General features: G+C 69.5%; 56 protein-coding genes. 25 read left to right on the top strand and 31 right to left on the bottom strand.

Features of this window, described 5'->3' with window-relative positions:
* Window positions 1-294 precede the first annotated feature (294 nt).
* A complete protein-coding gene (locus ACWCQ6_RS22540; RefSeq protein ID WP_451091811.1) occupies window positions 295-657 on the top strand; it encodes a DsrE family protein in 363 nt (120 codons plus the stop codon).
* Between the two features lie 22 nt (window positions 658-679).
* Here ACWCQ6_RS22540 and ACWCQ6_RS22545 read toward each other — a convergent pair whose 3' ends face one another.
* The 8 genes from ACWCQ6_RS22545 to ACWCQ6_RS22580 form a co-directional block, all read right to left on the bottom strand.
* Entirely contained in the window at window positions 680-937 is a 258-nt protein-coding gene (locus tag ACWCQ6_RS22545) for a DUF3099 domain-containing protein (RefSeq protein ID WP_451091813.1), read from the bottom strand.
* Between the two features lie 169 nt (window positions 938-1,106).
* Window positions 1,107-1,394, bottom strand: coding sequence for a DUF1416 domain-containing protein (locus tag ACWCQ6_RS22550; RefSeq protein WP_030925040.1), 288 nt, complete (start codon window positions 1,392-1,394; stop codon window positions 1,107-1,109).
* Between the two features lie 51 nt (window positions 1,395-1,445).
* Entirely contained in the window at window positions 1,446-2,291 is an 846-nt protein-coding gene (locus ACWCQ6_RS22555) for a sulfurtransferase (RefSeq protein WP_451091815.1), read from the bottom strand.
* A 156-nt stretch (window positions 2,292-2,447) separates the two neighbouring features.
* Window positions 2,448-2,555 (bottom strand): putative leader peptide, encoded by a 108-nt coding sequence (locus ACWCQ6_RS22560; protein WP_350983699.1) that lies wholly within the window; start codon window positions 2,553-2,555, stop codon window positions 2,448-2,450.
* Window positions 2,556-2,977: 422 nt separating this feature from the next.
* Window positions 2,978-3,667 (bottom strand): LmeA family phospholipid-binding protein, encoded by a 690-nt coding sequence (locus tag ACWCQ6_RS22565; protein WP_451091817.1) that lies wholly within the window; start codon window positions 3,665-3,667, stop codon window positions 2,978-2,980.
* A 181-nt stretch (window positions 3,668-3,848) separates the two neighbouring features.
* The gene (locus tag ACWCQ6_RS22570; RefSeq protein ID WP_451091819.1) at window positions 3,849-5,288 is read right to left on the bottom strand and encodes a hypothetical protein; all 1,440 of its coding nucleotides are present in this window, start codon (window positions 5,286-5,288) and stop codon (window positions 3,849-3,851) included.
* Window positions 5,289-5,298: 10 nt separating this feature from the next.
* Window positions 5,299-5,553: a MoaD/ThiS family protein gene (locus ACWCQ6_RS22575; protein ID WP_451091821.1), complete on the bottom strand. Its 255-nt coding sequence runs from the start codon at window positions 5,551-5,553 to the stop codon at window positions 5,299-5,301.
* Window positions 5,554-5,594: 41 nt separating this feature from the next.
* On the bottom strand, window positions 5,595-6,491 hold the full coding sequence (locus ACWCQ6_RS22580; RefSeq protein WP_451091823.1) for an alpha/beta hydrolase family protein: 897 nt from the start codon (window positions 6,489-6,491) through the stop codon (window positions 5,595-5,597).
* A 276-nt stretch (window positions 6,492-6,767) separates the two neighbouring features.
* Between ACWCQ6_RS22580 and ACWCQ6_RS22585 the strand changes: the two genes are divergently transcribed.
* From ACWCQ6_RS22585 to ACWCQ6_RS22610, 6 genes are all read left to right on the top strand, one after another.
* Window positions 6,768-7,571 (top strand): response regulator transcription factor, encoded by an 804-nt coding sequence (locus ACWCQ6_RS22585; RefSeq protein WP_451091825.1) that lies wholly within the window; start codon window positions 6,768-6,770, stop codon window positions 7,569-7,571.
* A 24-nt stretch (window positions 7,572-7,595) separates the two neighbouring features.
* On the top strand, window positions 7,596-8,633 hold the full coding sequence (locus ACWCQ6_RS22590; protein WP_451091827.1) for a LacI family DNA-binding transcriptional regulator: 1,038 nt from the start codon (window positions 7,596-7,598) through the stop codon (window positions 8,631-8,633).
* 250 nt (window positions 8,634-8,883) lie between these two features.
* Window positions 8,884-10,005 carry a S1C family serine protease gene (locus tag ACWCQ6_RS22595; protein ID WP_451091829.1) on the top strand — a complete coding sequence of 374 codons (1,122 nt, stop codon included), beginning with the start codon at window positions 8,884-8,886 and terminating at the stop codon, window positions 10,003-10,005.
* Between the two features lie 10 nt (window positions 10,006-10,015).
* Window positions 10,016-10,186, top strand: a complete 171-nt coding sequence (locus ACWCQ6_RS22600; protein ID WP_451091831.1) for a hypothetical protein — start codon at window positions 10,016-10,018, stop codon at window positions 10,184-10,186.
* Between the two features lie 47 nt (window positions 10,187-10,233).
* A complete protein-coding gene (locus ACWCQ6_RS22605) occupies window positions 10,234-10,965 on the top strand; it encodes a response regulator transcription factor (RefSeq protein WP_451091833.1) in 732 nt (243 codons plus the stop codon).
* Window positions 10,962-12,389 carry a sensor histidine kinase gene (locus tag ACWCQ6_RS22610; RefSeq protein WP_451091835.1) on the top strand — a complete coding sequence of 476 codons (1,428 nt, stop codon included), beginning with the start codon at window positions 10,962-10,964 and terminating at the stop codon, window positions 12,387-12,389. The genes ACWCQ6_RS22605 and ACWCQ6_RS22610 overlap by 4 nt, the downstream gene beginning before the upstream one ends.
* A gap of 102 nt (window positions 12,390-12,491) precedes the next feature.
* Here the strand turns inward: ACWCQ6_RS22610 and ACWCQ6_RS22615 are convergent, their stop codons facing one another.
* The 7 genes from ACWCQ6_RS22615 to ACWCQ6_RS22645 all read right to left on the bottom strand — a co-directional run bounded on the left by ACWCQ6_RS22615 (window position 12,492) and on the right by ACWCQ6_RS22645 (window position 17,684).
* Entirely contained in the window at window positions 12,492-13,025 is a 534-nt protein-coding gene (locus tag ACWCQ6_RS22615) for a PIN domain-containing protein (RefSeq protein WP_451091837.1), read from the bottom strand.
* A gap of 40 nt (window positions 13,026-13,065) precedes the next feature.
* Window positions 13,066-13,512 carry a helix-turn-helix domain-containing protein gene (locus ACWCQ6_RS22620; RefSeq protein WP_451091839.1) on the bottom strand — a complete coding sequence of 149 codons (447 nt, stop codon included), beginning with the start codon at window positions 13,510-13,512 and terminating at the stop codon, window positions 13,066-13,068.
* A gap of 352 nt (window positions 13,513-13,864) precedes the next feature.
* Window positions 13,865-14,626, bottom strand: coding sequence for a transporter substrate-binding domain-containing protein (locus ACWCQ6_RS22625; protein WP_451091841.1), 762 nt, complete (start codon window positions 14,624-14,626; stop codon window positions 13,865-13,867).
* Window positions 14,627-14,742: 116 nt separating this feature from the next.
* Window positions 14,743-15,489: a hypothetical protein gene (locus ACWCQ6_RS22630; protein WP_451091843.1), complete on the bottom strand. Its 747-nt coding sequence runs from the start codon at window positions 15,487-15,489 to the stop codon at window positions 14,743-14,745.
* The gene (locus tag ACWCQ6_RS22635) at window positions 15,489-15,830 is read right to left on the bottom strand and encodes a hypothetical protein (RefSeq protein WP_451091845.1); all 342 of its coding nucleotides are present in this window, start codon (window positions 15,828-15,830) and stop codon (window positions 15,489-15,491) included. Before ACWCQ6_RS22635 ends, ACWCQ6_RS22630 begins: the two co-directional genes overlap by 1 nt.
* Before the next feature lie 194 nt (window positions 15,831-16,024).
* Window positions 16,025-16,918, bottom strand: a complete 894-nt coding sequence (locus ACWCQ6_RS22640) for a phosphatidylinositol-specific phospholipase C (protein WP_451091847.1) — start codon at window positions 16,916-16,918, stop codon at window positions 16,025-16,027.
* Window positions 16,919-17,018: 100 nt separating this feature from the next.
* On the bottom strand, window positions 17,019-17,684 hold the full coding sequence (locus ACWCQ6_RS22645) for a DNA-binding response regulator (RefSeq protein WP_451091849.1): 666 nt from the start codon (window positions 17,682-17,684) through the stop codon (window positions 17,019-17,021).
* Between the two features lie 67 nt (window positions 17,685-17,751).
* Between ACWCQ6_RS22645 and ACWCQ6_RS22650 the strand changes: the two genes are divergently transcribed.
* Complete coding sequence (locus ACWCQ6_RS22650; protein ID WP_451091851.1) at window positions 17,752-18,594, top strand: oxidoreductase; 843 nt, start codon at window positions 17,752-17,754, stop codon at window positions 18,592-18,594.
* Window positions 18,595-18,868: 274 nt separating this feature from the next.
* Here the strand turns inward: ACWCQ6_RS22650 and ACWCQ6_RS22655 are convergent, their stop codons facing one another.
* The 3 genes from ACWCQ6_RS22655 to ACWCQ6_RS22665 all read right to left on the bottom strand — a co-directional run bounded on the left by ACWCQ6_RS22655 (window position 18,869) and on the right by ACWCQ6_RS22665 (window position 20,383).
* Window positions 18,869-19,024, bottom strand: a complete 156-nt coding sequence (locus ACWCQ6_RS22655) for a hypothetical protein (RefSeq protein ID WP_451091853.1) — start codon at window positions 19,022-19,024, stop codon at window positions 18,869-18,871.
* A gap of 299 nt (window positions 19,025-19,323) precedes the next feature.
* Window positions 19,324-19,518 carry a DUF397 domain-containing protein gene (locus ACWCQ6_RS22660; protein WP_451091855.1) on the bottom strand — a complete coding sequence of 65 codons (195 nt, stop codon included), beginning with the start codon at window positions 19,516-19,518 and terminating at the stop codon, window positions 19,324-19,326.
* Between the two features lie 13 nt (window positions 19,519-19,531).
* Window positions 19,532-20,383 (bottom strand): helix-turn-helix domain-containing protein, encoded by an 852-nt coding sequence (locus tag ACWCQ6_RS22665; RefSeq protein WP_451091916.1) that lies wholly within the window; start codon window positions 20,381-20,383, stop codon window positions 19,532-19,534.
* Window positions 20,384-20,627: 244 nt separating this feature from the next.
* On the opposite strand from ACWCQ6_RS22665, the gene ACWCQ6_RS22670 reads away from it, so the two are divergent.
* Window positions 20,628-21,086, top strand: coding sequence for an ATP-binding protein (locus tag ACWCQ6_RS22670; RefSeq protein ID WP_451091857.1), 459 nt, complete (start codon window positions 20,628-20,630; stop codon window positions 21,084-21,086).
* Window positions 21,087-21,165: 79 nt separating this feature from the next.
* On the opposite strand, the gene ACWCQ6_RS22675 is transcribed toward ACWCQ6_RS22670, so the two are convergent.
* Complete coding sequence (locus ACWCQ6_RS22675) at window positions 21,166-23,016, bottom strand: bifunctional metallophosphatase/5'-nucleotidase (RefSeq protein WP_451091859.1); 1,851 nt, start codon at window positions 23,014-23,016, stop codon at window positions 21,166-21,168.
* Between the two features lie 196 nt (window positions 23,017-23,212).
* Between ACWCQ6_RS22675 and ACWCQ6_RS22680 the strand changes: the two genes are divergently transcribed.
* The 12 genes from ACWCQ6_RS22680 (at window position 23,213) to pstB (ending at window position 35,996) form a co-directional block, all read left to right on the top strand.
* Window positions 23,213-24,307 (top strand): PDDEXK nuclease domain-containing protein, encoded by a 1,095-nt coding sequence (locus tag ACWCQ6_RS22680; protein ID WP_451091861.1) that lies wholly within the window; start codon window positions 23,213-23,215, stop codon window positions 24,305-24,307.
* A gap of 58 nt (window positions 24,308-24,365) precedes the next feature.
* Window positions 24,366-25,289, top strand: coding sequence for a mycothiol synthase (mshD, locus tag ACWCQ6_RS22685; protein ID WP_451091863.1), 924 nt, complete (start codon window positions 24,366-24,368; stop codon window positions 25,287-25,289).
* 104 nt (window positions 25,290-25,393) lie between these two features.
* Entirely contained in the window at window positions 25,394-25,804 is a 411-nt protein-coding gene (locus ACWCQ6_RS22690; protein ID WP_451091865.1) for a GntR family transcriptional regulator, read from the top strand.
* Window positions 25,801-26,706 (top strand): ABC transporter ATP-binding protein, encoded by a 906-nt coding sequence (locus tag ACWCQ6_RS22695; protein WP_451091867.1) that lies wholly within the window; start codon window positions 25,801-25,803, stop codon window positions 26,704-26,706. The genes ACWCQ6_RS22690 and ACWCQ6_RS22695 overlap by 4 nt, the downstream gene beginning before the upstream one ends.
* The gene (locus tag ACWCQ6_RS22700) at window positions 26,703-27,671 is read left to right on the top strand and encodes an ABC transporter permease (protein WP_451091869.1); all 969 of its coding nucleotides are present in this window, start codon (window positions 26,703-26,705) and stop codon (window positions 27,669-27,671) included. Before ACWCQ6_RS22695 ends, ACWCQ6_RS22700 begins: the two co-directional genes overlap by 4 nt.
* A 272-nt stretch (window positions 27,672-27,943) precedes the next feature.
* Window positions 27,944-30,220 carry an RNA degradosome polyphosphate kinase gene (locus ACWCQ6_RS22705; RefSeq protein ID WP_451091871.1) on the top strand — a complete coding sequence of 759 codons (2,277 nt, stop codon included), beginning with the start codon at window positions 27,944-27,946 and terminating at the stop codon, window positions 30,218-30,220.
* Window positions 30,207-31,205, top strand: a complete 999-nt coding sequence (locus tag ACWCQ6_RS22710) for a CHAD domain-containing protein (RefSeq protein ID WP_451091874.1) — start codon at window positions 30,207-30,209, stop codon at window positions 31,203-31,205. The genes ACWCQ6_RS22705 and ACWCQ6_RS22710 overlap by 14 nt, the downstream gene beginning before the upstream one ends.
* Window positions 31,202-31,648 carry an NUDIX hydrolase gene (locus ACWCQ6_RS22715; RefSeq protein ID WP_451091876.1) on the top strand — a complete coding sequence of 149 codons (447 nt, stop codon included), beginning with the start codon at window positions 31,202-31,204 and terminating at the stop codon, window positions 31,646-31,648. Before ACWCQ6_RS22710 ends, ACWCQ6_RS22715 begins: the two co-directional genes overlap by 4 nt.
* A 187-nt stretch (window positions 31,649-31,835) precedes the next feature.
* Window positions 31,836-32,969: a phosphate ABC transporter substrate-binding protein PstS gene (pstS, locus tag ACWCQ6_RS22720; protein ID WP_451091878.1), complete on the top strand. Its 1,134-nt coding sequence runs from the start codon at window positions 31,836-31,838 to the stop codon at window positions 32,967-32,969.
* Between the two features lie 144 nt (window positions 32,970-33,113).
* Window positions 33,114-34,109, top strand: coding sequence for a phosphate ABC transporter permease subunit PstC (pstC, locus tag ACWCQ6_RS22725; protein WP_451091880.1), 996 nt, complete (start codon window positions 33,114-33,116; stop codon window positions 34,107-34,109).
* Complete coding sequence (gene pstA, locus ACWCQ6_RS22730) at window positions 34,106-35,191, top strand: phosphate ABC transporter permease PstA (protein WP_451091882.1); 1,086 nt, start codon at window positions 34,106-34,108, stop codon at window positions 35,189-35,191. The genes pstC and pstA overlap by 4 nt, the downstream gene beginning before the upstream one ends.
* Before the next feature lie 28 nt (window positions 35,192-35,219).
* Window positions 35,220-35,996 carry a phosphate ABC transporter ATP-binding protein PstB gene (gene pstB, locus ACWCQ6_RS22735; protein ID WP_451091884.1) on the top strand — a complete coding sequence of 259 codons (777 nt, stop codon included), beginning with the start codon at window positions 35,220-35,222 and terminating at the stop codon, window positions 35,994-35,996.
* A gap of 322 nt (window positions 35,997-36,318) precedes the next feature.
* On the opposite strand, the gene ACWCQ6_RS22740 is transcribed toward pstB, so the two are convergent.
* Complete coding sequence (locus ACWCQ6_RS22740; RefSeq protein WP_451091886.1) at window positions 36,319-37,317, bottom strand: anion permease; 999 nt, start codon at window positions 37,315-37,317, stop codon at window positions 36,319-36,321.
* Between the two features lie 5 nt (window positions 37,318-37,322).
* Window positions 37,323-37,943: a DUF47 domain-containing protein gene (locus ACWCQ6_RS22745; protein WP_451091888.1), complete on the bottom strand. Its 621-nt coding sequence runs from the start codon at window positions 37,941-37,943 to the stop codon at window positions 37,323-37,325.
* Window positions 37,944-38,143: 200 nt separating this feature from the next.
* On the opposite strand from ACWCQ6_RS22745, the gene ACWCQ6_RS22750 reads away from it, so the two are divergent.
* Entirely contained in the window at window positions 38,144-38,494 is a 351-nt protein-coding gene (locus ACWCQ6_RS22750) for a metal-sensitive transcriptional regulator (protein WP_451091890.1), read from the top strand.
* A 30-nt stretch (window positions 38,495-38,524) separates the two neighbouring features.
* Here the strand turns inward: ACWCQ6_RS22750 and ACWCQ6_RS22755 are convergent, their stop codons facing one another.
* Both ACWCQ6_RS22755 and ACWCQ6_RS22760 read right to left on the bottom strand, forming a co-directional pair.
* Window positions 38,525-38,719 carry a hypothetical protein gene (locus tag ACWCQ6_RS22755; RefSeq protein WP_451091892.1) on the bottom strand — a complete coding sequence of 65 codons (195 nt, stop codon included), beginning with the start codon at window positions 38,717-38,719 and terminating at the stop codon, window positions 38,525-38,527.
* A 132-nt stretch (window positions 38,720-38,851) separates the two neighbouring features.
* Complete coding sequence (locus tag ACWCQ6_RS22760) at window positions 38,852-39,766, bottom strand: hypothetical protein (protein WP_451091894.1); 915 nt, start codon at window positions 39,764-39,766, stop codon at window positions 38,852-38,854.
* Window positions 39,767-39,898: 132 nt separating this feature from the next.
* On the opposite strand from ACWCQ6_RS22760, the gene ACWCQ6_RS22765 reads away from it, so the two are divergent.
* Window positions 39,899-40,087 carry a hypothetical protein gene (locus ACWCQ6_RS22765; protein WP_451091896.1) on the top strand — a complete coding sequence of 63 codons (189 nt, stop codon included), beginning with the start codon at window positions 39,899-39,901 and terminating at the stop codon, window positions 40,085-40,087.
* Between the two features lie 93 nt (window positions 40,088-40,180).
* Window positions 40,181-41,818 carry an FAD-binding oxidoreductase gene (locus ACWCQ6_RS22770; protein WP_451091898.1) on the top strand — a complete coding sequence of 546 codons (1,638 nt, stop codon included), beginning with the start codon at window positions 40,181-40,183 and terminating at the stop codon, window positions 41,816-41,818.
* Between the two features lie 196 nt (window positions 41,819-42,014).
* On the opposite strand, the gene ACWCQ6_RS22775 is transcribed toward ACWCQ6_RS22770, so the two are convergent.
* From ACWCQ6_RS22775 to ACWCQ6_RS22805, 7 genes are all read right to left on the bottom strand, one after another.
* Complete coding sequence (locus ACWCQ6_RS22775) at window positions 42,015-42,746, bottom strand: phosphatase PAP2 family protein (protein WP_451091900.1); 732 nt, start codon at window positions 42,744-42,746, stop codon at window positions 42,015-42,017.
* A 284-nt stretch (window positions 42,747-43,030) separates the two neighbouring features.
* Window positions 43,031-43,993, bottom strand: a complete 963-nt coding sequence (locus tag ACWCQ6_RS22780; RefSeq protein WP_451091918.1) for a C40 family peptidase — start codon at window positions 43,991-43,993, stop codon at window positions 43,031-43,033.
* A gap of 225 nt (window positions 43,994-44,218) precedes the next feature.
* Window positions 44,219-44,824, bottom strand: coding sequence for a hypothetical protein (locus ACWCQ6_RS22785; RefSeq protein WP_451091902.1), 606 nt, complete (start codon window positions 44,822-44,824; stop codon window positions 44,219-44,221).
* Complete coding sequence (locus tag ACWCQ6_RS22790; protein WP_451091904.1) at window positions 44,821-47,127, bottom strand: alpha/beta hydrolase; 2,307 nt, start codon at window positions 47,125-47,127, stop codon at window positions 44,821-44,823. The genes ACWCQ6_RS22785 and ACWCQ6_RS22790 overlap by 4 nt, the downstream gene beginning before the upstream one ends.
* Window positions 47,128-47,408: 281 nt before the next feature.
* A complete protein-coding gene (locus ACWCQ6_RS22795; RefSeq protein WP_451091906.1) occupies window positions 47,409-47,864 on the bottom strand; it encodes a hypothetical protein in 456 nt (151 codons plus the stop codon).
* 101 nt (window positions 47,865-47,965) lie between these two features.
* Entirely contained in the window at window positions 47,966-49,753 is a 1,788-nt protein-coding gene (locus tag ACWCQ6_RS22800; RefSeq protein WP_451091908.1) for an alpha/beta hydrolase, read from the bottom strand.
* Entirely contained in the window at window positions 49,750-50,142 is a 393-nt protein-coding gene (locus ACWCQ6_RS22805; RefSeq protein ID WP_451091910.1) for a hypothetical protein, read from the bottom strand. Before ACWCQ6_RS22805 ends, ACWCQ6_RS22800 begins: the two co-directional genes overlap by 4 nt.
* Before the next feature lie 513 nt (window positions 50,143-50,655).
* Between ACWCQ6_RS22805 and ACWCQ6_RS22810 the strand changes: the two genes are divergently transcribed.
* Complete coding sequence (locus ACWCQ6_RS22810) at window positions 50,656-51,420, top strand: DUF4232 domain-containing protein (protein ID WP_451091912.1); 765 nt, start codon at window positions 50,656-50,658, stop codon at window positions 51,418-51,420.
* A 405-nt stretch (window positions 51,421-51,825) separates the two neighbouring features.
* Here ACWCQ6_RS22810 and ACWCQ6_RS22815 read toward each other — a convergent pair.
* Window positions 51,826-53,043, bottom strand: a 1,218-nt coding sequence (locus ACWCQ6_RS22815) for a peptidoglycan-binding protein (protein ID WP_451091914.1), incomplete at its 5' end; no start/stop codon positions are given.

The raw sequence follows: 53,043 nt of genomic DNA on the forward strand, positions 1-53,043 counted from the left end.
GGGGTGGCCGGCGCGGCGACGGGCGCGGTGGCCGGCGCGGTGGCCGGCGCGGCGACGGACTCGGCGACGGGCGCGGCGACGGGCGCGATGGCCGGTGCGGCCACGGGCGTCCCGGGTGCGGGCTGAGAACGGGGCTCGGGTCCGCTCTCGGGCGCCGGCCCGTCAGAAATGGTGTTTTTCGGTTCCAATTGAGGTCCCCCCACGAGACCAGAGGCGCTGATTCCGTTATCCGCGCACACACCTGACTGCCACCGGGGGGATGAGGTTGCTCGCTCGACGATTACAGTTCGGCATATGCCGAAGAAGCTCGTGATCAAGGTGACCGCAGGTGCCGACTCCGCCGAGCGCTGCTCGCAGGCGTTCACGGTGGCCGCGGTCGCCGTCGCCAGTGGCGTGGAGGTCTCGCTCTGGCTGACCGGGGAGTCCTCCTGGTTCGCGCTGCCGGGACGCGCCGCCGAGTTCGAACTGCCGCATGCCGCGCCGCTGCCGGATCTGATCGAGTCGATCCAGGCGGGCGGGCAGATCACGCTGTGCACGCAGTGCGCGGCCCGGCGCGACATCACCGAGCAGGACGTCCTGGAAGGTGTACGGATCGCCGGTGCCCAGGTCTTCGTCAGCGAGACCATGGCCGACGGCGTCCAGGCGCTCGTCTACTGATACCGGTGATACCGGCGGGGCGCTAGCGCCGCTTCTTGCCGTCCAGTTCGTCCCACCACTCGTCGGACTTCGGGTCGCCGGACGGATCGTCCCACCAGCGGTCCTCCGGCCCCCGCCGGTTGGCGACCATGGCCGCGACGGGCGGGATGACCATCGCTACGAGGCACATCACTACCGCGGCCGGCATCGACCACAGCCTGACGAAGGACCAGGCCGACACGAACAGGACGATGCAGGCCCCCATCATCACGAAATAGTTGCGACGGCGTCGCGCGTACATGCTCCCAGGGTAGGTCTCCAAGCCGCCCGTGCGAACGGCTCGCAGCCGCCCGGACGGCACGAAGGGCCGTACCCCGTTCAGGAAGGCGTCCAACCCCCTGGGGTACGGCCCTTCGGCCGATCTGTGCCGCGGCACGCGGACCGCGGCAAGTACTGCGGGAACTGCCGTACTAGACGGCGATCGCGACCTCGGAGAGGCCACCGGTCTGCGCCACGACCGTGCGGTCGGCGCTGCCGCCCGGGACGAGGGCGCGCACCGTCCACGTGCCCTCGGCCGCGTAGAAGCGGAACTGTCCGGTCGCCGAGGTCGGGACCTCGGCAGTGAACTCGCCGGTCGAGTCCAGCAGGCGCACATAGCCGGTGACGGGCTCGCCGTCGCGGGTCACGCTGCCCTGGATGGTGGTCTCACCGGGCTTGATGGTCGAGGCGTCGGGGCCGCCGGCCTTTGCTCCACACATGGTGTCTCGTCCTTCTGGTTCGGGGGTCGTGCTGGTCCGGGTCGTGCGGAGTTACTTGTTGGCGCCGAGCTCGATCGGCACACCCACGAGGGAGCCGTACTCGGTCCACGAACCGTCGTAGTTCCTGACGTTCTCCTGGCCGAGCAGCTCGTGCAGCACGAACCAGGTGAGCGCGGAGCGCTCGCCGATGCGGCAGTACGCGATGGTGTCCTTCGCCAGGTCGACCTGCTCGGCCTCGTAGAGGGCCTTGAGCTCCTCGTCCGACTTGAAGGTGCCGTCGTCGTTGGCGTTCTTCGACCACGGGATGTTGCGGGCGCTCGGCACGTGGCCGGGGCGCTGGGACTGCTCCTGCGGGAGGTGCGCCGGGGCGAGCAGCTTGCCGCTGAACTCGTCGGGCGAACGCACGTCGACCAGGTTCTGGTTGCCGATCGCCTTCACGACGTCGTCGCGGTAGGCGCGGATCGACTTGTCCTGCGGCTGGGCCTTGTACCGGGTGGCCGGGCGGGACGGGATCTGGTCGCCGTCGACCAGGTCGCGGGAGTCGAGCTCCCACTTCTTGCGGCCGCCGTCGAGCAGGCGGACGTCCTGGTGGCCGTAGAGCTTGAAGTACCAGAACGCGTAGGACGCGAACCAGTTGTTGTTGCCGCCGTACAGGACAACCGTGGTGTCGTTGCCGATGCCCTTCTCGGACAGCAGCTTCTCGAACCCGGCCTGGTCGATGAAGTCGCGGCGGACCGGGTCCTGGAGGTCCTTGGTCCAGTCGATCCGGATCGCGTTCTTGATGTGGTTCTTCTCGTACGCCGAGGTGTCCTCGTCCACCTCGACGAGAGCGATCTTCGGGTCGTCGAGGTGGGCCTCGACCCAGTCGGCGTCTACCAGGACGTCACTACGGCTCATTCTGTTCTCCTCCGGGGCGGTCTGCGGCGAGATGATGCGAGACGGTGCGTGATGCGGATGCACGGCGGCACGGCGTGCGCACGTACAACGACGATCGGATGGGCCCCGACGTCGGTCGAGGGGCCGGGGGGAATGCGGGGCGCCGAGGGCTCCCGCTCAGACAGTGCGACAGAGCATGGCGGCGACGCGGCACAGGTCCACTGCCCGCCGCTTCGTGAGATCCGCCCGTCCCCGCTGCGGGAGACCGCCAATAGAGCACTGCATGGGACCGATCGTAGGGAGATACGGGCGGACATGTCACCGCCGTGTCGAATCCTGAGACGCGATCGTCTGCCATACGAGACGAGGGTGAGGCCGAGGCATCCCCCGCACCGCTTCCGCTCCGTCGGCGGCCGACAGCCATCTACGGATCGGACACGGCCGTCTCAGTATGTGGCGCGCCAGGGCGTCGAGGCGTCCGGAGAGCGGGGGTGGCCCGCCGGAGGGGGCGATGCGCCCAGGGTCTTTCGTTTGGATCAGGCCGGATCAGGGAGCGGGGTCTGGTGCGTGCGATTGCAAGGCGGAGGAGGGAGTCGGGGCGGAGCCCTGGCGAGTGACGACAACGCGGCAAGCGTGCGTGCCGGACCCCCGCGAGCCCGGCCTGATCCACGAGCCCGGCCTGATCCACCTGATCCAAACGAAAGACCCTAAGCGGCGAGCTTCACATCCGTGCCCGTCACCGAGATCTCCAGGCCGTCGGCGGTCGGCTGGATCTTCTGGAGCTTCAGGCCGCTCGGCAGGCCGCCGATCTCCCGGTCGAAGTCGGTCTTCTGGCGGACGATCCCCTCCAGCCCGGGGATGCCCTCGCCCGGCACCTTGTCCGCGCGCACCCGGAGCGTGTGGCCGTCGACCAGGGTGACGGTGGAGAGCACGCTGCGCGAGACCGGGTTGCCGAGGACGTCGACCGTGCCGGTCACCTTCACCTTGTTGTTGCCGCCGTACTCGACGGCAACGCCGTCACTGGCAACCTTGGTGAGGTCCTCGTACGAGATGACGGCGGTGCCCGTGGCGCGGGCGGCGGTGGCGCTGGAGTAGCCGTCGGCCAGTTTCACGTCGTGCAGTGCGGCGTTCATCCGGCTGATCCGGAGCCTGCGGCCGTTGGCCGCGGTCTCGATGCCGGTGATCTCGACATCGACCTCGTCGAGGCGGTTACCGGCAATCTGCGTCAGGAACGGGAATCCCTTGATGGAGACGTCCGTCGAGCCGATCGTGGCATCCGTGATCCGGATCCGCCCCGCGGCCTCCGACTCGACGAAGTACACCGCCGCCCGGTCGACGGCGACGAAGATCCCGCCCAGGACCACCACGATGACCAGCAGTATCCGCAGTGCACGCATGCCCGCTCTTTCCCCCACCCTGCATTCCGGCCGGACCCCCGGCGCCCCGCACGTCCGGCGAATCTGTGCGGCGCCCCAGGTGATCGACGAGCAGGCACCCCTCTTCGGTTCCCGGGGCGGGTCCGGCCCCGGGAACGGGCTTTCGTTTGCATCAGGCCCGGCGTGGTCCGGACCGGAGCCCCTATGAGAGCACGCGGCCCAGCAGGTACACGGCGGGCGCCGCGGCGGTGAGCGGCAGTGCCACACCGGCGGTCATGTGGACGAAGCGCGACGGGTAGTCGTAACTCGCCACCCGCAGCCCGATCAGCGCACAGACACCCGCAGCGATGCCGAGCAGCGCGCCCTTCGCTCCCAGGTCGGTGAGCGCCCCGGCCACGGCTCCACCGCCCGCCGCGGCGAGCAGCGCCACCACGACCGAGGCCGGTCCGGGCAGCGGGAGCGCGCGGACGAGCACGGCGACCGCGACAGCCACCGCGCCCACCGTCACCGCGTCCGGGACCGCCGCGAGGTGTCCGGCGGCCAGGACCGAGAGCGCGGCCGACGCGACGGTGGCCATCAGCCCCTGCATCCGCTCGTCGGCACTCGCGTGGCTGCGCAGCTGGAGGACCACGGTGAGCAGCACCCAGACGCCGAGGGTGCCGAGGATGGCGGCCGGTCCGTTCTCCCGGCCCGCGGCGAGCAGCACGATGTCGGCGACGAGGCCGCCCGCGAACGCGAGCGCGATGCCCTGCCGGGCCGGCCACATGCCGTTGAGCCGGAACCAGCCGGCCGCGGTCACGGCCTGGAGCAGCACGAGGGGCACGACCAGGGCGTACGGCCCGATCGCGGCGCCCAGGGCGAGCAGCAGCCCGAGTCCGGCGGTGATCCCGGCGGGCTGCATGCCCGGCGGGATGATCGGTGAGCGGCCCTCGGCACGGGCGCGCTGGGCATCGGTGATCCGGCTGTTGCCCAGGGTGGTGGGGGCGCCGTACCCGGCCGCGTCGTGCGCAGAGGCGGGTGCGGCCGGCTCGGCGGCCGGGGGCGCTGCCGGCACCTCGGGCGGCAGCGGGTACGAGCCCGAGGCGCCCTGCGGCGGCAGATGGGGCGGCAGGTAGGCGGTCTCGTCGGCGACCGGACCGGGCTGGGCGGGCTGGGCGGGCTGGGCGGGCTGGGCGGGCTGGGCGGGCTGGGCGGGCTGCGCAGACTGGAGGACCGGCTGGTACTGGGTGTCCCAGGTCTGGCCCTCCCAGGTCTGCGCGACCGCGGGGTCCTGGCCGTGGGCCGTGGGCGCGGCGGGCTCCTGCCCGTACCCGGCCGGCCAGCCCTGCCCGGGGCTCGCCTGCGGTGCCTGCTGCGGGGTCCCGTACGAGGGATACGGGGGCTGCTGCCCGTGCGGCTGCGCGCCATGGACCTCGCCGCCGTGGGACTGCGCACCGTAGGCCTGCGCCCCGTAGGACTGCGCACCGTAAGCCTGCGCCCCGTAGGACTGATCGCCGTGGGACTGCGCACTGTAGGACTGATCACCGTAGGACTGATCACCGTACGGCTGCGGCTGCCCGCCGTCCGACGGGTCGTGGCCGGGACCGTACCCGTGGCGAGGGTCCTGTCCGTACGGATACTGCTGATCGTTGCTGCTGCTCATGTTCTGCGGTTCACCCTCCTGCGAACGGCGGGAGCACCTCGACCGTGCCGCCCTCGGCAAGGCGTACGGTCTCATGGCCGCGGGCCCCCACGGGGTCACCGTCGATGAGGAACGAGCACCTTTGCAGCACTCGGGTGAGCTCTCCGGGGTGCCGTGCGCGCACCGCATCGAGCGCCTCGGCGAGGGTCGCAGCCGTGTACGGCTCCTCCGCGGTCCCGGCCGCAGCCTTGGCGGCGGCCCAGTAGCGGATGGTTACCGCAGCCATGGCGCCACTCCTCTCGTCTCTCGTCAGCTGTCCATCATGGGTCACGGCGTCACCGCCCAGTCGGCGATGCGGGTGAGCAAGATCTCGTCCGCGGCGTTCTCGGCATGTCCCATGCCGTGCTCCAGCCACAGCTCGGCGCCGTCGCCCGCCGCGTCGGCCAGCGAGCGCGGGTGGTCCAGCGGGAAGTACGGATCCCGGTCGCCGTGCACGATCAGCAGCGGCGCCGGGGCGATCAGCCCGGCGGCCTCGACCGGGGAGAGCGGCACCGGATCCCACGCGTTGCGGTCGATCCGGGTGTGCAGGCCGTAGCGGCCTGCCATCCGGCCCATCGGCCGGGTGACCACCCAGTGCAGTCGGCGCATCGGGGCGGTGCCCCGGTAGTACCAGCGAGCGGGGGCGCTCACGGCCACCACCGCATCCGCGTGCGCCTCCGAACGCGCCCCGGTACGCCCCTCGCGCTCCGCAGTGCCACCGGCTTCCGCGTCGTCCGTCGGCCGCCCCGCGTACAGCGCCCCGTGCCGCAGCACCACGGACCCGCCCATCGAGAACCCGACGGTCACGACCCGGCGGTGTCCGAGCTCCCGCGCCCATGCCACCGCCGCCGCCAGATCCAGCACCTCGCGGTCTCCCACCGTCGACCGCCCGCCGGACCCGCCGTGCCCCCGGAACGAGAACGTGACCACGGCCGCACGCCCGGCGAACACCCCGGCGGCACGTCGCACCGCGGGCCGGTCCACCGAACCGGTGAAACCGTGCGCGAGCACGATCGCAGTACCGTCGAGGGATGACCCCGCAACAGCCCCGGCACCCGTCGTACACGGTTCGTACGCCGCCTCGATACGCACCCCGTCATCGGTACGCAATGCGGTGCGCAGTGGACCGGGCGTGATCGAGGGAACAGCGGAACTCCGAAATCGCCCCTCGGACACAGAACTCATGTGGGCTATTGTGCTGGGAAGAGGATCCGGGCAAAGCAGCCCCCGGGTCCTTTTGTGCTTTCCAGGCGTTGTTACAGCGACGTTTCCACAAGCTCAGCGGTCCCGGGGCGCGGGATTGCAGCCGTGGGACCAGCAGGAAAACGTACGAAGAAGTACCGCATACTCCCCCGGGCCCGGCCCGGGAGTGCCCCTCTCGCAGGGAACGAGGAGGACCGACGTAATGGGCGAGCGAACCGTGCACGATCACCGACCGACGTTCCAGGCAGGTGGGCGGCGATGAGTTCACTGCTGCTCCTGACGAATGCCCTTCAACCGTCGACGGAGGTGCTTCCCGCCCTCGGTCTCCTGCTTCACAGCGTGCGGGTGGCACCGGCCGAAGGCCCCGCTCTCGTCGACACCCCGGGTGCCGACCTCATTCTCATCGACGGCCGCCGCGACCTCCCCCAGGTGCGGTCGCTCTGCCAGCTGCTGCGGTCCACCGGACCGGGCTGTCCGCTGATCCTCGTCGTGACGGAGGGCGGTCTCGCGGCCGTCACCGCCGACTGGGGCGTCGACGACGTGCTGCTGGACACGGCAGGACCGGCCGAGGTCGAGGCCCGGCTGCGGCTGGCCACCGGACGGCAGCAGATCACCGGCGACAACTCCCCGATGGAGATCCGCAACGGCGACCTCTCGGTCGACGAGGCCACGTACAGCGCGAAGCTGAAGGGCCGGGTCCTGGACCTGACCTTCAAAGAGTTCGAACTGCTCAAGTACCTCGCGCAGCACCCGGGCCGGGTCTTCACCCGTGCCCAGCTGCTCCAGGAGGTCTGGGGCTACGACTACTTCGGCGGTACGCGGACCGTCGACGTCCATGTGCGGCGGCTGCGCGCCAAGCTCGGCCCCGAGCACGAGTCGCTGATCGGCACGGTCCGCAATGTCGGCTACCGCTTCGTGGTACCCGAGAAGGTGGAGCGCGCGGCCGAGGAGGCCAAGGACCGGGCCGCAGCGGAGGCGGCTGCCGGACCCGTAACCCGTTCGGAGCAGTCAAGGGCAGCCGCGCTGAAGGAAGAAGCCCCGGTCCGGCCTGCCGGAAGGTAGGTATATCCGCGTAGACTGCCGCGCGTGGCCAAGGTGACGCGGGACGATGTGGCGAGACTGGCGGGGACGTCGACCGCGGTCGTCAGCTACGTCATCAACAACGGACCGAGGCCGGTCGCCCCGGCCACGCGCGAGCGGGTACTCGCCGCGATCAAGGAGCTGGGCTACCGGCCCGACCGGGTTGCCCAGGCGATGGCCTCACGACGGACCGATCTCATAGGAATGATCGTGCCGGACGCCCGGCAGCCGTTCTTCGCCGAAATGGCGCACGCGGTCGAACAGGCCGCCGCCGAGCGCGGGAAAATGGTGCTCGTCGGCAATTCCGACTACCGCGACGAGCGCGAGGTCCACTATCTGCGGGCCTTTCTCGGCATGCGGGTCTCCGGTCTGATCCTGGTCAGCCAGGGCCCCAGCGAGCGGGCGGCCGCCGAGATAGAGGCGTGGGACGCACGGGTCGTGCTGCTGCACGAGCGGCCGGAGGCCATCGACGACGTCGCGGTCGTCACCGACGACATCGGCGGCGCGCAGCTCGCCACCCGGCACCTGCTGGAGCACGGCAACGAGTACGTGGCGTGCCTCGGCGGCGTGGAGTCCACCCCGGCGGTCGGCGACCCGGTCGCCGACCACGTCGAGGGCTGGCGCCGGGCCATGCACGAGTCGGGACGCTCGACGGAGGGCCGGCTCTTCCAGGCCCCGTACAACCGTTACGACGCCTATCAGGTGGCGCTGAAGCTGCTCGCCGGGCCGGACCGGCCGCCGGCGATCTTCTGCTCGACGGACGACCAGGCCATCGGGGTGCTGCGGGCCGCGCGCGAGCTGCGCATCGATGTGCCCGGGGAGCTCGCGGTGGCGGGCTTCGACGACGTGAAGGAAGCCGGTCTGACCGACCCGCCGCTGACGACGGTCTCCTCGGACCGCCCGGCGATGGCGCGGGCCGCGGTGGACCTGGTGCTCGACGACTCGCTGCGGGTGTCGGGGTCGCGACGGGAACGGCTGAAGCAGTTCCCGTCGGCGCTGGTGGTGCGGCGCTCCTGCGGCTGCGGGGAGCCCACGGCCGATTAGCCCGCCCCCGGGCGGGCCGCTCCTCGGAGCGTCCGGCGGCAGGCGTCGCGGGGCTGAGGTGCGTGCCTAAGGACTGTCGTCGTGCGCCCACCGGGGGTTACGGGACAGCCCTTAGGCACGCACCTCAGCCCCGCTCCTTCACCCGCGCTGCCCACTGCCGGAGGGCTCTTATATCGGGCATACGAGCTTCTGCCGGGCTTCTCAGCGCGTGCTCAGGTTTCTCTCATCTTGGCCGGACACGCTCGTAGGCATGACAGAGAGCCAGCGCCCGAGCGGCGAGTACCCGATGTACCCCTCGTACGGCAACGGCGACACGGCCTACCCGCCGCCGCCGTCACACCGGCCCACGCAGCCGATCGCGGCGGGCCCCGGAACCACCGTGTGGCCCGGCGGGAACGGCTCCGACGGGCACGGCGGCAACGGCGACGGCGGCGGGCACGGCGGCAACGGCGACGGACCCGCCTTCCCGCCGCCGCGCGCACCCCAGGAGCCGGCCGCGTCCCGGCACCGGACCAGGCGGCCGGTCGCCCTGCTGACGGCCGTGGCGATCGCGGCGGCGATCGTCGGTGGCGGCACCGCCACTGTCATCAACCAGCTCACCGGCGACAGCTCGAACAGCTCGGGCGACATCATCCCCGGCACCACCGTCTCGCAGAGCAGCAAGGGCTCCGTCTCCGGCGTCGCCGAGGCCGTCTCGCCGATGATCGTCGAGGTCAACGCGGCCTCGGCCGCGGGCAAGTCCACCGGCTCCGGCGTGGTCATCACCTCCGACGGTGAGGTCGTCACCAACAACCACGTCATCTCCGGCGCCTCGTCGATCGAGGTGACGCTCAGCACCGGCCGGACGTACACCGCCGACGTGGTCGGCACCGACCCCGACAAGGACCTCGCGCTCATCAAGCTCCGGGGTGCGAGCGGGCTGAAGACGGCCACGCTGGGCGACTCCTCGAAGGTCTCGGTCGGCGACCAGGTCGTCGCGATCGGCTCGCCCGAGGGCCTCACCGGCACCGTCACCAGCGGCATCGTCTCCGCCCTCGACCGCGATGTCACCGTCTCCAAGGACGACGGCAGCGGCGGCGGCGAGCAGTGGCCGTTCGAGTTCGGCGGCCGGCAGTTCAACGGCGACACCGGCGAATCCACCACCACGTACAAGGCCATCCAGACCGACGCCTCGCTCAACCCCGGCAACTCCGGCGGCGCGCTCATCAACATGGACGGCGAGGTCATCGGCATCAACTCCGCGATGTACTCGGCGAGTTCGTCCGGCGGGTCGAGCAGTTCGAGCGCGGGCAGCGTGGGCCTCGGCTTCGCGATCCCGGTGAACACGCTCAAGGCCGACCTCGACACACTGCGGGCCGGCAACAGCTACTGAGGAGACACTCATGCACCACCCCGCCCACACCCCCACCGGCCCGGCCGACCTGGCCCTCCCCCTCGCTCTCGTGGCGGAACAGGCCGCGCACGGGCCGCGCCGGGCCCCCGAGCTCCGCACCGCCACCGGCAGCCGGCACCGGGCCGCGCGACGACGACGCGCCGCAACCGTGCAAGGCTGAGAGCCGGAAGGCACAGCCGTACGGGAACGAAAAGAGGACAACGAGCGATGAGCCCCGCCGAAGACGATCCGCAGCGCATCCTGATCGTCGACGACGAGCCCGCCGTGCGCGAGGCCCTGCAGCGCAGTCTCGCGTTCGAGGGCTACGACACCGATGTGGCCGTCGACGGTCTCGACGCCCTCGCCAAGGCCGAGTCGTACGCCCCCGACCTCATCGTCCTCGACATCCAGATGCCCCGGATGGACGGCCTGACCGCCGCCCGGCGGCTCCGCTCCGCGGGCACCACCACCCCGATCCTGATGCTCACCGCCCGCGACACCGTCGGCGACCGGGTCACCGGTCTCGACGCCGGCGCCGACGACTACCTGGTCAAGCCCTTCGAGCTGGACGAGCTCCTCGCCCGTATCCGGGCCCTGCTGCGCCGCAGCTCGTACGCGGCCGCGGCCGGCGGCGGCGTTCCTGACGACAATGTGCTGGCCTTCGCGGACCTGCGGATGGACCTCGTCACCCGCGAGGTCACCCGGGGCACCCGCCGGGTCGAGCTGACCCGTACGGAATTCACCCTGCTGGAGATGTTCCTGGCCCACCCGCGGCAGGTGCTGACCCGCGAGCAGATCCTCAAGGCCGTGTGGGGCTTCGACTTCGAGCCGAGCTCCAACTCCCTGGACGTGTACGTGATGTACCTGCGCCGCAAGACGGAGGCGGGCGGCGAACCACGCCTCGTGCACACGGTGCGGGGTGTCGGCTACGCGCTCCGCACCGGCGGCGGTGACGGATGACCAGTCCCCTGCACCGGCTCCGCGCCCTGCCGCTGCGCTCCCGGCTCGCGCTGCTGGTGGCGACGGCCGTGGCGGTCGCGGTGGCGGCGGTCGCTGCGGCCTGCTGGTTCGTGACAAGGGTGCAGCTGGAGAACCAGCTGGATGCCTCGCTGCGCAATGTCTCGGTCAGCAACGACTACGTGCAGGAGCTGTTCACCGCCTGCACCCGCCCCGACCGGGCGGTCCCGCCGCCGGTCGGAGGGACCTACACCGTGCAGCTCGTCACCGCGTCCGGGAGCAGCTGCACCTCCGCCGGGGCCTCGCCGATCGGTGTGACGGCCGCCGACATCGCCGTGGCCGCCGGTGTGCGGGACGACGCCCTGCACACGGCCAGCACGAAGAGCGGCAAGAAGATGCGGGTGTACACGTACACGTACGAGACCCGCAACCCGGTGCCCGGCCTGGTCCCGGGAAGCTTCGCGGTCTCCGTGGCCCGCCCGATGAGCGAGGTCGACGACCCGCTCTCCGCTCTCGCCTGGGTGCTCCTGGCCGTCGCCGGCATCGGCGCCGTCGGCGCCGGCGCGGCCGGGCTCTGGGTCGCCCGCACCGGGCTGCGCCCCGTCGACGAGCTCACCGAGGCCGTCGAGCACGTCGCACGCACCGAGGACCTCACCGTCCGGATCCCGGTCGACGGCGAGGACGAGATCGCCCGGCTGTCCAGCTCCTTCAACTCGATGACCGCGTCCCTGGCCAGCTCCCGCGACCGCCAGGCCCAGCTGATCGCCGACGCCGGCCACGAGCTGCGGACCCCGCTGACGTCCCTGCGCACCAACATCGAGCTCCTCGCCCGCAGCGACGACACCGGCCGCGCCATCCCGCCCGACGACCGCAAGGCCCTGATGACGTCGGTCAAGGCACAGATGACCGAGCTGGCCTCGCTCATCGGCGACCTCCAGGAACTGTCCCGCCCCGACGCCCCCGGCCCCGGCCCGCTCCAGGTCGTCGCGCTGCACGACATCGCGGACACGGCCCTGGAACGCGCCCGGCTGCGCGGCCCCGAGCTGACCATCCGGGCGGACCTGACCCCCTGGTACGTACGCGCCGAGCCCGCCGCGCTGGAACGGGCGGTGGTCAACGTCCTGGACAACGCCGTCAAGTTCAGCCCGTCCCGCGGCACGATCGAGGTCGCCCTGCTGGGCGGCGAGCTGACCGTACGGGACCAGGGCCCCGGCATCCCCGCCGACGAGCTCCCCCACGTCTTCGAACGCTTCTGGCGCTCCCCGTCCGCCCGCCAGCTCCCCGGCTCGGGCCTGGGCCTGTCGATCGTCGCCCGCACGGTCCAGCAGTCGGGCGGCGAGATCGCCCTGCGCCCGGCGCCGGACGGCCCGGGCACGGTCGCCTCGATCCGGCTGCCGGGGGCCTCGACACCACCGCCGGAGCTGTGAGGCGCGGACGACTCGGGTGTCCGCTCAGGCGTCACGCCCGGCCGGTCGGGCACACACGGTGACCCCGACGGAGTGCCGGGCCCCGCAGCAGCGGCCGCCCGGTCAGAGCCGACGTCGGAACTCGGCGGCGAACTGCGGCGCCCCGCCGACCGCGAGCCGGTCCAGCAGTCCGTGCAGATCGCGGGGCTCCCGCCGGTAACGAACGGCCTGGTCACGCAGGACATGCGCCACATCGACAGGAGCCAGGTCCAGCATGTCCAGCAGGAAGTCGTCGGGGTGGAGAACCTCGACCTCGTACGGATCCGCCGCCGAAGGCGGAAAATCCCTCATATTGAGCGTGACCACGGCGTGCGCCTGCCCGCAGACCGCCGCCGCCAGCACGTGGCGGTCCTTCGGGTCGTTCGTCATCACGGGGACGAGTCCCGCGTATCCCGTCACCGCACTGTACGGAAAGGCTCCCGCCATGGCCTCGACGACGTTCTTGGCGGTTGTCGAAGTCACCTTCTCGGCCAGATTGCGCCGCAGCTCCTCCAGGATGTCGGCCGACCAGAGCGGCTCGTAGAGCTCTGCTTCGGCCAGCCGGAGCAAGGTGTCCCTCAGGTAGTTCGGGAAGAGGACACACGTGTCCAGAACCACGCGCTGCACATCACTCCAGTTCGCTCGGTGTCATGAAAACTCAGGCGTCGTAGAGGCCCGCGTCCTCGGTCAGCTCCACCAGCTCGTCCAACCCCCTGCGACGCTGTGTACGGCGCTTCTCCTTGTAGGCGAGCACGTCCGCCAGCAGCACCCTGCGGTGCCGCCCCGGGCGGGAGAAGGGTAGTCCCCCCTCGTCCAGGATCTTCACGAAGGTCGGTCTGCTGACTCCGAGCAGGTCCGCCGCCTCCTGCGTGGTCAGAGTGGTGTTCACCGGGGCGACCGTGACCGCCTTGCCCTCCGACAGCGCGCGGACGACCACCATGAGGGCTTCGTAGACCTCCGGCGGCAGAGAGCGGAAGGTGCCGTCCGGGCCGCGCAACAGCGCTGGTTCGTCGGCCTGCGGGGCCTGGTCGAGAAATGCGCAGAGCTCAGCGATCTCCGCACGGTGTTCGGGCAGGAGGGTTCGATCCTCGACGGTGCTGTGCATGGCTCTGTCTCCTTCTTGAATGGCTCAAGCATCGCAGAATTCGAAAGAAACGCAAGCGCCGATCCGAGGCAGGCTCCCCCACGCGACGGACACGGACACGGTCACCGCCTACCGGCCCACGCCCGGCCCAGGAGCGTCACTCCTCGCACGCGCACCCCGCACGCGGCCACTGCCCTGACCGTGTACGACTCCGGCCGGTCGCACCCACCGGCGATCCGATCACTGATCCAGCGGGTTGTGCCTGATCAGCCATTCGACCAGCCCCGACCGGGTGGCGGGAAAGTCCGGCGGGATGATACCGAGGCCGGGGCTGTGAGGCGCGGACCGGCGAAGCGGAGGGAAGAATGCGCCCTCACCGGCCCACTTTGTCCTGGCAAGAGAATTTCTCGACCTGCCCGGCCGTGGGCTTGTAAGCGCCCTTGTTCTTGATCGAGTGGAAATTCGTGGCGAAATCTTCATCCCACTTGCCCGAATCCATGTACTTCCTGAGTCCCTCTTTCAACTTCTCGCACACATCGCGATGCCCCTTGGGCAGCGCGATGCCGTAGTACTGAAAATTTCCGGTCCTCGGCTTCACGACTTCCAGCCTCTCGTCCTCCTGCGCGAAGCCTTGAAGCAACAACGTGTCCGTGAAGACGGCGTCCACGCCATCTTTCCTGACCAACCTCTGCACACAGTCACCGGCGTCATCCCCCTCGACCTTCTGGTAATGAGGCAGAAGATCGGAGTGAGGAAGAACTTCGGGAGCCATGGCACCGGAAGTCGTTCCGGGCCAGGTACACACTCGCTTTCCTGCCAGGTCGGACAGCTCATGGATGCCCAGAGGGTCACCCTTGCGCACCAGGATGCCCGAAAGGGTCTGGGCATACGGTCCCACGAAGTCGATGGCCGGCCCGGTGGGCTTACCGGACAGCCGTTCGTCGATGATCGAGAAAGTCGCCACGACGAGATTGTCACTTCCGACAGCCGTCTGCCGTTCGTCGGATGGCACGTCAAAGAACTTGGGTTTTTTACCCAGCACACCAGCGGCCATATGGGCGATCCTGATATCGAAGCCGGTGTATGCGCCATAGGTGCCGTTCTTGAAACCGGTCCCGGGCTGGTCGGCCTTCACTCCGATATGGATCTCCTTGGTTGCGGGCCACTCGTCCGACCCGCAGCCGGAGGCCGTCGCGAGGAGCAGCAGACCGCAACCCGCCAGGGCGATCCGGGACGACGCCGCCCTCCTCCTCATGGAAGCCACCATTCATGGTCGTGGAGGACGGCGGAGTCGAATCGGATGTTCAACCGGCAGTTCTCACCGGCTTGCGACGTATCGACCACGGCCCGCAGGGTGACATGTTCGCGAGCGCCATGCAGGTTGATATCGCCCATATGCTCATTCCCCAACGTGATCGCCTCATTCTTCAGGGGTTTGCCGTCCACAACAGGCATCACCGAGACGGTCGAGTCGACGTGACACATATCGGTGGAAATCTTGTCATCAATAAATACCTGTATCCGGAGATGCGAACGAGAAGAGGCCGCGTCCACGACCACAACGACCGCGTCCCGGTTTCCCGCGGGCCCTTTGCTCTGGACGACGACCTGCGCATCCAGATCACCGTGATCGGCCAGCAATTTGTACGAACCTGCCGCGAGCGCCATGCTCGCCACAGCGGTGGAGACCAGTCCGACGAACGCGACGAGCCGTTTCCTCGTACCGTCGCAGGCGAACCAGAGGCAGACCACGGATGTGATCACGCAAAGGATCAGCAATACGCAGTAGAAGGCGTACTGGGATTCGGACGACTCGGGAGCCATGACAATTCCGGCCGAGGCTCCGGCCACACCGGCGATCAGCACCACGGTCTGAGCCCAGAAACCACCGAACTTCACATACTGGTTACCCGAACCGGTATGGAAGGCGTTACTGCCGCCCTTTGCCTCGACCTGCGTCCGGTGCGGGGACGGGTCGACTCCTCTTTCACCTTTCATCAGTTGAACGTGACGTTCTGGTCTCCGGAGCCGCTGTTGACTGCGCTCTTTCCACCGCTGACCGTGACCGTCGTCTGATGGCTCGGGGAATTCAACTCACCCAGGACGGCGCTCAGATCTTCAGATGAAAGTCCCGCCAGTGCGGTCGCCAGCCGTTGCTCACGCTCGCCGTCGTCATGACCCTCCAGAGCCTGCGCCAGCTCGGGTTCGACATCACGTCCACGACGGCTCAGCGCTCCCCGGACACGACTGACCATCTCCGGCCAGGGCATGCTGCCGATGAGACCGACAAGAGCGTTTACGCCGCTCGTAACTGCGATCGCTCCGAGATCATCACTCATTTCAACCCCCGCGATGTGACGATTGGTTGCATCTCACGTTAGGCCCATTGGCTGAGGCTGGTACGGAGAATCAGCATGAACCGCGAGCAGTTTTCAGCCGAAATCCCATCGCGTCGCAGGGCGCGTACGAGGCTCTGCCGGCCGTCGGCGCACGCACAATGGGCTCTCGGCGGCGTACATCCCCGTCGGGTCCGTCAGATCCCGGGGTTGTGCCTGATCAGCGACTCCACCAGTCCCGACCGGCTGGCGGGGAAGTCCAGCGGGACGATGCCGAGCCCGGTCCAGCCGGATGTCTCCGAGCTGTCCAGGAACGACTGCACCTGCGGGTTGAGCCGGTCCGCGTTCCAGCGCGGCGGCATCAGGGCGGCGGTGCTGACGTAGTTCATGTACAGCTTCCCGGGCTGCTGGGCGGCTTTGCGGAACTGGGCCTCGATCTTGGGGTACTTGGCGAACGGCTCGGCCATGTAGTCGTCCTGGATGTCGAAGAGCGCCGAGTCGGCGTACCGGACGCCGGGCAGCCCGCCGTTGTCGGCCAGCAGCACGACCTTGCCGCGCGCCTGACCCAGCGAGGGCAGCGCCGGGTCGATTCGGAACAGCGGCCGCCAGCCCCTGTTGTCGAGATAGTCGTCGAAGATCGCCCGGAACGCCGCGTCGCTCTCCTCCGAGTACTCCTGCTTGACCCGCATCAGCACGGTCTCGGTGGGATGGGCCGCCAGGAAGTCCCAGCAGGCGCCCAGCACATCGCCGAACATCAGGTTCTGGTACGAGGCCCCGTGATGGATCGCGAACGAGCCACCGGTGACCCGGCACCGCACGTCCAGGAAGCGGATGCCGCTGTTCAACTGCTCGGCGATCGTGGTGTTCTGGCACTCGGTCCAGGGGCCGCCGTAGCGGGCGCCGGAGTCGTGCGAGCCGGGGATCGTGAGCCGCTGCAGCCCGGTGGCGTCGGGGACGGCGCCCATCCAGTCCTGGGTACTGAGGACTTGGCGGTCGGCTGCACCTGCGGACCCCGCGCCGATCAGGACGGTGGCGGTGGCGGCGAGGGCGCCGGCCAGGAAGTTCCGGCGAGTGGCGGGGTACGGGCTCATGCGGGGAGTGCCTCCGTCTGCCGTGGGGGGTCGACCCAGGGATTATGGCGGGTGCACGTCACGACGGGAACAGGGCCGACGGCCGTCCCGGAACCGGCTCCTAGCGGGGTAGCCCAAGCTCGCCCGCACGCAGCCCTGCCTGGTAGCGGGAGTCGGCCTCCAGCTTGACCATCAGTTCGGCCACGCGCCGCCGGTAGGTGCGTAGCGAAAGGCCGAGCTGCTTGGCCGCCGATTCGTCGGTGAGTCCCGAACCGAGGGTTTTGAGGATCATGCGGCCGTCAGCATCGAGGTGAGGGATGTTCTTCCGCAGATAGGTGTCGGGATCAACGGCGGTGTCCCAGATCGCCTGGAACAGCGAGTGGACGCCGTCGACCAGGATCTGCGACGTCGTCACGGTGTATTCGCGGCCGGTAGGGGTCTCTGCGCCGGCGAGGATCATCACTCGCCGGTCGATGATGATGGTCTCGTGCGGCAGCAGCGAGCCGCTGATCCGAACGAGAGCCCCCTGGTTCTGCACCAACCGCAGATGCGCGCGGGCCTCCTCGTCGGCGAGCGCGACCGGGCTGAGCAGCTTGCGGGGGGTGAAGTCCGGGGAGCGCGAAGCGCGCATCCGGTTGCGGATCGCGGCCCTGGCCTGTGGCTGCGAGAAGGTCTTGAGGTCTCGGGCGGCGCACAGGAACTCGGTCTGCGCGGACTCGAAGAGATGACTGGCACGCACGATCAACTCTGCGTCCCCTCGGACGGAGAACACCTGCTCGTTCCGCATACCTCAAGTCTGGCAGCAAGTTGCCACAAGCTCGCTGGGCGTCGTGGCGGCGGACACCATGAGCCTTATGACGATCAAGACGTTCTCCCTCGGCGGAGACCTGACCATCAACCGGCTCGGCTTCGGCGCGATGCGCCTGGCGGCAGGCACCTTTGACGGCCCGCCGCGAGACCCTGAGAACGGCATCGCGGTGCTCCGGCGCTCCGTGGAGCTGGGCGTGAACCACATCGACACGGCCGGCTTCTACCGCAGGGGTGCGGTGCGGGCCAACGAGCTGATCCGGAGGGCGCTGTCCCCGTACCGTGAAGATCTGGTGATCGCGACGAAGGTCGGGCCGCTGCCCACGCCAGACGGTGTGCCGAGTGGGCAGGCGACGCCTGATCAGCTGCGCGGCCTGGTCGAGGCGGATCTGCGCTCTCTTGGGCTGGACCGGCTCGACCTGGTCTATCTGCGGGTGGGCGGGATGACCGGGCCGGGCGGCGAGTCGATCGCCGAACGCTTCGCGGTGCTGGCCGAGCTCCGCGCGGAGGGGCTGATCCGGCACCTGGGCGTCAGTAACGTCGACGCCGTCCAGTTCGCCGAGGCCCGGGAGATCGCGCCTGTGGCGGCGGTGCAGAACCGGTACACCAGTGACATGGGGCTGCTGGCGGGATGCGAGGAAGGGGGCATCGCGTACGTGCCGTACTTCCCGCTCGGCGGTGGCATCAGTCCGCTGGACGCCGAACGGCTCGGCAAGGTCGCAGCTCGCCTGGGCGCGACCGCCACGCAGGTGCAGCTCGCCGCGCTGCTGGCGACCTCGCCGTCGCTGCTGGCGATTCCGGGCACCGGTTCACTCGATCACCTGGAGGAGAACCTCGCGGCGAACGATCTCAGTCTCAGCGACGAGGACCTGTCTGACCTGCGCGGCTAACTGGTCGGCTCTGGAAGTGGGCTTGCCTGCCATGCCCGTCGCCGCCCGCCCGATATCCCCGACCGTCACCGAGCTGCATCGGTTGAAGAAGGCAGCGTGGGGCCGCAAGACCGAGCATCGGCTTCGGGTGCGCGCGCAGATCGTGCTGCACGCGGCCCGCGGGCTGCCGAACGCGCGGATCGCACCCCCTGCGCCCCCACCCACATGCGTAGTGCGACCGAACCCCGCGGCCCTTCGCGAGACGTTCGCAGTCGCCACGCGCCCGGCCGCCGGTTCACCGCTGCGGCTGCTCCGGCAGCAGATCCTCGGCGGGGTCGAGCGCCATGTGCCGGGACACCTCGGCGATCTCGTCGGCCCCCATCGAGCGGTACGTGACCCGCTCGCACCAGAACACGCGCTCCGAGGACGGCAGGGATTGCTGATCGAGCACGGATTGCCTCCTGACGCACCATCGGACCGCCCCGCGCCCGCAGCCGGCGTGACGAGCGGCGGGCGCAGGGAGGCCTTCGAAACCCCACTCAAATGGCGCAGATTCGAGTGGAGTTGCGCACTCCAGGCAGCGCTCACCGGGTGGCCGACCCGACTGGAGGCACAACCCGAAGCTAGCGTTTTACGCGAGCCCGTATCAAGTGTTCGATATCTAACGAGTGAGACGAGTGTGCGCCGCAACGGCAGCGGGCGGCCCCCACCTGCGCCGATGGGAACCGCCCGAAACGAGAGCGTGACAGCTCAGGCCAGATCGTCGAACTCGCCTTCCTTCGCGCCACCGAGGAAGGCGCGAAGCTTGGCACGGCTCGTACGGATGATCACGTCCGGATTGTCACTCTCGCGCATGAGGATCTCGCCATCGCACTCGGCGAGCTCCAGGCAGTTGTCACCGTCGGCATCGGCCGACTTGGACGACTTTCGCCACTGAATTCCCATGGTTCTCACGCCTTCACACTTGCTCTGCGACTTCCTTGATGAAGTCTCTCGAACTCTGCGGATCGAGCGATCGCCCTTCCGTCCGGTCGAGCACCGCCCGAAATACCCGGAGCCGCGCCTCGGCGTCGACGAACCCGGAGCCCAGCAGGGCATCCGTCTGCACGGTGTCGAGCTGCGGAACCGGACCGTAGACATAGTGGGTCGAGCTGCCTGCATTCGGAAAGCCACCCACCGCGAACGGGATCACTCGCACGGTGACATTGTCGCGTTCCGACTCCTTCAGAAGGTGCTCAAGCTGCCCGCGAGCGACCCTGCGTCCGCCGAACTGCATCCGCAGGGCCGCTTCGTGGACCAGGAACGTGCAGGCGGGCGGGTTCGACCGATCGAGAACGTCCCTGCGCCTCAATCGGTGCGAGATCCTGCGCCGGAGACTCGCCGGGGTCGGCGCGGGCAGAGCCTCCGCGTAGACGGCACGCACGTAGTCCTCGGTCTGAAGCAAGCCGGGCATATGCATGATCTGAACCGACCGGAAGCCCGCCGCGTGATGCTCCAGTTCCGCCAGGTCGAGCGCGCTCCCGGAAAGCTCGCCGCGGTAGTCCTCCCACCAGCCCTTTATCCGTTCCTCGGCCATGGCGGCGAGTGCGTCGACATACGCCTCGTCGGAGCATGCGTAGTGCCCGGCCCATGCGCGGACCCGCGCGCCGCTCACTCCGAACCGCCCCGATTCGGTGTTGCTGATCGTGGTGCGGTCCGTGCCCAGCAGGGCCGCGGCCTCGGTCGGCGTCAGACCGGCGCGCTCGCGCATCTTGCGCAGCTCCGCACCCAGTCGGCACTGCCGTGCGGTAGGGGGCTTCCTCGGTGGCATCAACCTCTCCTCTTGTCGACACCCAGTCTGGCCACATCCCTCGAAGGGGTCCACTTCTCGCAAGAATTATGGGTTTCTCCACAACACTTGATACGCCCACGCTACCGTTCTCACACACCGCGCCGTACGTCAGTAGACCGAAGTGCAGCTGTGCGTCCACGTGTTGGATCACGTATGCGTACGGCCATCGCCACGGACGACGAGCAGCGCGACCGCTCGCACCGCATCGCGTTGGGAGAACGACATGACCCACGTCCACGCCACCGCATACACCTCGCCACCGGACCCGCAGGGCGGCGAGATCTACCGGCTCGCCCCGCCGAACACGTCCTGCGCCGCGAAACTCTCGCGTGACTTCATCGCGTCGCTGCTCACCGTCAGCAGACACCGCGGTCTGGTCGACGACGCGCGCCTGTGTGTCACGGAGATCGTCACCAACGCCGACCGCCACACGCGTACGTCCCTGATCCGGGTACACGTGACCGTGCAGCGCAAGCAGGTCACCGTCTCCGTCGCGGACGACGACCACTGGGCCCTGCCCGAACCACCGGCCTTCCGGGAGGTGCGTGAACAGGAGGGCGGGCGCGGGCTGTTGCTCGTGGAGCGGCTGGCGTTCGCGTGGGGGATGACCGTGCTGGGCGGCTGCTTCCCGTACCGGAAGGCGGTCTGGTTCACGCTCGGGCGGTCCGGGTCGGCGCCCTGAACCGCCCTGAACCCCTGGAAACGCGGAAGGGCGGTGGGCCCGCCGGCCCACCGCCCCGCTCATCCGCGTACGGGAGTTACTACTTGATGACCGTGATCCGGTCCGCCGCCGGCGGAGCCAGCGGGGTCTCGGCCGTGGAGTGGGCCGCCAGGTAGGCGTTGAACAGGTCCAGGTCGGAGGCGCCGACCAGCTTGTTCGTGCCCTGGCCGAGCGCCGCGAAGCCGTCGCCGCCGCCCGCCAGGAACTCGTTCATCGCGACGCGGTAGCTCTTGGCCGGGTCGATCGCCTCGCCGTTCAGCTTGATCGTGTCGGTGACCACGCGGGCCGCGCCCGTCTTCGTCATGTCCAGGGTGTAGGTGAGGCCCTTGGACACCTGAAGGATCTTCGGGCTGGCCTCGTTGGAGCCGCTGACCTGCTGCTGAAGCGCCTCGACCAGCTGGGCGCCGGTCAGGTCGACGACGTTCATCATGTTGGTGAAGGGCTGCACGGTGAAGGCCTCCCCGTACGTCACCACCCCGTCGGTCTTGCCGTCGGCCGACGCGTACACCAGGTCCGCGCGGATACCGCCCGGGTTCATGAGGGCGACGACCGCCCCGCCCTTGTCCGCCGGGGCCAGGCCCTCCAGCTGGGCGTCCGCGATCAGGTCGCCGAGCGGCTTCTCCAGGGCCGTGGAGCCGCGGCCGTTGATGTCGGCGCTGATGTAGCCCTGCGGCTTGTTCGCGATGGGCGCCGCGAGGGCGTTCCAGCGGGCGATCAGGGCCGTCATGTCGTCGGCCTTGGGCTGGTCCCGGCTGACGACGTGGTTCGCCGCCTTCGGGTTCTTGGCACCGGCCGACTTCACCGACGTACGCACGATGTCCTTGGTGCGGCGGTCGTAGGTGAGCGTCGTCTCGGTGTAGAGCTTGCCGAAGGAGGACGCCGAGGTGACCATGCGCGGGTTGCCCGCCGGGTCCGGGATCGTGCACACGTACGCCTGGTGGGTGTGGCCCGTGACCAGGGCGTCGACCTTCGGCGTGATGCCCTTGGCGATGTCGGTGATCGGCCCGGAGATGCCGTCACCGGCGCCGGAGCTGTCGCAGTCGTAGTTGTACGAGGTGGAGGCCGGGGCCCCGCCCTCGTGGATCAGCGCGACGATGGACTTGACGCCCTGGCGGTCCAGCTCCTTGGCGTACTTGTTGATCGTCTTGATCTCGTCGTGGAACTTCAGGCCCTTGACACCGTTGGCCGTGACGATGTTCGGCGTGCCCTCCAGGGTCACCCCGATGAAGCCGACCTTGATGCCGTTCTTCTTCCAGACCGTGTACGGCTTGAGGATCGGCCTGCCGGACTTCTCGTTCGTCACATTGGCGGCGAGGTAGGGGAAGTCGGCGCCCTTGAACTTCTTGTCCTGCTCGTAGCACCCCTCGACCGGGTGGCAGCCGCCGTTCTGGAGGCGGGCCAGCTCGGTGGCGCCCTCGTCGAACTCGTGGTTGCCCACGCTCGTCACGTCGAGGTCGATCTTGTTGAGCGCCTCGATGGTCGGCTCGTCGTGGAAGAGACCGGACAGCAGCGGGCTCGCGCCCACCATGTCGCCGCCGGCCGCGGTGATCGAGTACGGGTGCCCCTTGCGCGCGGTGCGCAGCGAGGAGGCGAGGTACTCGACGCCACCGGCCGGAATCGCCTTGGTCGTGCCGTCGGCCTGCGTCTCGGTGACCGTGCCCGCCGAGCCGGCCGGCGGCTCCAGGTTCCCGTGCAGGTCGTTGAAGGACAGCAGCTGTACGTCGACGGTACGGTCCGGCTTGTGGTGCCCATGACCGTGACCGTGTCCATGGCCATGGCGGTCCTGGGCGCCGGCCGGCATCGCGGCGACGAGCGCGCCGACGGTGGCGAGCCCGGCCGCGGCGGCGAGCACCCGCCGGGACGCGCGGTTCTTCTGCGGTGTCGCTGACATCGGTCCCCTTGTGAGTTCAGCGGGAGATTCGAAAGTGGTGACGAGTCTGGAGACTTCGTGCGCAGCCTAGGGTCAACGCGCGTAGCACGACAGGTTTCGCGGGTTACGAACTGGTTGCCATGCGGTGGGTATGGCCCCAAATAGCCACACATCACTCGTACGGCTCACTTATGGGGGCAGAAACGTCCCGGCATGCATGTACGACGCAAGCCTGTACGCCATGGACAACGAACCGGAATCCAAGGCCGTCGTACCTGGCCAGCGGGCACCCGAACTGCCGCCGGGCTTCCACGAGATGATCGACGACCTGAAGTCGATCGTGCGCGGCGCGCATGTGCGGGCCCAGTTGAAGGTCAACACCGAGATGCTCCAGATGTACTGGGAGATCGGGCGGACGATCCTGGCGCGACAGCGGGAGGAGAGGTGGGGCGCCAAGGTCATCGCCCGCATCGCGACAGAGCTGCGCACGGAGTTCCCGGGCCAACGGGGATTCTCCCGCAGCAGCCTGCACTACATGGTGAAGATGGCCCGGCTCTGGCCGGAGCCAATTGTCCAGCAGGCTGCTGGACAATTGCCCTGGGCCCATCTCCAGGTCCTCATGGACAAGTGCAAGACCCGACCCACGCTGGACTTCTACATTCAGCACGCAGTCCGCAACGGCTGGTCCCGGGACGATCTGACCTCGGCGATCCACCACGCCCTGCACCTCTCCCACGCCGCCGCGATCAACAATTTCGACGCCGTCATCCCCGAGCGGTCCGAGGCCGCGAAGGAGATCATCAAGGACCCGTACCGGCTCGACTTCACCGAACTGGGCGGCCGGCACACGGAGCGGGATCTGGAGAACGCTCTCGTCGCCCACCTCGTCGGGTTTCTCACCGAGCTCGGCGTGGGCTTCGCCTTCGTGGGACGCCAGTACCCCGTGGTCGTGGGCGACAGTGAATACCGCATCGACCTGCTCTTCTACCACTGCAAGCTGCACTGCTACGTCGTGCTGGAACTGAAGACCCGAAAAGCTCACCCCGAGCACTTCGGGCAGCTCGGGTTCTATGTGTCGGTGGTCGACGATCTGGTGCGGGACAAGAAGTCCGACGGGCCCACCATCGGCATTCTCATCGCCGAGAGCCGCGACCGGTCGATGGTCGAGTACGCGTTGCGCGGCTACAACCAGCCGCTGGCCGTCAGCACCTACGCCGGTCTGCCCGACCGCGTGCGCGAGCTGCTGCCCAGCGCCGAAGATCTCTCCCGTATCGCCGACGGCGTACTGAGCACGCCGCGGACCACGGCCTGAGTCCCGAAGCACCCGCGCACCGCCCCGGTACCCGTCCCGCCCCCGTAGGCTCGTAACCATGACGACTGACGTACCCCTCCCCGCGCCCGGACGCGAGATCCGGACGCTCGACGTGCTCTCCCCCGAGCAGGCGGAAGCCGTATCCGGTCTGCTCGCCGAGGCGGCCCGGTCCGACGGCCGGCAGGCCGTGTCCGAGCAGGGGCGGCTGCAGTTGCGCGGCGGGCGGCGCGAGGGGGTGCGGCATCTGCTGCTGAGCAGCGGGCCGGACCTGGTCGGGTACGCACAGCTGGAGGACACCGACCCCGTCGAGGCCCCGGCCGCCGAGCTGGTCGTGCATCCGGCGCACCGCGGGCAGGGCCACGGACGGGCGCTGGGCGCGGCGCTGCTCGCCGTGACCGGGAAGCGGCTGCGGGTGTGGGCGCACGGCGGGAAGTCCGCGGCACGGCACCTCGCCCAGGTCCTCGGCCTCTCGCTCTTCCGCGAACTGCGCCAGCTGCGCCGCCCGTTGGCCCCACTGGACATCGGCGAGCCGGTGCTGCCGCCGGGCGTCACCATCCGCACCTTCGTGCCCGGCGAGGACGACGCCGCCTGGCTCACGGTGAACGGTGCCGCCTTCGCGCACCACCCGGAGCAGGGTTCGCTGACCCAGCGCGACCTGGACGACCGCAAGGCGGAGCCGTGGTTCGACCCGAAGGGGTTCTTCCTGGCCGAGCGCGACGGCGAGCTGATCGGTTTCCACTGGACGAAGGTGCACGCGGAGGAGCAGCTCGGCGAGGTGTACGTCGTCGGCATCCGGCCCGACGCGCAGGGCGGCGGGCTCGGCAAGGCGCTCACCGCGATCGGGCTGCGCCATCTGGCCGCCGAGGGGCTGCCGACCGCGATGCTCTACGTGGACGCGGACAACAAGGCGGCCCTGGCCGTCTACGAGCGGATGGGCTTCGCGACGCACGAGGTGGACCTGATGTACCGCACGGAGTCCTGAGCCAGGGACCGGCAGAGGGCCAACTCCCCCGGGGGCGGCGTCGCTTGACGCCGCCCCCTTCTTTGCACCACCCTTTCACTACTCAATTAGTGAAAGGGTGGAACATGGCAGAGTCCGCAGCGGTCGAGTACCGCATCGACCGGCGCAGCGGCGTCGCCACGTACCTCCAGATCGTCCAGCAGACCAAGCAGGCTCTCCGCCTCGGCCTGCTGGAGCCCGGCGACCGGCTGCCCACCGCGCGCGAGGTCGTCGAAGCCACCGCCATCAACCCGAACACCGTGCTCAAGGCCTACCGGGAGCTGGAGCGCGAGGGCCTCGTCGAGGCCCGGCGCGGGCTCGGCACCTTCGTCACCCGGGGCCTCGGCGGCGCGGCGGCCGCCGACGACGCACCGCTGCGCGCCGAACTCGCCGACTGGACCCGCCGGGCCCGCACGGCCGGGCTGGAGAAGGACGACGTGAGCGCGCTCTTCACCGCCGTACTGGACAGGACTTTCGAGGGGGATCAGACCGGATGACAGGCGCTGCGATCGAGGCCACCGGCCTCGGCATGAAGTACCGGAGCAGAAACGGGGGCTGGGCGCTGCGCGACTGCTCCTTCCGGCTGCCCGCCGGGCGGGTCTGCGCCCTCGTCGGGCCCAACGGCGCGGGCAAGTCCACCCTGCTCGCCCTCGCGGCCGGCCTCCTACGGCCGTCGGAAGGGACGGTGCGAGTGCTGGGCGCGGCCCCCGGCGAGGCCCGCGCCCGGGTGGCCTTCGTGGCCCAGGACAAGCCGCTGTACCCGCAGTTGACGGTCGCCGCGACGCTCTGGGCGGGCGCCGAGCTGAACCCCGCGAGCTGGGACCAGGACACCGCCGAACGCATCGCCGGGGACCTCCCGCGCGACGCCGGGGTCCGTGACCTGTCCGGCGGCCGGCGCACCCGGCTCGCCCTGGCCCTCGCGCTGGGCAAGCGGCCCGAACTGCTCCTGCTGGACGAGCCGATGGCCGACCTCGACCCGCTCGCCCGCCATCAGCTGATGGGCGCCCTGATGGCGGAGGCCGCCGAGCACTCCACCACCATCGTGATGTCCTCGCACCTCCTCACCGAGCTGGAGGGCACCTGCGACTACCTCCTGCTCGTCGACGGCGGCCGGGTCCGCCTCGGCGGCGAGACGGAGGACCTCCTCGCCGCGCACACCCTGCTCACCGGCCCGGTACGGGACACCGGACCGCACACCGTCGTCGAATCCCGCACCGCGGGACGTCTGCAGACCGCACTCGTACGGAGGCAGGGACCCGTGGACACCGACGTCTGGGAGGCCACCGAGCCCTCGCTGGAGGAACTGCTGCTGGCGCATCTGCGGTCGCCAAAGGCCCCGGCGCTGCTGACGCCGAGCGCGGCGGCCGTCGAGACCGGCCGGGAGGTGGCCGCCGTATGAGCGCGATCGCCCTGCGGGGCCCGGTACGGGTCGTCGTGGCCCAGCACCGATGGGCCCTGTGGCTCATGGGAGTGCTTCCTGTCCTGGCCCTCGCCGTTCTCGTCGGCACCTGGCTGTGGACCGAGCATGTCGTGGACGCCTTCGCCGCCTCGGGCTGCTCGGTCATGCACACGACGCCCGACTGCGGTGACACGGTCGACGCGTATCTCGACCGTCAGCTGTGGATGCAGAAGGTCCTCGACTGGTCGGGCCTGCTGATGATGGTTCTGCCCGCGTCCGTAGGGATCTTCGTGGCCGGGCCGGTCATCGCCCGCGAGCTGGAGAGCGGCACGTACAAGCTGGCGTGGACACAGTCCGTGACGCCCGCCCGCTGGCTCGCCGCCAAGCTCGCCGTACCCACCGTGGTGACGCTGGTCTCCGTCTCCGTGCTGTCGGCCGTCTGCGCCTGGGCCCGTACGCGGGAGAACGCGGGCCACGAGGCGTCGCCGTGGTACTTCCGCGAGATGTACGGCTCGATCGGCACCGTCCCCCTCGGCTACGCCCTGTGCATGCTGGCCCTCGGCACGCTCACCGGGCTGCTGCTGCGGCGCACCGTCGCCGCGATGGTCGTGACCGTGCTCGTGTACGTCCCGCTGGTGATGGTCCTGAACCATGTGCGCGACAGCCTCTGGCCGACCGTCCGGCTGCTCGGGAACGGCCCGGCCGGGGGCGGTTCCTGGTTTATCGACTCCGGCATGCTCACCGCCTCCGGCAAAGCCGTGCGCTGGACGGACTGCCGAGGGTCCGGGGCGGCGGCCGAGCCCACCGCCTGCATGCGCGAGCTCGGCGGCGTCACCTCGTTCGTGGACTACCACCCCGCCTCGCACTTCTGGCCCCTCCAGCTCGTCGAGACCGGCATCCTGCTCGCCCTGGCCGCCCTCGCCGTCGCCCTCGCCTTCCGGGTGCTGCGCCACCGCCACGGCTGATGTCCGAACCGATTCCGGGCCCCTCCCCCGGGGCCCGGAATCTGTTCGTATGACCAATCCGCGCACCGCACACCGCTTCCTGCACGTCATGTCGCCGTTACCAGCCATTCAGAAGCGCTTGCGACGCTCTCAAAATGCAGCCAGCTGTGCCGACCTCCCGCAACGGGAGAAATCCCGGCGGAGACCGCACGAACGACGTCAACCGTGCGTTCCCCGCGATCTCCGAGCCCTCCGGCGCGCCCTTTGAGCCATTCGCGCGGAACAATAGGGCCATGAGCCAGCAGCCCAGCTCCGAGGTACCGGTCCAGTCCACCGTGCAGCCGTCGGTCGGCTCCGCCGTGCAGCCGTCGGTCGGCTTGCTCGCCGCGCACCGGCCGCGTGCTGTCGCCACCGCGTCCAACGGCGGCGCACTGTCGACCGCGGCCGACCTGGATCCCGATCTCGACGCCGACGTCGACGCGTACGAGCCCGATGTCGACGGCGACGAGCTGCCCCAGGGCCGCTTCCTGGACCGCGAGCGCAGTTGGCTCGCGTTCAACGAACGGGTGCTGGAACTGGCCGAGGACCCGGCGACCCCCCTACTCGAAAGGGCTAATTTCCTCGCCATCTTCGCCTCGAACCTCGACGAGTTCTTCATGGTCCGGGTGGCCGGTCTGAAGCGCCGTATCGCCACCGGCGTCGCCACCCGTTCCGCCTCCGGACTCCAGCCCCGCGAGGTCCTGGACCTGATCTGGACCCGCTCGCGCGAACTCATGGCCCGGCACGCCGCCTGCTTCCAGCAGGACGTGGCTCCCGCACTCTCGGACGAGGGCATCCAGCTGATCCGCTGGCCCGAGCTGACCGAGAAGGAACAGGCCCGGCTGTTCACCTTCTTCCGGCAGCGCGTCTTTCCCGTGCTGACCCCCCTCGCCGTCGACCCGGCGCACCCCTTCCCGTACATCTCGGGGCTCTCGCTCAACCTCGCCGTCGTCGTGCGCAACCCGGTCAGCGGCCACCGCCACTTCGCCCGGGTCAAGGTGCCGCCGCTGCTGACCCGCTTCCTTGAGGCGTCGCCGCAGCGGTACGTGCCCATAGAGGACGTCATCGCCGCCCACCTCGAAGAGCTCTTCCCGGGCATGGAGGTCCTCGCCCACCACATGTTCCGGGTCACCAGGAACGAGGACCTGGAGGTCGAGGAGGACGACGCCGAGAACCTCCTCAAGGCCCTGGAGAAGGAGCTCATGCGGCGCCGCTTCGGCCCGCCGGTCCGCCTGGAGGTCGAGGAGTCCATCGACCCGTACGTACTGGACCTGCTGGTGCGCGAGCTGAAGGTGTCCGACGCCGAGGTCTACCCGCTGCCCGGACCGCTCGATCTGACCGGGCTCTTCGGCATAGCCTCGCTGGACCGGCCCGAGCTGAAGTTCCCCAGGTTCATCGCCGGCACCCACCGCGATCTCGCCGAGGTCGAATCCGCCTCCGCGCCCGACATCTTCGCCGCGCTGCGCGAACGCGACGTGCTCCTGCACCACCCGTACGACTCGTTCTCCACCTCCGTACAGGCCTTCCTGGAGCAGGCCGCCGGCGACCCCGACGTCCTCGCCATCAAGCAGACCCTGTACCGGACCTCGGGCGACTCACCGATAGTGGACGCCCTCATCGACGCCGCCGAGTCCGGCAAGCAGGTCCTGGTACTCGTGGAGATCAAGGCCCGCTTCGACGAGCAGGCCAACATCAAGTGGGCGCGGAAGCTGGAGGAGTCGGGCTGCCATGTCGTCTACGGCCTCGTCGGCCTCAAGACCCACTGCAAGCTCTCGCTCGTCGTCCGGCAGGAGGGCGACACCCTGCGCCGCTACTCCCACGTCGGCACCGGCAACTACCACCCCAAGACGGCCCGGCTCTACGAGGACCTCGGCCTGCTGACCGCGGACCCGCAGGTCGGCGCGGACCTCTCCGACCTCTTCAACCGGCTCTCCGGCTACTCCCGCCGCGAGACCTACCGCCGGCTCCTGGTCGCCCCGAAATCCCTGCGGGACGGGCTGATCGCCCGGATCAACAAGGAGATCACCCACCAGCGGGCCGGACGGTCCGCCTACGTCCGCATCAAGGTCAACTCGATGGTCGACGAGGCCGTCATCGACGCCTGCTACCGGGCCGCGACGGCCGGCGTGCCGGTGGACGTCTGGGTACGCGGCATCTGCGCGATCCGCCCCGGCGTCGCCGGTCTCTCCGAGAACATCCGGGTCCGCTCGGTACTGGGCCGCTTCCTCGAACACTCCCGGGTCTTCGCCTTCGGCAACGGCGGCGAACCCGAAGTGTGGCTCGGCAGCGCCGACATGATGCACCGCAACCTCGACCGCCGGATCGAAGCACTGGTCCGGGTCACCGATCCCGCCCACCGCGCCGCACTCAACCGTCTCCTGGAGACCGGCATGGCCGACACCACCTCCTCCTGGCACCTGGGTCCCGACGGGAACTGGACCCGGCACGCCACGGACGGGGACGGCCAGCCGCTGCGGCACGTACAGGAAATGCTCATTGACGCCCGGAGGCGCCGGCGTGCGACGCCATGACCACCAGACGACGCAGGCGGACCTCACGGCAGGCGCGGTGCTCGCGCCCTACCTTCAGGAACAGGCCGCCGAATTCCTCCGCAGCCTGCGCCTGCACCGCGAGAACAGCGCCCCCACGGACGCCGGAACCCACGGAGCCGAGGAGGCCGCCGGCGCACTGTGCCGCTCCTCGCGCCGGATCAGCGGCACACTGCACACCTTCCGGGTGGCGCTGGACACCACTTGGGCCGAGCAGCTCCGTACCGAACTTGCCTGGCTCTCGGGCACCCTGGCCAGGGAACACGCCTACGCGACCCGGCTGGGCCGGCTCCTCGAAGCGCTGCACGCCCTGTCCGGCACCTCGCTGCCCACCGCCTGCAACGGGGCCGGCGCCGACAGCGCCGCCGACAAGGAGCGCGCCGCCCTCGGCGTCGGCGCGGCCCGCGCCGGAGCCCTCCTCGAACGGCAGCTGACCCTCGCCCGGACCCGCGCCCACTCCGCCGCGCTCCAGGCGCTCGGCTCCTCCCGCTTCCACGCGGTGGCCGACGCCGTCGCGCTGCTCGCCTCGGAGGTCCCGCTCGCCCCGGCGGCCGCGGCCCAGGCCGAGGAGATGCTGCACGGGCCCGCCGACCGGGCCGAACAGCAACTGCTCAGCGCGGTGGCGGCGCTCCCCTCCGGCCAGGCGGTCGAGCCGTACAACGAGGCGCAGGACGCGCCCTGGCACCGGACCCGGCTGCTGCTGCGGCTGCACCGGTACGCCCACGAGGTGGTGCGGGGCGCCCCCGATCCGGTCCTGGCCGCGCCGGGCCGCGCGCTCGATCTGCACCGGGACGCCTCGGAGGCGGCCGCCGCGGCGGCGTCGGCGGCCCGCACGCCCCGCATCGCACCCGCGACCGCGTACGCCCTGGGGGTGCTCCACGCCGATCAGCGCCATGCGGTGGAGGCGGCCCGCGGCGTGTTCCGGGCGAGCTGGCCGTACACCGCCGCGGCCGTGACCGCACCATGAGTCCGGCGGTGGGCGCCCGCGGCGGGCGCACCGCGAACGGGCCGGTGCTCGCCGCGGGGTGCGTGCTGTGGCGCCGCTCGGAGCGCTCCGGCGAGCTGGAGATCTGCCTGGTCCACCGGCCCCGTTACGACGACTGGTCGCACCCCAAGGGCAAGCTGAAGCGCGGCGAGCCGGCGCTGGACGCCGCCCGGCGCGAGGTCCTGGAGGAGACCGGCCACCACTGCGCCCCCGGAGCCCCGCTCCCCACGGTCCGCTATCTCGCGAACGGCCGGCCCAAGGAGGTCGCCTACTGGGCGGCCGAGGCGACCGGCGGCTCCTTCGTGCCCGGCAGCGAGGTCGACCGGGTGAGCTGGCTCCCCCCGGCGGCGGCCCGGACCCGCCTCACCCAGCCCCGCGACCGGGATCTGCTGGACGCCCTGCTCTCGATCCTGCCCGGCGCCTGATCCGGTCCAGAACCGCGCCGTCCGACATGGTTCACCTCCCGTTCACTCTCCCCCGTAGGCCGCTTCACCTGTTCTGCCTAACTTCGGCAGTGCACGGTGCGCGGCGCAACGCCGGAGCACCCACCACATCGCACGCCGTCGTAGAACGAACAAGACCTCGGCGGCTCCTGGAAGGAACACCCGAAAAGTGAAGCTTCAGCGCAAGAACCGGCTTCGTGCCACCGCGCTCGGTGCCCTCGCCGTCTCCGGCGCCCTGGTCCTCACGGCGTGCGGTTCGGACGACAACAGCGGCACGGCCGGCGGCAACGGCGGCAAGACGAGCGCCGCGTCGAACATCAAGTGTGACGACGCCAAGGGCCAGCTGCCCGCCTCCGGCTCCAGCGCGCAGAAGAACGCGATGGACCTCTGGGCCAAGAACTACATGGCCGGCTGCTCCGGCGTGGAGATCAACTACAAGTCGTCCTCCTCCGGCGAGGGCATCGTCGCCTTCAACCAGGGCACGGTCGGCTTCGCCGGCTCCGACTCGGCGCTGAAGCCCGAGGAGGTCGCCGAATCGAAGAAGATCTGCAAGGGCGGCCAGGGCATCAACCTCCCGATGGTCGGCGGCCCGATCGCCATCGGCTACCACCTGGAGGGTGTCGACAACCTCACGCTGGACGCCCCCACGCTCGCCAAGATCTTCGACGGCAAGATCAAGAAGTGGAACGACCCGGCGATCGCCAAGCTCAACAGCGACGCGAAGCTCCCGGACAAGGACATCCAGGCCTTCCACCGCTCCGAGGACTCCGGCACCACGCAGAACCTCGGCAAGTACCTCGGCGCGGCCGCCCCGAACGACTGGAAGTACGAGGCCGAGAAGAAGTGGCCGGCCCCCGGTGGCCAGGCCGCGTCCGGCTCCGCCGGTGTCGCCGCCCAGGTGAAGCAGGTCGACGGCTCGATCGGCTACTTCGAGCTCAGCTACGCCACCTCGCAGTCGATCTCCACCGTCGACATCGACACCGGTAGCGGCGCCCCGGTCGAGGCCACCCCGGAGAACGCCTCCAAGGCCATCGCCGCCGCCAAGATCAAGGGCACCGGCAAGGACCTGGCGCTGGACATCGACTACACGACCAAGGCCGAGGGTGCCTACCCGATCGTCCTGGTGACGTACGAGATCGTCTGCGACAAGGGCAACAAGGCCGAGACCCTTCCCACGGTCAAGTCCTTCCTGAACTACACCGCCAGTGACGAGGGCCAGAAGCTCCTCACCGAGGCCGGCTACGCGCCGATCCCGGCCGAGATCAACAGCAAGGTCCGCGAGACCATCGCCTCCCTCTCGTAACCAGGACGCGCAAGCGCCACCAGCAACACAGGCAACATCCGGCGGACCGGTCCGGTGCACCCCTCCGGACCGGTCCGCCACCACCCATCCGGTGCACCGCCGCCAGGGGAGCTGGACCGCTCCCCCACACAGACCGGAAAGACCATGGCTTCCACCACACCGATAGACAAGCCGCCGGCCCCGCCGGTGGCGCTCAAGCGTGCCGGGACCAAGTCCGGCCGCGTGGGCGACAAGATCTTCCTGGGCCTCTCCAGGGGCTCGGGCATTCTGCTGCTCGTGATCATGGCCTCGATCGCCGTGTTCCTGACCTACCGCGCCTCGCTCGCCATCTCCAAGAACGAAGGCAACTTCTTCACCACCTTCGACTGGAACCCGGCCGGCGACCCGCCGGTCTTCGGCATCGCGGTCCTCCTCTTCGGCACGGTCGTCAGCTCGGTCATCGCGATGGCCATCGCCGTCCCGGTCGCCGTCGGCATCGCCCTGTTCATCTCGCACTACGCGCCGCGCAAGCTGGCCGCACCCCTCGCGTACGTCGTCGATCTGCTCGCCGCAGTGCCGAGCATCGTGTACGGCATCTGGGGCGCCCTCGTACTCGTCCCGTACCTGGAGGGCCTGAACCTCTGGCTCGACCAGTTCTTCGGCTGGACGTACATCTTCGAGAAGACCGAGGTCGGCGTCGCCCGCTCGCTCTTCACCGTCGGCATCCTGCTCGCGATCATGATCCTGCCGATCGTGACCAGCGTCAGCCGCGAGGTCTTCCTCCAGGTCCCGAGGATGAACGAGGAAGCCGCCCTCGCGCTGGGCGCCACCCGCTGGGAGGTCATCCGCCTCTCGGTGCTCCCCTTCGGCCGCTCCGGCGTGATCTCCGCCTCGATGCTGGGCCTGGGCCGCGCGCTCGGCGAGACGATGGCCGTCGCCACGGTCCTGTCGCCGAGCTTCGTCATCTCCGGGCACCTGCTCAACCCGGGTGGCGGCACCTTCGCCCAGAACATCGCCGCGAAGTTCGACGAGGCCGACGAGTTCGGGCGTGACGCCCTGATCGCCTCCGGCCTCGTACTCTTCGTCCTCACCCTGCTGGTCAACGGCGCGGCCCGGCTGATCATCGCCCGCCGCAAGGAATACTCGGGGGCCAACGCATGAGCCAGGCAGCCAACACCGGCATACAGGAACGCCCCGCCCCGACGGCGCCCACGCGCTCGACGAGCCTGAGCAGCCGGGCACTGCCCCGCTGGGCCCCCTTCGCCTTCGCGGCCGTCGCGCTCGCGCTGGGCGTGGGCACCGGCCTGGCGGCGGGCTGGCAGAGCCGCACCCAGTGGGGGCTGGTCTCCGCCCTCCTCTTCGTCGTCATCTCGTACATCACGACCTCGGTCGTCGAGAACCGGCGCCAGGCCAAGGACCGGCTCGCCACCAGCATCGTCTGGGTCTGCTTCCTGCTGGCCGTCGTTCCGCTCGCCTCGCTGTTGTGGACGACGATCAGCCGCGGCGCGGAGCGCCTGGACGTCTACTTCCTGACCCACTCCATGGCCGGCGTGCTCGGCTCCGAGCCGAGCGGCGGTGTCTACCACGCGCTGATCGGAACGCTGGAGCAGGTCGGCATCGCCACCCTGATCGCCGCCCCGATCGGCATGCTGACCGCCATCTACCTGGTGGAGTACGGCAAGGGCGCCCTGGCCAGGGCCGTGACCTTCTTCGTCGACGTCATGACGGGCATCCCGTCCATCGTCGCGGGTCTCTTCATCCTGTCGATCATGCTGATGACGCATACCCAGCCGTCCGGCCTGATGGGCGCGCTGGCGCTCACGATCCTGATGATGCCGGTCGTGGTCCGCTCCACCGAGGAGATGCTCAAGCTCGTCCCGAACGAGCTGCGCGAGGCATCGCTCGCCCTCGGCGTCCCGAAGTGGCGCACCATCCTGAAGGTCGTCCTCCCGACCGCGATAGGCGGCATAACCACCGGTGTGATGCTCGCGATCGCCCGCATCGCCGGTGAGACCGCGCCGATCATGCTGCTGGTCTTCGGCAGCCAGCTGATCAACACCAACCCGTTCCAAGGCGCGCAGTCCTCGCTCCCCTTCTACATCTGGGAGCAGTACAAGGTCGGTACCGACCAGTCGTACGACCGTGCCTGGGCCGCTGCGCTGGTTCTGATCGCCTTCGTCATGATCCTCAACCTGGTGGCCCGCGGCATCGCCCGCTGGAAGGCCCCGAAGACCGGCCGCTGACCGCGGCACGAAAGAAGCAGTGATTCAGATGGCCAAGCGCATCGACGTCAGCGGCCTGTCCGCCTACTACGGCTCCCACCTCGCCATCGAGGACATCTCGATGACCGTGGAGCCCCGCTCCGTGACCGCCTTCATCGGCCCGTCCGGCTGCGGCAAGTCCACCTTCCTGCGCACCCTGAACCGCATGCACGAGGTCACCCCCGGTGGCCGCGTCGAGGGCAAGGTGCTGCTGGACGACGAGAACCTGTACGGGGCGAACGTCGACCCGGTCACCGTGCGCCGCACGGTCGGCATGGTCTTCCAGCGCCCGAACCCGTTCCCGACCATGTCGATCTTCGACAACGTCGCCGCCGGCCTCAGGCTGAACGGCTCGTACAAGAAGAGCGAGCTGACCGACATCGTCGAGAAGTCGCTGCGCGGCGCCAACCTCTGGAACGAGGTCAAGGACCGGCTGAACAAGCCCGGCTCCGGTCTCTCCGGCGGTCAGCAGCAGCGTCTGTGCATCGCCCGCGCGATCGCGGTCGAGCCGGAGGTGCTGCTGATGGACGAGCCGTGCTCCGCCCTGGACCCGATCTCCACCCTCGCCATCGAGGACCTGATCGGCGAGCTGAAGGAACGCTTCACGATCGTCATCGTGACCCACAACATGCAGCAGGCGGCCCGGGTCTCGGACCGCACGGCCTTCTTCAACCTCGCGGCGGTCGGCAAGCCCGGCAAGCTCATCGAGATCGACGAGACGGAACGCATCTTCTCCAACCCGTCCGTCCAGGCCACCGAGGACTACATCTCGGGCCGCTTCGGTTAGGGCGTGTTTCGAAAGCAGCGTCGTCCGCCCGGAGGGCGGGGTCGGGCGCGCACCAGGCGCCCCCGACCGGGCGGGACTTTCGAAACACGCCCCAAGTCGCCCGGCTACGGGGCCGACGCGGCCCGGGGGTGTGGGTGGTCGCGCCCGGTGGTGGGTCTCCACCGGCGGACCGTTTCGCCCCTTGGGCGAACCGGCCTCGTCCCCAGAACTGCCTTGAGGTGCTGCATGGCGGTGCCACCGCAAGGCGAAGGGGCCGCCCCCGCTCCCCGTGAAGGGAGTGGGGGCGGCCCCGTTTCCGTACCGCCGTGACCGCGGCGGGCCGTCAGCCGAAGAGCAGGAACACGACCCCGTAGCTCGCGGCGGCGACCAGCGCCGCGGCCGGCATCGTGATGAACCAGCCCAGGATGATGTTCTTGGCGACGCCCCAGCGCACGGCGTTCACCCGCTTCGTGGCGCCCACACCCATGATCGCCGAGGTGATCACATGCGTCGTGGAGATCGGCGCGTGGAACAGGAACGCCGAGCCGAACATGATCGACGCACCGGTCGCCTCCGCCGCGAACCCCTGCGGCGGGTCCAGCTCGATGATCTTCCGGCCGAGCGTCCGCATGATGCGCCAGCCACCCGCGTACGTACCCAGCGAGAGCATCAGCGCGCAGACCAGCTTCACCCAGACCGGGATCGGGTCGCTCGGGCTCTCGATGTCGGCGATGACCAGCGCCATCACCACGATGCCCATGGTCTTCTGCGCGTCCTGCAGACCGTGGCCGAGCGCCATGCCCGCGGCCGAGACCGTCTGTGCGATCCGGAAGCCGCGCTTGGCCTTGTGCGGGTTCGTCTTCCGGAATATCCACATGATCGTGACCATCACCAGATAGCCGACGACCAGGCCGATGATCGGCGAGACGAACATCGGGATGATGACCTTGTTGAGCACCCCGTCCCAGTGCACCAGCGTCCCGCCGGCCAGCGCCGCGCCGACCATGCCGCCGAACAGGGCGTGCGAGGACGAGGACGGCAGCCCGAAGTACCAGGTGATGAGGTTCCAGATGATCGCGCCGACGAGCGCGGCGAAGAGGATTCCCATCCCCTTGGCGCCCTCGGGCGTCGCGATCAGCCCCTCACTGACGGTCTTGGCGACCCCGCTGCCCAGGAACGCGCCGGCGAGGTTCATCACCGCGGCCATCGCCAGCGCAGCGCGGGGGGTGAGCGCCCGGGTGGAGACGGAGGTGGCGATGGCGTTCGCCGAGTCGTGGAAACCGTTCGTATACGTGAAGCCGAGCGCGACACCGATGGTCACGATCAGCGCAAAGGTGTCCACGTGGTTCAGGACTCCTTGACCGCGATGGTCTCCACCGTGTTGGCGACGTGCTCGAACGCGTCGGCCGCCTCTTCCAGCACGTCCACGATCTGCTTGAGCTTCAGCACCTCGATGGCGTCGTACTTGCCGTTGAAGAGATGGGCGAGCAGTTTGCGGTGGATCTGGTCGGCCTGGTTCTCCAGGCGGTTGACCTCGATCCAGTACTCGGTGAGATTGTCCATCGTCCGCAGACCCGGCATCGCCTCGGCGGTCAGCTCGGCCGCACGGGCCAGCACCTCGATCTGCTGGGCAATGCCACGGGGAAGTTCCTCGACCTGATACAGCACGACCAGGTCGACGGCCTCCTCCATGAAGTCCATGATGTCGTCGAGCGACGAGGCGAGGTTGTAAATGTCCTCACGGTCGAACGGCGTGATGAAAGAGGAGTTCAGCTGGTGGAAGATCGCGTGGGTGGCATCGTCCCCCGCGTGCTCCGCTGCCCGCATGCGCTCCGCGATCTCGGCTCGGGAGGCAGAATCCGCCCCGAGCAGTTCCATCAGGAGTTTCGAGCCCGTGACGATGTTGTCCGCGGACGCGGAGAACATGTCGTAGAAGCTCGTCTCCCTGGGGGTCAGACGAAAGCGCACGTGGGGTCCTCGGGGTGCTTTGGATTCGGTCAGGCTGATGCTAGGCGCATCATCCGGCCACGGCTAACCGGCGTTCTTCAGTGTCGCGCATCGGACACAGTGATCTGCAGGGGCCCCCGGTCACGTTTTAGCCGAATTCGCTAGAATATACCCACCAGGGGTATATAGGCGCCAGGGTAAAGGGAATGCGGGAGGCAGTAATGACCACCACCGAGACCACCAGGACCACCGCGGAGACGGAATCCGCCGTCACCGATCACGACCGGGGTATACACGGTTATCACCATCAGAAGGCCGAACACCTCAAGCGACTGCGCCGGATCGAGGGCCAGATCCGCGGCCTCCAGCGCATGGTCGACGAGGACGTCTACTGCATCGACATACTGACCCAGGTCTCGGCGTCCACGAAGGCGCTCCAGTCGTTCGCCCTCCAGCTGCTGGAGGAGCACCTGCGGCACTGCGTCGCGGACGCGGCGGTCAAGGGCGGCGAGGAGATCGACGCCAAGGTCGAGGAAGCCACGAAGGCGATCGCCCGGCTGCTGCGCACCTGATGGCGGGGCCTCGGGCCCGCAGGTCCGCGCTCACCCCCGGTGGTCTCCCTGCCGGGGGACGGTGGTCCGCTCGGTGATCGCCCGGACGTTGAGCACCTCGTCGATGCGGTCCGCGCTGAGCCGTTCCCCGATCGCGGCCGACGCGGCGATCATCAGCTCGCCGCAGAGCTCGATCTCGGCGAGGGCCACATGGTCCGATACGGTCCGCGCGCTGAGCGTCACCACGTCACTCACCTCTCACTGCCGTCGCCGGCTTCCTAGCGTAGGGAGCGGAGCACACGCCGCGCATGGCACGGACGGACCATTTCACCGCCGCCGGCATGCCCATGCCTCCGCCCGCACCCGTCCGCCCCTCGGCTACCGCTGTCGGATCTGCCCCGTATAGATGTCGCGGTCCTTCGGCAGGCTTACGGAGACCGGCATCCCGAACCCGTACAGCAGTGTGGTCGACACAACTTCCACCGCCGGCCCCTCGTTGGCGAAGCTGAACCGGTGGCGCACCTTGCGCAGCCGCCCCTGCTCGTCGAGGTACGCGTCGAAGGGCACTGTGTCCGTGCGGAACCCTTTCGCTGCGGCGGCCAGTGCCCCGCGCGACCCGGGCGCGGCCTCGCGCGCCGCCAGCCCGATGTCCGCCGTCCCCCGGTAGTGCCGCACGGGGACCCCGGCGAGCACGGTCTTCTCCACGTACGTCACCTGCCGCGCCCCGCGCAGCAGCTCGGCGGCAGCCATCGGATCGGTCACCCCGCCGGTGACGAGATTGCCGTCCTCCAGGGCCGTCGTGTCGACCCTGACCCATTTGTCCGCAGGCACTCCGGAGCCCCGGTTCATCATGTAGAGCGCGCCCGGGGCCAGCAGTTCGGTGATGGGGCGGTGCTCGTCCTCACCGGCGGCGTCCTTGGGCAACACGACCGTGAGCCGGCCCCGGCGGCTGCGGAAGTCGTACGAGCCCCGGCCCCTGATGGTCACCCGCGTCCCGCCCGCCGCGGTCTCCATCGACGTACGCACCTCGGCGGTGCCGACGGCGGCCCGGGAGGCGGCGGCCCCGGAGGCGGGGGCGAACTCCGCCACCGCCTTTCCGGTCCCGCTCACCGTCCCCGCGAGCACCGCGGCCGCACGGTGGACCGCGTCGGCCCCGCCCCGGTCGTCGGCCACGGCACGGTCACCGCCGCCACCGCTGCCCGAACATCCGGCGGTCGCCGCCATCACGCCCACCACGGCGAGGGCACAGACAGCGCGCGCCCCGCCTCCGGACCTGTGCTGCCGCACCACCATCGCCTGCCAACCCCCAACGCCGTAACACCTGCCCGAGAGGCCCATCCGTTCCGCATAACGACGCCCCGTGTCCCCCGTCACGCCGCCCCGTGGGCCACACCGCCGGGTGGCCCTGCCCAGTACCGTGAACGGGTGCATGAGCGACACACCGCCGAGGTCCCACCGACCGCCCCCGCCGCCGCGCCTGCCGGACACGACCCCACGACCGTGGAGCGCGGCTCCTTCTGCACCGCACGCTGTGCCTGCGGCTGGTCCGGACCGGCCCGCCGCTCCAGGGACCGGGCGCGTACGGACGCCGCGGAGCACCGCGCGGCCCCCTGACCTCTCCGGCCGAACCCCCACACCCGGCCGCACCGCACCCGGCCTCCGTCACCCCCACCGTCCGGCACGTCAGCGCCAAGACTCGGAGATCCGATGAACCTGCCGACCCTGCCCGCCCGACGCACCGTGCTCACCGCGGGTGCCGCGGCAGCACTCACCGGCGTCACCACCGCCTCCTGCAGCGGCACTTCCGGTACTGCGGACGGCGCCGGGAACGACGACGGCGCGGGAAGCACGGGGAACACCGGGAGCTCTCCCGCCCCGTCGGCCCCACCGGCCTCATCGGCCCCGCCGAAGCCCTCCCCCGCCGGACCGGCCGACTGGTCCGCCCTGGCCGGCAGCCTCGACGGCAGGGTCGTGCGGCCCCAGGACGCCTCCTATCCGACCGCCCGTCAGCTCTACAACACCCGCTTCGACGGCCTGGAACCAGCAGCCGTCGCCTACGTGGAGCACGAGGCGGACATCTGCGAGTGCCTGTCCTTCGCCCGCCGCACGGGTACCCCCGTCTCCATCCGCGGCGGCGGCCACTCGTACGCGGGCTGGTCGAGCGGGGACGGGCACCTCGTCCTCGACGTCTCGTCACTGTCCCGCGTCGAGCAAAGCGGCACGATCGGCGCGGGCGCCAAGCTCATCGATGTCTACCAGGGACTCGCCCGCGGCGGCCTGACGATCCCCGGCGGCTCCTGCCCCACCGTCGGCATCTCCGGCCTCGCCCTCGGCGGCGGCCACGGCGTCGCCTCCCGCGCGTACGGCCTGACCTGCGACAGCCTGACCGCGGCGACCCTCGTCACGGCCGACGGCAAGACCCTCACCGTGGACGCCAAGCACCACCCGGACCTCTTCTGGGCACTGCGCGGCGCGGGCAACGGCAACTTCGGCGTGGTCACCGAGCTGACCTTCCGAACCCGCCCGGCCCCGCAGACCGTCACCGCGTACATGTCGTGGCCGTGGTCCCGCGCCCGGTCCGTCGTCACGGCCTGGCAGGAGTGGGGCCCGTCCCAGCCCGACGAGATCTGGTCCTCCGCACACCTCGCCGCCGGCCCCGGAGGCGGCAACCCGACCGTCTCGGTCGCCGCGTTCAGCCTCGGTACGTACGGGGACCTGCAGAACGCCGTCGACCGCCTCGCCGACCGGATCGGCGCCTCCGCCTCCTCCGTCTCGCTGCGCCGCCGCAGCTACCAGGAGTCGATGCTGGTGTACGCGGGCTGCTCCGGCATCAGCGACGCGCAGTGCCATCTGCCGGGGACGACGCCCGGCCGCACCGCCCAGGGCACGCTCCAGCGCGAGACGTACGCCGCCGCCTCCGACTTCTACGACCGCTCCCTGTCCCCGGCGGGTGTGCAGGCCCTGCTCGACCGGGCCGAGGCGTTCACCCGGATTCCCGTGACACAGGGCGGCGGTGGCGGCTCCATCATGCTCACCGCGCTCGGCGGGGCGATCAACCGGGTCTCCCCGCAGTCGACGGCGTTCGTCCACCGGGGCTCACGCGTGCTCGCCCAGTACATCGGTTCCTGGAACCCCGGTACGGCGGGCAGCGCCCAGCAGGACTGGCTGAAAAACACTCATGCGGCGATGCGGCGGCACGCGTCCGGAGCGGCGTACCAGAACTACACGGACCCGGCGCTGACCGACTGGCGCCGGGCCTACTACGGCTCGGCGGCCGACCGGCTCACCGATCTGAAGAAGCAGTACGACCCGGAGCGCCTCTTCGCCTTCCCGCAGGCGCTCTGACGCGCGGTCACGTCCTGCCGGCCACCATGCCCTGCACGGTCGGGTCCTACGCGATCGGGTCCTACGCAGCCAGGCCCTCCACGGTCGGGCCTTACGCGGCCAGGCCCTGCGCGATCGGGCCCTGCGCGATCGGGCCCTGCGCGATCGGGTCCTACGCGGCCAGGCCCTGCACGGCCAAGCCCTGCACGATCGGGTCCTACGCGGCCAGGTCCTTCTCGCCGTCCCCGCCGCCAACGCCCGGACGCGGCTCGGGGATCCCGACCGCCCCGGCCCGGCCCCCGGCCGCCGCCATCGGCACCGGCCGGCGGGACCGTACAAGCCGGCCGAACCGGTCCGACCGCGAGACGGCCGCCGTCAGCGGGGTCAGCAGCATCATCGCGAGCGGGGCCAGCAGCAGGGCGACGGCCGTGCCGAGCGCGAATCCACCGATGACGTCGGTCGGATAGTGGACACCCATGTAGATCCGGCAGAAGCCCTCCACGAGGGCGAGTGCGATCGCGGCGATGCCGAACTTCCGGTTGGCCACGAAGATCCCGACGGCCAGCGCCATCGCCATCGTGGCGTGGTCGCTCACGAAGGAGAAGTCGTTCTTCCCGGACACCAGGACCTCCAGCCCCTGGTGGTCCTTGAACGGGCGGGGCCGGTGCACGAATCCACGGATCGGGATGTTGATCAGCAGTGCGATCCCGGCGGCGAGCGGTGCCCAGACGATCCCGGCGACCGCCGTCACCGAGTCGTCGACCGTGCCGCGCCGGCGCACGCTCCACCAGCACCACAGGACCACCAGGACCATGCCGAGCATGATTCCGTACTCACCGACGAACTCCATGACCCGGTCGAACCAGGTGGGAGCGGACTTCGCGAGTCCGTTGATGTCGTAGAGCAGGCTGACATCGGGGTTCGACCCATCCAGTGCGAGTCCAGCCATCTGCTGCGGCCCCTTGCCTTGTCTGCTGCCGCGGGCACACCGGTGTGCACCGCCTTGACGAACCCCCGTGTCGGTTCGATCACTGCGTGAATCACTACTGCGTAAGTCGGTGCTGCGCCGCGTGGTCGATGCGCCGTCGTCCCGGTCCACCCAGGGAACGACCCCTCCAGTGCGTGCGTTCCGCTCTCCACCGAATGATCACCATGACGTTATCGAAGAGTGACTCGTCGCCGCAGTTCAGGGCCCAGGCTTCACAGAGAGTTCCGGCCACCGCCGACACCGCGTCATGCCGCCGGCCGGGGCGTCGGAAGGGCGGCGGCCCCGTCCTTGGTCACGCGCGTCGCGCCGAAGTAATCGGGCGTGTCGATCTTGTCGAACCGGATCACGGCCCCGGTGTACGGAGCGTTGATCATGTACCCGCCGCCGACGTAGAGCCCCACGTGATGGATGGCCCGCGAGTTGCCCAGGTCGTTCGAGAAGAACACCAGGTCACCCGGGAGCAGCTCGTTCCGGGAGGGGTGCGGCCCGGCGTTGTACTGATCGTTCGCCACCCGGGGCAGCTCGATGTCCACGGTCCGGTACGCCGCCTGGGTCAGCCCCGAGCAGTCGAACCGCCCGTTCTGCTCGGGTGTGCCGTTGCCGCCCCAGAGGTACGGCGTACCGAGCTTCTTCTGCGCGAAGTAGATCGCCCCGGCCGCCTGCTCCGAGGGCTGCACGCGGCCGACGGGCCGGGCGAAGCTCTTCTCCAGGGAGCGGATGATGGTGACGTAGTTCTGCGTCTCCGAGATGTCCGGAATCCCACCGGACCGGATCACCCGGTACGCGCCGGCGTTGTACGCGGCCAGCATGTTGTCCGTCTGGTCCCCCGGCACCTTCTTCACATAGCCGGCCAGTTCGCAGTCGTAGGACGCGGCGGAGGGGATCGCGTCGGCCGGATCCCATACGTCCCGGTCGCCGTCCTTGTCCCCGTCGATGCCGTGTGCGGCCCAGGTGCCCGGGATGAACTGTGCGATGCCCTGCGCGGCGGCGGGGCTCTCGGCCCGGGGGTTCCACCCGCTCTCCTGGTACAGCTGGGCGGCGAGCAGGGCGGGGTTGATGGCGGGGCAGAGGTTGCCCCACTTCTCCACCAGGGCCTGGTACTTCGCGGGCACGGCCCCCTTGGCCAGCGCAACGGCGCCGCCGCCGGAACCCGAGAGTCCGGCGGCGGCGGAGTACGTACCGACGACGAGCAACGCCACGAAGCACATGGCCATGCCGACACCGATGCCACCGACCACCCAGAATTTTCGCACCCCTCAACCATCCCCCATCAGGCACGCGTTCATGGGCGTTTTCGACGGTGTGTACGAGTCTTCCGGGTCACTGGGGGGCACCGGCCGCCCAATCCGGCGCACGGAGCCGTCTGCCCGGCGCACCGGGTGCACCGGCCGGATCGACCGGCGCACCCGGGTGGCAGAGCATCCGAGCGACCGTCAGGACGCCCCGGCGGACCAGTAGTCGGAGCGGACATTGGGGCTGGGGAGCGGGTAGACGCCCTTGTAGGCCGGACCGTTCGGCTTGGACTCGGAGTCGGCTACCTTCGACTCCTTCACGCAGGGGGTGTCCGCCTCGAAGAAGGCCTGCCCCTTGGCGCGAATGCTCACGCTGATGCCGAAGCCGTCCTTCGTCACCGCGTAGACCGCCGGGAACTCCGTGTCGTTGTTCTTCGCCTTGATGCGGTAGTCGCTCGCGCGCCAGAACTGCTCGACCTGGTCGAGGAAGCTCTGCCTGCGGTCCGGGGACACGATGGTCATGACGGTGCGCCTGCGCGTCACATCGCAGCTGCCCTTGGTCGTCGGACCGTGGGCCCACTGCACCTCGGGGTCGATCTTCTTCAGCACGGCGTCGAGCATGCTGTCGGCCCGGTCGGCAGCATCCTGCATGTCCATACTGCTCCCCTTGGTGCCCTCGGTGCCCTTGGCGCTCTTCGTGGCCGTGGTGCTCGTATTCGCACCCGTCTGCGCATTCTCGCTGCCGCAGGCGGACAGCGCGAAGCCGACAGCCAGAGTCACCGCAACGATCTGGAACCTGCGCCTCATCGCTGTTCCTCCATCTTGAGCCGGTCGGCGTGTCCCGACACGATAAGGGCGATGCTGTCGGCGGACATGGCGTCCCGTACCGGGTTGAAGTAGTTGGAGTGCGCGTCGAAGCTCACACCGTCACCACTGACCACCGGCTGGCCCGGGGCCACCGGGAACCGCTTGGCCCCGAAGGCCTTGCTCGCCGGGTCCTTGCCGAACCAGAGGTCGTCGTCGCCCGGGTCGGCCAGGTCCCCTGCGGCGTACGCACCGGCCGGACCACCCAGGATCATCCCGATCCCACCCACGACGACCTGCGTCTTGGACGGGAGCTTGGTCACCGGGTCGTTCTCCGCGGCGCCGACGAAAACGTGCCCGGCACCGACTCCGAGGTCCACGGCCCGGTCCACGCCCACGCCGGGGCTGCCGACCAGGATGATGTCGTCCACTCCCGGAATACCGCCGGAGCGCTGGGTCGCGGCACCGACGGTGCGTGAGCCGTAGGAGTGCCCGATGGCCGTGATGTGCGGGTCCTTGTTCTGGTTGGTGGCCGTGATGCCGCCCATGAAGTCGGAGTAGGCCGCGCCACCCTTCTTCGCCCGGCTGGTGCCCGCGACCGCGAGGCTGGACAGTCCGTCCGGTGTCTGCGGTGCGTCGTAGCCGAGCCAGACGATCGCCGCGCTGGACGGGTCGTAGCCCTGGGCGCCGATCGCGGTGTCACGGGCGCGCTTGAGGTCGTTCTTCGCGAACTCCTCGTCGAGGGAGGTGTTCAGCCCCGGCACGTAGGCCGACACGTTCTTCGAGGTGTCGGGGTTCCCGTAGGAGACGATCGCCCGGCCGTTGCCCTCGTCGCTGATGCCGATGAGGTACATCGGAGGCTGGCTGCCCTCCTTCAGCTGCCGGTCGATCTCCCGCAGGCCGGCCAGCTGCTCCTTCGACTTCTTGTCGGTCTGACCCTCCAGCTTCGAGATCAGGTTCGGCAGGTTGCGGCGGTTGGCCTTGTCCCGGTCCGCCACCGGAATCCCGTCCAGGTTGCCGATCTGGTCCGGGGAGAGCTCCAGGTACCGGTCACGCTGCTCCTGCGTCAGACCTTCCCACCAGGACTTGCGGTCGGCCGCGCTGGCGCCGCGCGGGATGCGGTCGTTGAGGTACTGCCGCTCCCCGTCCCGTACCGCCGACTCGACGCGGCTGCCGGAGCCGGGCAGCCCAGTGAGCGCGCTGCCGCCTCCGCCGGATCCCTTGGCCATGTCCCAGGCGGCGGACACGAACTTGCCCTTGTCCCACTTGTCGCCCGCCTTGTTCGCGGCCTGCGCGTACTGGTCGGCGACGTTCTTCGCGGTGTCCACGGGGTGCGCGATCGTGTCGATGGCCCCGGTGATGTCGCCCAGCAGACCGCCGTCACCGACGACGCCGGTGACGAAGTTGCCTTTCGGGGTTTGTCTACCCGCGTTGACCTCTGTAGAAGAACCACCGGTTCCATCCGAACCACCAGCACCGCCGGCGCCGCCCGAGGCCTCGGACCCCCCGGTCCCACTACCGCCGGACCCACTACCGCCGGACCCATTGCCGCCGGACCCATTGCCCCCGGTTCCGCTGCCGCCGGCTCCGCTGCCGCCGGTCGCATCCGCCCCACCGGAGCCCGTACCACCGGTCACGGTGGCGCCCTCGGACCCGGCGCCACCGGAGTCGGCGCCGCCGTTCCCGTTGCCGTTGCCGTTGCCGTTGCCGTTGCCGCTGCTGCCGTCGGCGATGGCGCCGGGCGGCGGGCAGGCGCTTCCGGTCAGCTGGCAGATGGCGTTACGGAGTTGGCCGGACACCTGCCCGCCGATCCCGGTGGCCACGAGCCCGCCGATAAGGGCCACGACCACGAGGATCATGCCCAGGTACTCCATCGCGGTCTGACCGTTGTCCCGGCGCCACTTGATCATCCGCTTGACGACGCTGAACGGGCGGTGCTCGACGCGCTGTTCGGGGGCGAGCCGGAACCAGGCACGTGAACTGGACCTGGACAGCAGGATGATGACGACGACGGGCAGCACCAGCTGCGTCACGCCCCGGCCGTTCTCCGCGTCGTTCAGCGTCGCCAGCGCGCCGAGCGTGAGCCAGGCTTGCACAGCCAGCAGCCCGCGCCAGATCCAGACGCCACCGGTCCGCAGATACAGCGACAGCACGAACCCGGTGATCCCGGGGAGCGACGCGTACAGCACCATGCCCAGCAGCCGGCCGTCCACCGCGTCGACGGACGAGGCCACGACCAGCACGTCGAACGCACCGACGACGGTGAGGACGAAGAGCAGTCGGACGAGAATCAGTACCGCCTGCAAGGGGCGTGACAATGGTTGTCTGCCCGGAGGGACCTCGACGGCGCTCAAATCAGCACCGCCCGGTACCGCTAGTTCTCGTATGCCCGACACGGCAAGTCTCCCCAGCTTTGTGAGTGGGTGCAGCGATAGTTCCCCCCGGTATCCGTATGCGACCACAACAACGCGGGCCCGGCATGGGCCCCAGGGCCCAATGCCGGACTCAATATCCGGGCCTCGCCCCACCCGTCCCTCTACCCCCACCGATCGCCCTGTTACGGGTCAATAGGGGCGGTGACGCAGCGTCAGGTAAGTTCGGCGGACCAGAAGTCGGAGTGGACGTTGGGACGGGGAAGGGGATAGACGCCCTCGTAATCGGGCCCGTTCGGCGGCGTAGTGGATTCAGCTACCTCCGACTCCTCCACGCAGGGGCTGTCCACCTCGAAGAAGACCTGGCCTGCGCCGCCGATGCTGAGACTGACTCCGAAGCCGTCCTTCGTCTGCGCATAGATCGCCGGAAAATTTACGTTCTTGTTGACGGCCTTGATTCTGTACCCGCTCCGGCGCCAGAAGCGGTCCACAACGCCAAGAAGATTTCCCCTTCGACTTCCGGACACGACAGTCATGACGACACGCATGCGAGAAACATCGCAGCTACCCGTACTGGTTGGACCGTGTGCCCACTGGACTTCCGGCTTGATCTCCCCCAATACGGCATCGAGGATCTGATCGGCACGATTCGCCGCATCCTGCATTTTCATACCCCTCTGCCCTCCCGGACTTGGTGAAGTAAATCTCTCTACGCAGCCAGACAACGCCAGCGATATCGCCATCACTGCAAAAAGAGCCCGAAATTGGATCCTCACCTGGGCTCCTCCATCTCGACATCGCGAGACTTCCCCGCAGCGACCAATGAGATGCTGTCTGCGGACACGGAATCCTTCTCCGGGTCGAAGTACTGGGAATGCGCACCGAGCGAGAGGCCATGCCCACCGACAAGAAGAGGCCCTTCTTTGACTGGGAAGCGTCGAGCGCCGAAGGCCTCACTCGCCGGATCCTTGCCGAACCAAAGGTCGTCATCCCCTTGATCGGCAGCGTCCCCCGCCAAATACCCGACCACCGGGCCGGCGGCGATCGTTGCCACGGCGCCCACGACAGCCTCCCGCCCAGACGGAACCTTGGTCACCACGTCATGCTGGGCCGCCCCGACGAAGACGTGATCCTTCCCGACCCCGAGATCCTCAGCACGATTGACACCCACCCCCGGACTGCCGACTAAGACGATGTCGTCAACTCCTGGAATTCCATTGCCATATTGCGTTGCCGCACCTACCGTGCGCGAGCCGTAGGAGTGCCCGATTGCCGTCAGGTGCGGATCCCCGGTTTCATTGGTAGCCGAGATCCCATTCATGAAACCATTGAAGGCGGCGCCACCAGTTTCAGCCCTGCCAGCCCCCATCACCGATAAACTAGCAATGCCATCCGGTGATTGCGGTGCGTCATATCCGAGCCACGCGATGGCCGCAGTGGAGTGATCGTATTTATGAGCACCCTTCGCAATATCCCAGGCACGCTTGATATCACCTTTGGCGAATTCTTCATCCAACGAAGTGTTCAACCCCGGGACATAAGCCGCCACGTTCTTCGCCGTGTCCGGATTCCCAAAGGAGACAATCGCCCGCCCGTTACCCTCGTCCCCGATACCGAGCAGGTACATCGGAGGCTGTGTGCCCGCCCGCAGCTGACGATCAATCTCCCGCAGCGCCGCCAGCTGCGTCTCCGACTTCGTGTCGTCCCGCCCCTCCAACTTGCCCATCAACAACTGAATGTTGTCCCGGTTCGCCGCATCCCGCACCAGAGCCGGAATGCCGTCCAAGTTGCCGATCTGGTCCGGGTACACCGCGAGGTACTCCTCGCGCTGTTCGTCCGTCAGGGCGGACCACCAGGCCTTCCGCTCGGCCGGTGACGCGTCGCGGGGGATCGCGTCCTTCAGGTAGCCGCGCGCCGCGTCCCGTACCGCTGCCGCGTCGGCCGCCGCGTCCTGCCATGTCGAGTTGGGGACCTTCAGGCCCTCCTCGGCCTTCAGCTTCCGCAGGATGCGGGCGTACCGCCAGTCGATCTCGGCCGCCGTCCGTACGGCCTTCGCCACCCGGTCCGCGATGTCCTGCGCCTTCGCCACGTTCGGGTTGGGGGCGACCAGGCCCGAGGGCGCATGCAGTCCGGGTGCCGTGGAGCCCGCCGTCGCCGCGCCGCCCGGCAGCGGTCTGCCGTCGATCAGGCCCTCGCCCGCCGCCGGGTACGTCACCGAACCGTCCCCGTGCACGGTGAACCTCAGGGCCTCCGCGTCGTCCAGCGCCTCGCGCAACGCCCGCTGCTGGGCGCGCAGTTCATGGGCCATGCTGTTCAGCGTCGTACGGAGCAGACCGCACTCCGTGTAGACGTAGCTCAGGTTCCGGCTCATCTGCCGCAGCCGTCCGACCGCCGCCTTCGCCGCCTCGCCGTGCTGCGTGTCCCGCAGGCCGTTCAGCAGCTGCGTCTCGATCCGGTCCCGGCCCGCGTCGGCGCGGTTGCTCGCCTTGCCCCACCCATCGGCCGCGCCTTCCAGTTCACCGCACTTCAGGTCCCGCAACTGCGCCCAGGTCAGGGTCATCGTGCCCCGTCCCGCGCTGCCGACGCCACGGTTCCGAAGGCGGACTTCACGGTCTCGTTCGTCTCGCCCTGGGCCCGCGCGACATCGCGCAGTTTCCCGGCCAGTGACCGGCACTCTCCTCGCGCCGCCTCGAACCTCCGTGTCCACGACTCCCGTACGGCACCCAGCTCCGCCAGCGCGGTCAGCCCGCCGTTCCCGGTGAGGAGGCCCTCGTGCGCGGTCTCCAGTTCCGACTTCACCGGACCGAGGTGCATGCACATGCCCTCCGCGCCGCCGGCGGCCCGCAGCCACGCACCGTCGCTGTGCTTCAGTAAGTCCCCGCCGCCGCCCGCCAGATCGCTCAGCCGCTGCCGGCCCCCGGGCTGTCCCACCACTGCCACTGCGCCCACCCCGTTCCTTGATCGCGGAGCGGCACTGTGCCAAATCCAGGGCCCGCAACACGCCCACGCGACCGGACTCCGACAGGCGGGGCGGGCCCCGGTTCCCGGGCCTCCCAACGCGGGGCCCCCGAGCGCGGATCACCCGAACGGTGGACGGGCGCCGGACCCTACCCGCCCTCCCGCGCCCCCGCCGTACATCCTCGGACGTTCAGTCCGGCAAGGCGCGGATGAATTTCTTCGGCGGCCCGAACCGCGGCCGGGACGGTCGTCAGAAGGCCCAGCACCTCCGTCAGCCCCGCACCGGCCGTCTTCCGCGGGGTTCCGGGTCCGACGGCGGCGTTACGGCGGGCCCGGCAGCGCGCATCCCCCGTTGGAGGGGTATTCAGAGGACGTCAGCAGGACGTCAGTGAGGCATCAGCGGAACGTGAGCGACCCACAGGACGCTTTGGTTGTCAAGAGGTCAGAGAGAGCGGTTCGCCGCAGGATTCGGGCCTTGTCTCACCCTCATCCTGGGAGAATTTCATGCGTACGGTCCGCACCCGCAAGCACACCGCTGCTCTCGGCGCCGTCACCGCCGTGCTCGCTCTGGCTCTCACCGCCTGCGGCGGGGACGAAACCGGCACGAAGTCCGCCGGCCCGGCGGGCGACGCCGCATCGGCCGCGGCTTCGACCGGCTCCTCCGGGTCCACCGACGCCTCGAAGACCGCGGACGGTTCGAAGACCGGCACCGGCGGCACCGCGCAGAACACGGGAACCACGAAGACGGGCACCTCGAAGACGGGCACGACCGGCAGCTCCGCGAACGCGGGCGGCAACACCAGCGACAGCTACGCCTACAAGCACCCGTGCAAGAGCTCGGACCTGTCGGTGCGCGTGTACCCCCGGGAGGGTTCGGCCACCCAGCACGTGATCGAGATCAACAACACCGGCGCGAACTCCTGCGGCCTGAGCTACTTCCCGCGGGTCAGCCTGGGCGCCTCGAAGGCCTCGGACCACAGCGGGGACATCACGCCGGCGGTCCCCGGTGGCCTGGGCGGCGCGCCCGCGTACCCTGTCAAGCCGAAGACGGCCGCCATCGCGGTGATCGACCTCAACCCGAGCGGCAAGAACGGCGTGACCTGGGTCGACGAGATGAACGTGCTGCCCGACGGCGACCACATGGCCAACGCGGAGACGCAGAACTTCCCGCTCGGCCCCGACGTCAAGGTGGGCGACCCGAAGCTGGGCCTGTACCAGAGCACAGTCGCCGATGCGGTGAGCTCCATGCAGTCGGCGGGCAAGTCCTGACCCACCCGATCGAAACCCGACGCCAAGGGCCCGGATCCGACGTGATCCGGGCCCTTGGCGTCGTTGTGGACGGGCCGATCCGGGCCCCTCTCCCGCGTCTGCTCGTCCGACTGTTCCTGGGATACCGGCCGGGTGCCATGGCGCTCTGCCCGCGTCGCGGTGAACACCGAGGCACGGCCGCGCGCGGCCCCGTCGACTCGCGAGAGGGACTGGCTGTGCTGGAGCAGATTGCCGGGCGAGAACCGAGGCCGGGCGCGCTCTGGCACAGCAGCAGATCGACGCCATCGGACGGCACTGCCACAGGCCCAGGCCGAACGTGAGCGGATCACGGCGACTCGTCGGACGGTCGGCCGGTGGTTCCTGGGCAAGCAGTTCGGGGCTCCGCTACGAACGCCCCGCGGGCTCTCAGTGCCCGCAGCCTGACATGGGGGTGTCGAGGTACTTCCAGGTCTGGGGCCCGACCTGGCCGTCGACCTTGAGACCGCTGCAGCTCTGGACGGCGCGTACGGCGACGTCGGTTTTCTCTCCGAAATTGCTGTCGAGGGTGAGCGTGTAGTCGTAGTTGTAGTTCAGCAGGCACTGGATCTGCTTCACCTTCGAGCCGACCATGCCTTTGGCCATGGTCTGGGTGCGGTCCGAGTTGTAGTTGCAGTTGGTGCGGCCGGCGGCGCCGAGCGCGGCGGCCGTACTGGGCGAGGCAGGAGCAGCGGCGGGGGGAGAGGCCTGGTCCTTGGCTGAACTGCTGGGATGCGGTGACTTCGTGTTCGTGTCCTCCTCGCCCGGGGGGTCCGGGTCCGGGTCCTTGTCCTGGTCCTTGTCCTTGTTCTTCTTCTCGTCGTTTGTCGGAGTCTTGGTCGGTGGGGTGGTGCTCTTCGAGGGCAGGGGGGTTTCTTCGGCCACTGGCTGGTCGTCGCCGGGTCGGTTGTCGCCGCCGGTCTCGGGCTGGGAGACGACGTCGGGGGTCTTCGTCTCGTGGACCGAGTACCAGCGTCCGACGAGCAGCAGCGCGGTGAGGGCGGCGGCGATCAGCGCGAGGGTTCTGATCCGGTTCCGGGAGACAGCGGCCGGCTTTGCTGGATCGACCGGGCCGGGCGTGGACGGTACGGGAGCCGGGCTGCCCGCTGCGGCGGAATTCGGGGTCGCGGTGCCGGGAGCGGGAGCCGGGGCTGTCGGCGGTGCGGGAGCCGGGGCCGCCGGCGGTGCGGGGGCTGTCGGCGGTGCGGGGGCTGCCGGTGCGGGAGCCGGGGCCACCGGCGGTGCAGGAGCCGGGGCCGCCGGCGGTGCGGGGGCTGCCGGCGGTGCGGGGGCTGCCGGTGCGGGAGCGGACGCCGTTCCAGGAGGTGCTTCCTCCTGGCCGACGGCGGTGCGGCGGGCCCGGTCGGCGGCGTCCCAGAGGCCGAGGAGGGTGTTCTTGTCCAGGCGGCGGCGGGAGCAGAGTCGTTCCACGGCTGCGCGGGGTGGGAACGCGGTGCCTTTGAGGACCCGGTTCCACGAGGAGCGGGAGTAGCCGGTGTCGTGGGTGAAGGCGTCCAGGGAGAGGTTCTTGGACTCCTTCACCTGCCGCAGTGCCTGGAGCAGTGCGGTTACTTCCGGCGGTGGCTGTGCGGGTGGGTGGTCGCCTTG

The sequence above is a fragment of the Streptomyces sp. NPDC001880 genome (assembly GCF_053594575.1).

Coding starts and splice junctions, on each gene's coding strand:
- ACWCQ6_RS22540 (WP_451091811.1), top strand. CDS start 295: ATGCCGAAGAAGCTCGTGATCAAGGTGACCGCAGGTGCCGACTCCGCC.
- ACWCQ6_RS22545 (WP_451091813.1), bottom strand. CDS start 937: ATGTACGCGCGACGCCGTCGCAACTATTTCGTGATGATGGGGGCCTGC.
- ACWCQ6_RS22550 (WP_030925040.1), bottom strand. CDS start 1,394: ATGTGTGGAGCAAAGGCCGGCGGCCCCGACGCCTCGACCATCAAGCCC.
- ACWCQ6_RS22555 (WP_451091815.1), bottom strand. CDS start 2,291: ATGAGCCGTAGTGACGTCCTGGTAGACGCCGACTGGGTCGAGGCCCAC.
- ACWCQ6_RS22560 (WP_350983699.1), bottom strand. CDS start 2,555: ATGCAGTGCTCTATTGGCGGTCTCCCGCAGCGGGGACGGGCGGATCTC.
- ACWCQ6_RS22565 (WP_451091817.1), bottom strand. CDS start 3,667: ATGCGTGCACTGCGGATACTGCTGGTCATCGTGGTGGTCCTGGGCGGG.
- ACWCQ6_RS22570 (WP_451091819.1), bottom strand. CDS start 5,288: ATGAGCAGCAGCAACGATCAGCAGTATCCGTACGGACAGGACCCTCGC.
- ACWCQ6_RS22575 (WP_451091821.1), bottom strand. CDS start 5,553: ATGGCTGCGGTAACCATCCGCTACTGGGCCGCCGCCAAGGCTGCGGCC.
- ACWCQ6_RS22580 (WP_451091823.1), bottom strand. CDS start 6,491: ATGAGTTCTGTGTCCGAGGGGCGATTTCGGAGTTCCGCTGTTCCCTCG.
- ACWCQ6_RS22585 (WP_451091825.1), top strand. CDS start 6,768: ATGAGTTCACTGCTGCTCCTGACGAATGCCCTTCAACCGTCGACGGAG.
- ACWCQ6_RS22595 (WP_451091829.1), top strand. CDS start 8,884: ATGACAGAGAGCCAGCGCCCGAGCGGCGAGTACCCGATGTACCCCTCG.
- ACWCQ6_RS22600 (WP_451091831.1), top strand. CDS start 10,016: ATGCACCACCCCGCCCACACCCCCACCGGCCCGGCCGACCTGGCCCTC.
- ACWCQ6_RS22605 (WP_451091833.1), top strand. CDS start 10,234: ATGAGCCCCGCCGAAGACGATCCGCAGCGCATCCTGATCGTCGACGAC.
- ACWCQ6_RS22610 (WP_451091835.1), top strand. CDS start 10,962: ATGACCAGTCCCCTGCACCGGCTCCGCGCCCTGCCGCTGCGCTCCCGG.
- ACWCQ6_RS22620 (WP_451091839.1), bottom strand. CDS start 13,512: ATGCACAGCACCGTCGAGGATCGAACCCTCCTGCCCGAACACCGTGCG.
- ACWCQ6_RS22630 (WP_451091843.1), bottom strand. CDS start 15,489: ATGAAAGGTGAAAGAGGAGTCGACCCGTCCCCGCACCGGACGCAGGTC.
- ACWCQ6_RS22635 (WP_451091845.1), bottom strand. CDS start 15,830: ATGAGTGATGATCTCGGAGCGATCGCAGTTACGAGCGGCGTAAACGCT.
- ACWCQ6_RS22640 (WP_451091847.1), bottom strand. CDS start 16,918: ATGAGCCCGTACCCCGCCACTCGCCGGAACTTCCTGGCCGGCGCCCTC.
- ACWCQ6_RS22645 (WP_451091849.1), bottom strand. CDS start 17,684: ATGCGGAACGAGCAGGTGTTCTCCGTCCGAGGGGACGCAGAGTTGATC.
- ACWCQ6_RS22650 (WP_451091851.1), top strand. CDS start 17,752: ATGACGATCAAGACGTTCTCCCTCGGCGGAGACCTGACCATCAACCGG.
- ACWCQ6_RS22660 (WP_451091855.1), bottom strand. CDS start 19,518: ATGGGAATTCAGTGGCGAAAGTCGTCCAAGTCGGCCGATGCCGACGGT.
- ACWCQ6_RS22665 (WP_451091916.1), bottom strand. CDS start 20,383: ATGCCACCGAGGAAGCCCCCTACCGCACGGCAGTGCCGACTGGGTGCG.
- ACWCQ6_RS22670 (WP_451091857.1), top strand. CDS start 20,628: ATGACCCACGTCCACGCCACCGCATACACCTCGCCACCGGACCCGCAG.
- ACWCQ6_RS22675 (WP_451091859.1), bottom strand. CDS start 23,016: ATGTCAGCGACACCGCAGAAGAACCGCGCGTCCCGGCGGGTGCTCGCC.
- ACWCQ6_RS22680 (WP_451091861.1), top strand. CDS start 23,213: ATGTACGACGCAAGCCTGTACGCCATGGACAACGAACCGGAATCCAAG.
- mshD (WP_451091863.1), top strand. CDS start 24,366: ATGACGACTGACGTACCCCTCCCCGCGCCCGGACGCGAGATCCGGACG.
- ACWCQ6_RS22690 (WP_451091865.1), top strand. CDS start 25,394: ATGGCAGAGTCCGCAGCGGTCGAGTACCGCATCGACCGGCGCAGCGGC.
- ACWCQ6_RS22695 (WP_451091867.1), top strand. CDS start 25,801: ATGACAGGCGCTGCGATCGAGGCCACCGGCCTCGGCATGAAGTACCGG.
- ACWCQ6_RS22700 (WP_451091869.1), top strand. CDS start 26,703: ATGAGCGCGATCGCCCTGCGGGGCCCGGTACGGGTCGTCGTGGCCCAG.
- ACWCQ6_RS22705 (WP_451091871.1), top strand. CDS start 27,944: ATGAGCCAGCAGCCCAGCTCCGAGGTACCGGTCCAGTCCACCGTGCAG.
- ACWCQ6_RS22715 (WP_451091876.1), top strand. CDS start 31,202: ATGAGTCCGGCGGTGGGCGCCCGCGGCGGGCGCACCGCGAACGGGCCG.
- pstC (WP_451091880.1), top strand. CDS start 33,114: ATGGCTTCCACCACACCGATAGACAAGCCGCCGGCCCCGCCGGTGGCG.
- pstA (WP_451091882.1), top strand. CDS start 34,106: ATGAGCCAGGCAGCCAACACCGGCATACAGGAACGCCCCGCCCCGACG.
- pstB (WP_451091884.1), top strand. CDS start 35,220: ATGGCCAAGCGCATCGACGTCAGCGGCCTGTCCGCCTACTACGGCTCC.
- ACWCQ6_RS22750 (WP_451091890.1), top strand. CDS start 38,144: ATGACCACCACCGAGACCACCAGGACCACCGCGGAGACGGAATCCGCC.
- ACWCQ6_RS22760 (WP_451091894.1), bottom strand. CDS start 39,766: ATGGTGGTGCGGCAGCACAGGTCCGGAGGCGGGGCGCGCGCTGTCTGT.
- ACWCQ6_RS22770 (WP_451091898.1), top strand. CDS start 40,181: ATGAACCTGCCGACCCTGCCCGCCCGACGCACCGTGCTCACCGCGGGT.
- ACWCQ6_RS22775 (WP_451091900.1), bottom strand. CDS start 42,746: ATGGCTGGACTCGCACTGGATGGGTCGAACCCCGATGTCAGCCTGCTC.
- ACWCQ6_RS22780 (WP_451091918.1), bottom strand. CDS start 43,993: ATGTGCTTCGTGGCGTTGCTCGTCGTCGGTACGTACTCCGCCGCCGCC.
- ACWCQ6_RS22785 (WP_451091902.1), bottom strand. CDS start 44,824: ATGAGGCGCAGGTTCCAGATCGTTGCGGTGACTCTGGCTGTCGGCTTC.
- ACWCQ6_RS22795 (WP_451091906.1), bottom strand. CDS start 47,864: ATGAAAATGCAGGATGCGGCGAATCGTGCCGATCAGATCCTCGATGCC.
- ACWCQ6_RS22800 (WP_451091908.1), bottom strand. CDS start 49,753: ATGACCCTGACCTGGGCGCAGTTGCGGGACCTGAAGTGCGGTGAACTG.
- ACWCQ6_RS22810 (WP_451091912.1), top strand. CDS start 50,656: ATGCGTACGGTCCGCACCCGCAAGCACACCGCTGCTCTCGGCGCCGTC.